The organism is Paenibacillus sp. CF384 (assembly GCF_900106745.1).
In the GTDB taxonomy this organism is placed as follows: domain Bacteria; phylum Bacillota; class Bacilli; order Paenibacillales; family Paenibacillaceae; genus Paenibacillus_Z.
On the sequence record NZ_FNNV01000011.1, the window covers coordinates 57672 to 115342 of the forward strand.

Below are 57671 nucleotides of genomic sequence, written 5' to 3' on the forward strand. Positions count from 1 at the left end.
CAGCTGGAGGAGCTGACACTCCCGCTAGCAGGAGAATCGCCTGTGCTCGCTGAGCGGCTCATGGATCGTTTCTGGCCGGGGCCGCTGACGATTGTGCTGCCGGTGAAGCCCGGTGCTGTTTCGCCACGGGTTACGGCGGGACTTGCTACCGTTGCGGTGCGGATGCCTGCACACCCTGTGGCGCTGCAGCTTATTGCTGCGTCGGGCTGTCCGCTGGCGGCACCAAGCGCGAATCGCTCCGGCCGTCCGAGCCCGACACTTGCCTCCCATGTGCGAGATGATCTGAGCGGCCTGATCGACGGCATTGTCGACGGCGGCGCTGCAGGGGTAGGCCTTGAATCGACCGTCGTCGAGGTTGACGGCGATCTTGTGCGGATTTTGCGCCCTGGCGGCGTGACGGCCGAAGCGCTGCGCGAGGTTGCTGCGCGGGTTGACTTCGACGCTGTTGCCGCGCCTGGCGCCGACATGGAGGCCGTCGCTGCTGTGCCATCAGCGACGGAAGCTCGCGCTGCGGAAGCGCAGGCGCCGCGCTCGCCCGGCATGAAATATGCGCATTACGCCCCGCAGGGGCTGATGCACTTGGTCAAAGGCGACGCTGACGCCGTCTCCGCCTATATTGAGGCGGAGGCCAGCGCAGCGAAAGCGCGCGGCGAGCGCACAGGCGTGCTCGCCTTCGCCGAGCATGCTGCTCGGTACGACGCCGACTGCGTGCTCGTCGTCGGCAGCCTGGCGCAGCTGGAAACCGCTGCGCACGGCCTCTACAATGCGCTGCGCGAGTTCGACAATCGCGGCGTGCAGCGCATTTGGGCCGAGACCTGCTCGGAGCAGGGGATCGGCCATGCGCTCATGAACCGCTTATCCAAAGCGGCCGGCCACGCGGTGGTCCACGTCTAGCGCCGGCGATTGCCGCGCGCCGCACCAAGCGCGCGCTAGTTACGCAGCTGCTCTTGCCGCTAGCTGCGCAGCTGCTCTCACCACGCTGCGCCTAGCGATTCCGCGCGGCCAAGCGCCGCCGGCCCTTACTCGCCCCACCGGCCCTTTCGCATCTCAAGCCCCTCCCAGGTCATCTTTCCAATCTTGTCCGCATATGCTTGTGGAGAGGTTGCGGACAAGGAGAGGATGAAATGGTGGAGGCGGGCATGCATGCCGGACAATTGCTGACGCTGCTGATTATTGCTGTGGCACTGGGGATGGATGCTTTTTCGCTGGGTGTCGGCATTGGGCTCAAAGGCATTCGGCTGATGGATATAGCAAAGCTTAGCGCGATCATTGCGCTTTTTCACATGATCATGCCGCTCATGGGCATTTTCACGGGTAAATATGTCAGTACGCTGCTGGGCGGCGTTGCGACGACTGCGGCAGGTGCGCTGCTGCTGCTGCTCGGCGGCCATATGATTTACAGCTCGCTGCGCGGCGACGCCGTAGAGTCGATCGACTATCGCAGCTCATGGGGGATGCTGTTGTTCGCGTTAGGCGTGAGCGTGGATTCCTTTTCCGTCGGCATCTCTCTTGGCATGTTCGATACGGACATGCTGCTGACCGTGCTGCTGTTCGGCGTTGCCGGAGGGATGATGTCCGTATTCGGGCTGCTGCTCGGTCGCAAGGTGGGGACAAGTCTCGGCGGGTACGGGGAAGCGTGCGGCGGCGTCATCTTATTTACATTCGGCTTGCTGTTCCTGTTCTGACCTTCCGGCATACGCACGCTAACGAAGCGTAGAGGTGTTATTTCACCCAAATAACTTGATATGAAATTCTAACGAATCCCACAGGGCTTATTTGGTGGCAAAACACCGCTTTTTGCCCAAATCCCCTACAATAGCGTCTCTACGATTCGTTAGAATTTTTAAATCGCTCATTTCACTCGAATAAGGCTCCTACGATTCGTTAGCGCGAAGCGCAAGGGGCATCATTTTATTAACCAATTCTCTAATTCACCATATCCCATTACCTGGACAAAAGGAGTGAAATCAATCGTGAAACGGATTCTATTCGTGTGCACGGGCAATACTTGCCGTTCACCAATGGCTGAAGCGCTGCTTCGGGCGATGTCCCAGCAAAGGGGCATGCAGCTCGATATTCGTTCCGCAGGCGTGTCCACGATCGATGGACTGCCTGTTTCCAATCATGCACGGACAGCGCTGTCCAAACGTGATATCGCGCACAACGGTACCTCCAAAGCGCTCGAAGGCGGCTCGATTGCGTGGGCTGATCTTATTTTGACGATGACCGCGAGCCATAAGAGGCAGCTGCTGCAGCATTTTCCGGCTGCGGTGGACAAGACGCATACGCTGCTCGAGTTCGTGAACACGGATCCCAAAGTACTCTCGGACATCGCCGAGCTCGAAGAACTGTATTCGACCTGGCAGATCAAGCAAGCGCTGGGCCAGCCGCTGACTCCGCAAGAGCGGTCCAAGCTCCTCGAGCTGGAGCGGCAAATTCCCAGCTTCGACGTGGAAGATCCTTTCGGCGGATCGCTGGCGATGTATGAGCAGAGCGCGACCCAGATCGAAGCGGCGCTCAACCGTCTCCTTGACCGACTGAAGGGATAAGGTTTATCATTTCCTGCAGGATTTCCTGTCCTTTTCGTTGCTCTTCAAAGACTCGCTGCCAAAGGATGGCAGATGCCGTTTCTTGCTGGCAACGATTGATTTTGGGGCGGCAATCCGTTATGATAAAAGCAACTAAAGACGGTTTCCGATGTAACTGGCGACGAAAGTGGGTTAAACCACGGTGGAGCATCGGATCATACGGCCGGTCGCCTGGGCAAAGAGCAGCGTGCATTATGCATGCTTGCTCTTTTTTCGTCTTTTTCGGCGAAATCAGGTATACTAATGCCATTGTGAATCGACAATTTCCGCCATGTGCGGTTCTATTGGGAGGAAAATGGATATGAAAATCGCCATCGGCGCAGACCACGCGGGCTACCGCTTGAAAGATGAGCTAGTTCCGTTTATCAAATCGCTTGGTCACGAAATTGAGGACGTTGGCTGCGATTGCGACCAGTCCGTCGACTACCCGGATTATGCTCTTCCGGTTGCGGAGCTTGTTGCACAAGGCAAGGCAGAGCGCGGCATTCTCATCTGCGGCACGGGCATCGGCATGTCCATCGCGGCTAACAAAGTCAAAGGCATTCGCTGCGCGCTCGTGCACGATATGTTCTCGGCCAAAGCAACTCGCGAGCACAACGACACCAATGTACTGGCAATGGGTGAGCGCGTTATTGGTCCCGGCGTGGCCCAAGAGATTATCCGGATTTGGCTCGAGACCCCGTTCTCTAGTGGCGAGCGACATATCGGCCGTGTGAACAAAGTGATGAAGCTTGAAGCAGATTACGCCGATGCGGCGAAATCCGAGTAACCGGCCATGAGCGACCAAGACCACGGAATAAGCAGCATGGATTCGGCGAAGCTGACCAAAGATGTAGAAACCGTAGTCCGCGAGCTTGCAGCCGCGTCCGGCATTCGCTATGGACAGCTGCTCGTAATCGGCGTGTCGACCAGCGAGGTGCTCGGTCAGCGGATCGGCACATCAGGTACGTTAGAAACGGCGGCCGCGATCTATGCGGGAGTCGAAATGGTTCGTCAAGAATTGCAGTTTTATCCCGTTTATCAGTGCTGCGAGCATCTCAACAGGGCACTTGTCATGGAACGGGAAGCGGCTGAGCGTTATGGGCTGGAGCTCGTTTCGGCGATTCCTGTGCGCAAAGCCGGCGGCTCCATGGCAGCCTACGCGTTTCAAACGCTGCAGGATGCCGTGCTGACCGAAACGGTTCAGGCACATGCGGGCATCGATATCGGCGACACCTTCATCGGCATGCACTTGAAGCGTGTTGCGGTACCGGTGCGACCAACGATTCGAGCAATCGGATCCGCGCATGTAACGATGGCTTACACCCGTCCGAAGCTAATTGGCGGGGAACGTGCGGTTTACACGCGAGAAGCGGCTGGCCCGGCAACATCTGCTGGCACTTGCGACTAATATGAAAATTCTTATTTATCTTGAGGAGGACTCATCAACATGGAAAACCTACGTAAACAAGATCCGGAAATCCTGAAAGCCCTAGGCCTGGAACTTCAGCGCCAACGCGACAACATCGAGCTGATCGCATCCGAGAACATCGTTTCCGAAGCGGTATTGGAAGCAATGGGTACTGTGCTGACGAACAAATACGCAGAAGGCTACCCGGGCAAACGTTACTACGGCGGCTGTGAGCATGTCGATATCGCGGAAGATATCGCACGCAACCGTGCCAAAGAATTGTTCGGTGCTGAGCACGCGAACGTACAGCCTCACTCCGGCGCACAAGCGAACATGGCTGTTTACCTGGCAGCGCTAAACCCGGGCGACACGGTTCTTGGTATGAACCTGGCGCATGGCGGTCACTTGACGCACGGCAGCCCGGTTAACGCATCCGGCCTTCTGTACAACTTCGTGGCTTACGGCGTTAACGAAGAAACATTTACAATCGACTATGCAGAAGTGCGCAAACTAGCGTTCAAACACCGTCCGCGCATGATCGTTGCAGGCGCATCGGCTTACCCGCGCATCATCGATTTTGAAGAAATGGGCCGTATTGCTAACGACGTAGGCGCATTGCTCTTCGTTGACATGGCGCATATCGCAGGTCTGGTAGCTGCTGGCTTGCACCCGAGCCCGGTTCCGCATGCACACTTTGTAACAACTACTACGCACAAAACGCTTCGCGGACCTCGCGGCGGTATGATCCTTTGCCGCAAAGCATGGGCGCAAGCAATCGATAAAGCGGTATTCCCTGGTTCCCAAGGTGGACCTCTGATGCACATTATCGCGGCAAAAGCAGTAGCTTTCGGCGAAGCGCTTCAGCCTTCGTTCAAAGAATACGGCAAGAACGTTGTCGACAACGCGAAGGCGCTTGCTGACGCTCTGATTGCGAAAGGCATCAACATCGTTTCCGGCGGTACCGACAACCACTTGATGCTGATCGACCTTCGCAACCTGAACATCACAGGTAAAGATGCGGAGCACGTTCTGGATTCCGTTCAAATCACTGTTAACAAAAACGCGATTCCGTTCGATCCAACGAGCCCGTTCATCACTAGCGGTATCCGTATCGGTACACCTGCAGCGACTTCGCGCGGCATGGGCGTAGACGCAATGGCTACAATCGCCGAAGTAATCGCAATGACGCTCAAGAATCCGAAGGACGAGTCCGTTCTGGAGAAAGCGCGCGGTATGGTGAGCGACCTCGTGTCGCAATACCCGCTCTACCCGGGCATGACTTACTAATATCGACTTGGCAAAATCACAAAAAGGTGGCAGAGGGTTCATCCCTATGCCACCTTTTTGTGCGTTCCGGGGGTTCGGCTCTGTGTCGCCTTTTTTGTGTTCCGCAGGGTTCACCGCTGCGACGCCTTTTTTCGCGTGCAGCACCATGCATGCTGCGAAGTCGGAATCATTAGTCATGTGAGCGCTGCTGCACTCCTGTCACCGCACCTTCTAACTCTAACGAACGGTAGAGGTCTTATTTCACCGTTATCCCCCCATTGAAAATTCTAACGAATCGTACAGGTCTTATATCGCCCCAATCATGCTCCATACCGCCATTTTCGACGAAATAATCCCCCTGTGGTTCGTTAGAATTTTTGAAGGCCCTTTTCCCGTCAAATAAGACCTGTACGGTTCGTTAGCTAGTGTGAGAGTGGGTGAAAAGGTGGGAGTGAGGTGAAGGTGAGGTTGATGGTGAAGATGGAGTGAGCCACCTTGCTTTTGTCGATTAATATATATTGCAATCGCTTTCTTTCCGGTTATATAGTGGGAGTGCGGGTTAATCCGAAACGTTTCGGAGGACTTTCCCTAACCCGAAGAAAACGAAGAGGAGTCGAACCGAACATGAAACTTGGAATCATTGCGGATTATCGTGCTGAAAGCTTCGATTATGCGGCCAATCTCGGCTTGGCCTTTTTAGAGTTTTGCGTCAATGTGGGCACTCCTGCTGCTACCTTCATGGACCTTGTACCGGAGCTGAAAGCCGCGAGTGAGCGGACCGGCGTAACTGTTGCATCGATCGGACGCTGGGGCCCTGATCGAATCAATAAGGATGGCAGCATCAACGAAGAGGAACTGAAGGCATCACAAGCACTTATCGATGCCTGCCAAGAGCTGGGCTGTCCGGTATTCGTGGGCGGCTGCAACTACATCGAAGAGCTCTCCTACTACGAGAACATCACAGCGGCGATTAACTACTTCACCGTCCTGATTGAATATGGCAAAACGCGTGGAATCACGATTGCGACGTACAACTGCCACTGGAACAATTACATTGTGGACGATGCGGCGTGGAAGCTCATTCACGGGCATTTGCCGGAGCTTGGCATCAAATACGATCCTTCTCATGCCCGTTATGCAGGACAGGATTATTTGAAAGAAATCGTCGATTGGGGCTCGCGCATCAAGCATATCCACATCAAAGGCTCCGTCATCATTGACGGCAAACGTTTCGACGATCCGCCGGCAGGCATGGATCAGACGGATTGGGGAACGTTCATGGCGATTCTCTATGGGGTTGGCTACCAAGGCGGCTTGAGCATCGAACCGCACTCCCACACATGGACGGGCGAACTCGGCGACAAAGGCGTTCAGTTCACAATCGACTACTTTAACCGCCTGCTGCTCCGCGGGTAAACTTACGAGAGATGGTATTCGGTACGATCGGATGCCATCTTATTTGTTCGAACAGTGTCACTTGCATCGAAAATGGTGCCCAATCTGCAACATTATCCGGATTTAATAGCCTCATAGAGGAAAATGCTGCGCAAACTACAACATTCTCGCTTCAAACAGCCGATTTAGGGCTAATCCATAATGGAATGTTGCATTATGCGCAACATTAAACAGTTAGAGCCGATTCGGAGGGAGAGATGTTGCATTTCAAGCAATATTTACTCGATGCCCTCAACATTTACACGTTACCATCCAATTTACTCGCCCCACCACACTCACAAGTAACCGCATCACACCACTTCAAGCTCGCCCACGGCCTCCATCCTCCGTAAATCACTAGTGGACGCTCGCAACAGCAGCCCATAAACCATCCCCACAGAGACCTGCAAATGCTTCATTTTCAAACTCACCTAACTCTTCAAACCGATTAATTTTCCTGAATTTAGCGAAAAATAATCAGCGCGTCTGCCTCGGCATGATATGATGAGCCTATATCCCTAATTAAGGCGGTGAGCCTCGAAGTATGAGTATATTTGGCGTTTTTTTCATAATTATTTTGGCGTTTATCGTGTTGAAGCTGTTCCAATCCCGTGGTACCCAGCAGCAGTCTCGAGCGGGAGGCTTCTCTGCAGGCGGCGGCCGTCGCAACGTCATGCCGATGCGCAAGCCGCCGGAATACCTCGGCGTACCCGAGGGGCATCCGGCACGTTCCGCTGCCGAACGGCTCGAAGCCGCGCTGTCGGAGGACTTCGAAGCGCGCGTGAAAGACCGCGTAATGAAACGCACGCCAAGCATGCGCGAGGGCGAATGGCAATGGCAGTGGTTTGAGCTGAAGCGATATTTTCTCATGTGCGGCGTGCTTCGGAACGTACCGATGTATAGTGTGCGCGTGGATGAGGTTTGGCATGAAATGCTGATGTTCACCCGGGAGTATGAGCAGTTCTGCAAGCAGTTTTGCGGTGGGACGATCCATCATGCCCCGCATGGTGCGGATGCGAAACCTGCACCGGGCGAACGTGCCTGGTTCGATTGGATCTATGGCGAGCTGTTTCTGCCTGTACCGGTGAGCGGACAGCTGTGGGGCGCGTTCTATCGGACACCGCTGCCGCATGAGCTGATGGATGAGCTGGAAACGAGCGACACCAATGACTTGCGCAGCAAACGATTCAACGAGAAGGCAGCGACGCAATTTAATGATTTGAGTGCAACCATCGATTACTTAATCGATCGTGGCGGCAAGCTCGCGTCGGCAAAGGAACAGCCGATTTACAAAGATAACCGTGTCATGGACTCCTCTGACATGATGACGACCGGCGTGCTCTCCGGGATGTTTTTCTACTCCTCATTCGGGCCGATCGACAACTTTCATAATCAGATGGATGAGAATCAAACCGAGGAACAACGTAATGCGAACGGCGACGGAAGCAGCGGGACTGCTCCAATCTGCAGCAACTACGACGATGATAGGGGCTCCTCTGACTATAACGACGGTGGCAATAATGATGCCGGCAACGGTGATTCCGGCAACGGAGGATTCGACGGCGGTGGCAGCAATTGCTCCAGCGGAGGTGGTGACTCGGGAGGCGGTTCATCCTGCGGAAGCAGCTGCGGCGGTGGCAGCAGCTAAACTCGAGATCATCTCCGCGCTTACATTCCCTTTCGTGCGCTCGTCCGCGTCCACGTAATTCACGCCCCTTTCGGGTATACTTTGCATGTGTTTCATGCTTGCATGGCCCGCATAGCACATTGATGCGCCGAATGTTATAATAGTCAGTTGAAGAAGCATTTCAGGAGGATGAATAGAACTATGGGCAATCTCACAATATGCGACCATCCGCTTATCCAGCATAAGCTGACCTTTATTCGCGACAAAGACACCAAAACCAAGGATTTCCGCGAGTTAGTCGATGAAGTCGCCACCATGATGGCATATGAAATTACGAGAGATTTACCGCTTGAGACGACTACCGTTACGACGCCGGTCATTGAAGCGACGAGCCGGATCGTCTCCGGACGCATGGTTGGCTTAATTCCAATACTGCGCGCAGGACTTGGTATGGTGGAAGGGATGCTCAAGCTGATTCCTTCGGCTAAAGTCGGTCACATCGGGCTGTTCCGTAATCCGGAAACACTCGAACCCGTGGAGTATTATGTAAATCTGCCGGCTGATGCAACAGAACGTCAGCTGATTGTGATTGATCCGATGCTCGCTACCGGCGGATCGGCGAACGCAGCTATCCAAGCGCTGAAGACACGCGGCTGCACCCAAATCAAGCTAATGTGCCTCATCGCGGCACCTGAAGGAGTGGCGGCTGTACAAAAGGCGCACCCGGAAGTCGATATTTTCTTAGCTTCGCTCGACAGTCATCTTAACGATCACGGCTATATCGTACCAGGTCTGGGCGATGCCGGTGACCGTATGTTTGGCACCAAATAATCAGGCGTCTGCAACTAGAGGTTCTATTTGCTGCGCTACATTTAGGAGTGACATGCTTTGTCTAAAATTAAAGTGATGACAATTTTCGGCACAAGGCCGGAAGCAGTTAAGATGGCGCCGTTGGTACTGGAGCTACAGAAGCACCCGGAACAAATTGAGTCCGTGGTCTGCGTGACCGCGCAGCATCGCCAAATGCTCGATCAAGTACTCGATTTTTTCAAAATCAAGCCTGAATACGACCTGAACGTGATGAAGGATCGGCAAACGCTGACGGAGACGACCGTCAAAGTTCTTGAAGGCCTGGAGCCGATCCTACGCGAAGCGAAACCGGATATCGTGCTCGTGCATGGCGATACGCAGACTTGTTTCTTGGCCAGCTATGCTTCCTTCGTGCAGCAAATCCAAGTTGGACATGTTGAAGCAGGCCTGCGAACATGGAACAAAATGTCTCCGTACCCGGAAGAGATGAACCGCCAACTGGCAGGCGTACTCTCGGATGTGCATTTCGCGCCGACGGACAGAGCGGCAGACAATCTGCGCAAAGAGAACAAATCGGAGTCTACGATCTACATAACCGGCAACACGGCGACAGACGTATTCCAATACACGGTGGACAAGTCATTCACGCATCCCGTAATCGATTGGGCAGCGGGTAAGCGCATGATTCTGATGACGGCTCATCGCCGCGAAGCGCTGGGTGAGCCTCATCGTAATATTTTCCGCGCGGTGAAACGAATTGCAGATGAATTTGAAGATGTGGTTGTTGTGTATGCGGTGCATTTGAACCCTGCTGTTCGCGAGCCGGCGAATGAAATCCTTGGCAATCATCCGCGTATTAAGCTAATCGAGCCGCTCGATGTGTTTGAATTCCATAACTTCTACCCGCATACGTACATGATTATGACGGATTCCGGCGGCTTGCAGGAAGAAGCGCCGTCCTTCGGCGTTCCGACCCTAGTGCTTCGCGATACGACCGAGCGTCCTGAGGGTATTGATGCAGGAACGTTGGAGCTCGTCGGTACGGATGAAGAGGTCGTTTACGAGCGTGCTCATGCGCTGCTTTCCGACAAGAACCTCTATGAGAAAATGAGCCAAGCAGCCAATCCTTATGGCGATGGGCAAGCATCTGTTCGCATTGTTCAGGCGATCCTGCATCATTTTGGAAAAGCGGACAATCGTCCGGAGTCGTTCACACAACGTTCATAGTTTACATCAGTAGGATAGCATTCCGAGTAACGCAACAGCATACAGTGCTACTGTACGGTTTGGAAACCCGGAAACCCCAGGTAAATCAAGGGTTTTCGGGTAACTGTTCACTAAATGTTTGAATTTATATCAATTGACAAAAGCGAGCTCGCTTGGCTAAAATAAATAAGAGTTTTGGAGTGATTCTAGGATGACGAATCCGTCCCATAACGACAATAATCGCAACACGGATAACAGCAGCTTAGGAGATAATCCTTGGCGCGCCATGGGTCTGATCGGATCCGTCGGCGGCACAATCGGTGCCTGTCTTGGACTGGGCTACTGGATTGGACACAAGGTTGATCAAGCGCAAGACACCGGGTACAGCTCCATTGTTGGCATGGCTCTTGGTTTTGTCATTGCAGTGTTCATCACCATCATTCTTATCAAGGCGTTTACAGGGGGCAAAGCGAAATAATGGATGATTTGTCCGGCCACCTTCGAACGGTTAAGCGTATTACGTTCTTTTTTTTGTCTCTATGTTTTATTGGATGGGCCCTCCTTCCGGAATATAAGCCGTTCTTCGGCGGTCTTGTTCTCGGAACTGCGGCAAGTCTTGCAAACGCCTTCCATCTCTCTTGGAAAGTACAGCGAGTCGGCGCTCTGTCCGCTGCGGGAATTCAGAAACGCCATAACCTTGGTTTTCTGACTCGCGCGTGTATTGCCCTGCTGGCGGTTGTAATCGCAACCAAGTACTTTTCGTTTAGCCTCTACGGAACAGTAGCTGGATTATTTGTTGCTCAATTGGCAACACTCATATTGGGATTTAAAGCCAAGAGAGATCCGGCCGTTCGGCATTCCACCGATGAAAGGGGTGAAAACAACTAATGGATCATATTTTTCCTGAAGTAAATCTGGGTGGCATTCGATTTGATTTGGCTGCCATTATCATGATAGTTATCACCAGCATTATCGTTTTTGTTATTGCTAAGCTGGCGGTTCGCGGCGCATCGGTGACCAATCCGACCAAGATGCAGAACTTCTTGGAGTGGGTTATCGAATTCGTACAGAACATTATCGGTACAACGATGGACTTGAAGAAAGGCCGTCCGTACCTGACGCTGGGTATTGCTATGATCATGTACCTGTTTGTAGCCAACTTGCTGGGTCTTCCATTCGGTATCATTACCGAAGCTCATCACGGTGCAACATTTGCAGGCATGGAGCTTAACTTGCATGGTGAAGAGGAAGCACACATCGCGTGGTGGAAATCACCAACTGCTGATGTCGCGGTTTCCGGCGCGCTAATGGCTATCGTAATCGTGCTTACGCACATTGAGGGTCTGCGTCGTAACCGTAAGCATTACCTCAAGCATTACTTCGAGCCTTACGCAGCATTCTTCCCGCTTAACGTAATTAAGGAAGTCGCTAAGCCGCTATCGCTTTCGCTTCGTCTTTACGGTAACATTTTCGCGGGTGAGGTTATGATTGGCGTCATCATGGGCATGGGATGGTTTGGTATCCCGGCACTGATTGTATGGCAAGGTTTCAGCGTTTTCGTAGGCGCGATTCAATCCTTCGTATTCGTCATGTTGACCATGGTTTACATGTCGCAAGCGATCGTTCACGAAGAGCATCATTAAGTCAGTAACAAACCTGCTCATGGCAGGAAACAATAAAACTATATGTAAACATTTTAAGGAGGATTTCTCTAATGGGAGCTTTAGCATTAGTTGCAGCAGCAATTGTATTCGGTCTTGGAGCACTGGGTGCAGGTATTGGTAACGGTTTGATCGTAGGTCGTACAGTTGAAGGTATTTCCCGTCAACCAGAACTTCGCGGTACTCTTCAAACTACAATGTTCATCGGGGTAGCGCTTGTAGAGGCACTTCCAGTTATTTCCCTAGTACTAGCGTTCATCTTCTTGGGTAAAGCTTAAGATTACTTTGCAGAAACGGCGGGGAGTGCCTATGCCTCCGCGCCTTCCTTTTGCTGACCGTCAGGAGATGGTCGGCCAATTTACGGAAAGGAGTGACGTACGTTGGATATCGTATGGTCCAATTTTTTCATCCAACTGATTGCTTTCGGAATACTTTTCTGGCTGCTTAGCCGTTATGCTTTCGGCCCGCTCTTCTCCATCATGGAGCAGCGCAAGCAGTTCGTGAAAGAACAGCTTGAGAATGCGGAGAACAGCCGCAAGCAAGCCGAAGCGCAATACGAGGAACAGAAACAATCCCTTCAACAAGCGCGCAAGGATGCTTATGACATTATCGAGCAAGCGAAACAAACGAGCTCGAAGCAAGCCGATGAGATCGTACATGCAGCGAAATCCGAGGCTACTCGCCTGAAGGACGAAGCTGTCAAAGATATCGAGAGCGAGAAAAACAAAGCGATTTCTGCACTTCGCAGTCAAGTTAGCGGCATGTCCGTTATGATCGCTTCGAAAATCATCGAGAAACAAATCGATGACAAATCGCAAGAGCAGCTTGTTGACCAATACTTGAATGAGGTTGGAAGCAAATGAGCCGCGAGAGCGTCGTAGCTAAACGCTACGCTAAAGCGCTGTTTGAACTGGCACAAAGCAATAATATGGTCGCTGAAGTTGAACAACAACTGAAGATCGTCGTTGAAGCCTTGACCGGAGACGCGCAAATCCGCAAGTTTCTTGGCCTGCCAAACGTTGAAGTGACGAAGAAGATCGATATTATTAAAGGTGCTTTGTCTGACAAAGTGTCGGTTATGGTTCTGAATACAGTAGAGCTGCTCATTATTCGCAATCGCCAAGCTGCGATCACGGATGTGTTTGAAGCTTATACGAGAGTGGCGGGAGATGCGCTTGGTCAGGCACACGCAACTATATATACGGCTAAATCGTTGTCCATCGAAGAACTGGCTAAAGTGTCGGCTCAATTTGGTACAATGATCGGCAAACGCATTATCGCAAAACAAATCGTTGAACCTGCTCTGCTCGGCGGCGTACAAGTACGCATCGGCGACCGTTTGTATGACGGCAGCCTCTCCGGCAAGCTGGCTCGACTTGAACAAGCATTGAAAACTCAAGCATTGTAGATAGGGGTGAACGGAATTGAGTATCAGACCTGATGAAATCAGCACGCTGATTAAACAACAGATCGAACAATTTAAATCCGAAATTCAAGTCGTTGATGTCGGTACGGTCATCCAAGTCGGTGACGGTATCGCACGTGTGCACGGCCTTGAGAACGCTATGGCTGGCGAATTGCTCGAATTCTCGAACGGCGTTATGGGTATGGCCCTTAACCTTGAAGAGAGCAACGTCGGTGTCGTTATCATGGGACCTTACACAGGCATCCGCGAAGGCGACCAAGTGAAGAGAACGGGTCGTATCATGGAAGTTCCGGTTGGCGAAGCTTTGCTTGGCCGCGTAGTAAACGCACTGGGACAACCAGTTGACGGCAACGGACCAATCAACACAACTGCAGCACGTCCAATCGAATCACCGGCACCGGGCGTTATGGCTCGTAAATCGGTATTCGAGCCGATGCAAACAGGTATCAAAGCCATCGATGCAATGATTCCAATCGGCCGTGGTCAACGTGAGCTTATCATCGGTGACCGCCAAACAGGTAAAACTCAAATCGCGATCGACACGATCGTTAACCAAAAAGGCAACGGCGTTATCTGTATCTACGTTGCTATCGGTCAGAAACAATCCACTGTTCGTACAGTTGTTGAATCCCTTCGCCAACAAGGCGCTTTGGATTACACAATCGTCGTAACAGCGAGCGCTTCCGAGCCGTCCCCGCTTCTTTACCTGGCACCTTACACAGGCTGCTCGATGGGCGAGTACTTCATGTACAACGGCAAACACGTTCTTGTTATCTATGATGACCTTTCCAAACAAGCGGCAGCATACCGTGAGCTTTCCTTGCTGCTTCGCCGTCCGCCGGGTCGTGAGGCTTACCCAGGTGACGTATTCTATCTTCACTCCCGTTTGCTTGAGCGCGCAGCTAAGCTGAACGATGAGCTTGGCGGCGGTTCCTTGACTGCATTGCCATTCATCGAGACGCAAGCCGGCGATATCTCGGCTTACATCCCGACGAACGTAATTTCGATTACGGACGGTCAAATCTTCCTTGAGTCCGACCTATTCTACTCCGGTCAACGTCCAGCGGTTAACGTTGGTAACTCCGTATCCCGTGTAGGTAGCTCCGCTCAAATCAAAGCAATGAAGAAGGTAGCGGGTACGCTGAAGACTGACCTCGCGCAATACCGCGAGCTTGCAGCTTTCGCAGCGTTCGGCTCCGATCTCGATAAAGTAACACAATCCCGTCTGAACCGCGGTGAGCGTACGCTTGAAATTCTGAAGCAAGGCGTTAATGCGCCATTGCCTGTAGAACGTCAAGTCGTGTCCCTGTACACGGTAACTCGTGGACACGTGGATGATCTTCCCGTTCAAGACGTTCGTCGTTTCGAACAAGGCTTCCTGGCTTACGTGGATGCAAACAAACCGGAAATTTTCGCTTCCATCCGCGATACGAAAGATTTGACATCCGACAATGAGAAAGTGCTTGTTGAAGCGATCAAAACATTCAAGAACAGCTTTGCAGCGTCGGTTTAAACCTTTTCAACAACATTCAATCGGCACGCCGGTTGAACCATGCGCGGAATAGAACTGACCCCTAGTGAAGCCATGCTTCACCCACAGGGGTCAGTAATAAGGTGGTGACAACGAATGGCTAAAGGTATGCGTGAGATTAAGCGCTCGATCAAGAGCAAGCAGAATACGAAACAGATTACGAAGGCTATGGAGATGGTTGCATCCGCAAAGCTCAAGAGAGCCCAAGATGCAGCGGTAGCATCGCGTCCATATACGGAGAAAATCAAAGAAGTCGTAGCGAGCATTGCTTCGAGCGGAGGCGCGATTAAGCATCCTATGCTGCAAAGCCGCGAAGTTAAGCGTACGGCCTATCTGGTCGTGACGTCTGACCGTGGTTTGGCGGGCGGATACAATGCGAACGTGCTTCGTAAAGTATGGGTGGAGATTCAAGAAAAGCATAAGTCTCCAGCTGAATACGATGTGTTCGTCATCGGACGCAAAGGCCGTGATTACTTCAAGCGCCGGGGCATCGCTCTTGCAGGCGAAGTAACAGGACTTTCGGATACACCTAAATTTGCAGATATCAAGTCCGTAGCGGCAACAGCTGTTAAAGGCTTCGAGAGCGGCAAATATGACGAATTGAATTTGGTGTACAACCAATTCTACAACGCGATGACCCAAGTTCCTGTTATCAAACAACTGCTTCCGTTGGATCAGTCGGATTTTACAGGCGCGAAGGCAAGCTATGAATATGAGCCGTCACCTGAGAAGGTACTCGATGTATTGCTTCCTAAATATGCGGAAACGGTTATTTACAGCTCCGTATTGGAAGGCAAAGCAAGCGAGTTCGGCGCACGTATGACTGCGATGGGCAATGCAACGAAGAACGCGACGAAGATGATCGCAGGCTTGACGTTGACGTACAACCGTGCACGTCAGGCAGCAATCACGCAAGAAATCGCGGAAATCGTCGGCGGTGCGAACGCGCAGGCGTAATATAAACTTTAAAGTATTTTTCCTCGGAAAAACATGAAGGAGGTACACCAATGAGCAAGGGGCATGTAGTCCAGGTAACAGGTCCGGTTGTCGACATCGCGTTCGAGAACGGTCATTTGCCTCAGATTCTTAATGCGATCAAAATTGAGAAAAAAGCTGAAAACCCAGGCGAAGTGAACATCAATCTTACGGTTGAAGTTGCCACTCACCTCGGTGATAACCTGGTTCGTTGCGTTGCGATGTCTTCCACTGACGGTCTTGTCAGAGGTACAGTAGCTGTTGACTTGGGCAACCCAATCACAGTACCTGTAGGACCAGCAACACTTGGCCGCGTATTTAACGTACTTGGCGATCCAATCGATAACAACGGTGATGTTGACCGTACGCTTGCTAACCCGATTCACCGTCAAGCTCCTCCTTTCGAAGAGCTGTCGACTTCCCAAGAGATCCTGGAAACAGGTATCAAGGTTATCGACCTTATGGCGCCTTACTCCAAAGGCGGTAAGATCGGTCTCTTCGGCGGTGCGGGCGTAGGTAAAACCGTAACGATGCAAGAGCTTATCCACAACATCGCACAAGAGCATGGCGGTATCTCCGTATTCGCCGGCGTTGGTGAGCGTACTCGTGAAGGTAATGACCTTTACCACGAGATGAGCGATTCCGGCGTTATTGCTAAGACGGCGATGGTATTCGGTCAAATGAATGAGCCTCCAGGTGCACGTCTTCGTGTAGCTCTGACAGGTCTTACAATGGCTGAGTATTTCCGTGATGAAGAAGGAAGAGACGTTCTTCTGTTCGTCGACAACATCTTCCGCTTCACGCAAGCTGGTTCCGAAGTATCCGCATTGCTTGGCCGTATGCCGTCCGCGGTAGGTTACCAACCAACGTTGGCAACTGAGATGGGTCAACTGCAAGAGCGTATCACTTCAACGAAGAAAGGTTCCGTTACTTCCATTCAAGCGATCTACGTTCCTGCCGATGACTATACGGATCCGGCTCCGGCAACGGCGTTTGCCCACTTGGATGCAACGACTAACCTTGAGCGTAACATCGCAGCGATGGGTATCTTCCCAGCCGTTGATCCGCTCGCTTCTTCTTCCCGTATCCTGACGCCGGAAATTCTTGGCGAAGAGCACTACCAAGTAGCGCAAACCGTTAAGAAAGTTCTGCAACGTTATAAAGAGCTTCTGGATATCATCGCGATTCTCGGTATGGACGAATTGTCTGAAGAAGACAAGCTAGTCGTTCACCGTGCGCGTCGTATTCAAGTGTTCTTCGCGCAACCACTACACGTTGCGGAAGCGTTCAATGGTATTCCGGGCTTGTACGTTCCTGTTAAAGAAACGGTACGCAGCTTCAAAGAAATTCTTGAAGGTAAGTACGACCACCTTCCGGAATCGGCATTCCATAACGTCGGAACGATCGAAGACGCAGTTGCTAAAGCGGAAAAACTCGCTCAAGAGGTTTAATCGCTCATAGCTAGGGAGGTAATATCGTGAGCTCCTTTTTATTGGAAATTGTAACCCCTGAGCGTAAAGTGTACGCTCAGGATGTAAATATGATTATCGTCAAGGCTTCCGAGGGTGAGATGGGTATTCTGCCTAATCACATTCCGATGGTAACGCCTTTGCGAATTGCTCCTGTTACGATCAAGAAAGACCGCTCTGAAGAAACAATTGCCGTCAACGGCGGGTTCCTTGAGATCCGTAAGGATAAAGTGGTTATCTTGGCTGAGAGTGCAGAACTACCGGGCGACATCGATCTTTCCCGTGCAGAATCCGCGAAGCAACGTGCAGAGCAACGCATTAACGGCAAGCGCGATGAGTACGATCAACTTCGCGCTGAGCTCGCATTGCAGCGTGCACTTAACCGTATCTCGGTAAAGTCGCGCTAAGATCGCAAGCGAAGAAGACTGATTCTTTCGCAGATGTATTCTGTGAGAGAGTCAGTCTTTTTGTTTTTATAGATGTAATCATTTGGCTATAAACTGACAAATGATGGACACACTCGAGTGGTAAATTTGTAGTATAATGAGAAAATCCGACATCGTAAGGAGGTCCTGCCATGATCGATATTCATACGCACATATTGCCGGGCATTGATGATGGTGCTGCTGATATGGAAGAAGCACTGGATTTGGCTAGAGCTGCTGTGTCGGATGGTATTACCGGACTGATTGCCACACCGCATCATGCGAATGGCCGTTATATGAATGATGCGGCTTTCACGCACCAGCAAGTAGAGCTGCTCAGAGAGCGTCTTGTAACGGAGCAAATTTCGCTTGACCTGTATGTGGGACAAGAGATTCGTATACATAGTGATATGTTTGAAGCACTGAGTGCTGGGGAGCTGACCACATTGGCCGGGTCCCGCTATATTTTATTAGAGATGCCGTCTTCATCCGTTCCTAAGCGGATGCTGGAATATATTCATGAATTCACGATTATGGGCATACGACCGATTATTGCCCATCCCGAGCGTAATGCTGAGGTTGTTCAGAATCCATCCAAATTAAGAGAGATGGTAGACGCAGGTGCCTATGGCCAAGTGACGACACACTCTCTGCTTGGTGGATTTGGCAAACAAATCGAACGTTCCGCCTGGCAGCTTTGCCAAGAAGGCCTCATTCATACCCTCTCCTCAGATGCACATCATGTCGTGCGTCGCGGTTATCGTCTTCAAGAAGCTTATAAGAGAGTAAGAGAGGAATTGGGAGAGAACTTCGAACAATGTTATAGGCAAAATGCAGAATCCATAATCAAAAATTATGTATTCAATGAATCTCCAGTAGTGGACAAAACTTCCAAAAGTAAAAATCTGTTAAATCTCCTAAAATTCTTTGGTAGATAATTGACCACCTAGTAAATGGATGGTACTATTGGTAGTGATTGTTACATATGGCGGCAATTTTAGACAAATTCTTAAGTAGAGGTGACTTATAGTGACAGTAAAAAGAAAATTAGTAGTAACAACAATCGCAGCAAGTCTAGTAGCCGGTTCGTTGGCAGGAATTCCACTTAGCAACAAAGGATTGGCAGCACAATTGGGTCTGTCTAACGTTGCATCAGCAGCTACGGCAACAACGCCAACGTATGCCGATTTCTTGGCTAGACTAGATCGTATTCACACAGCGCTAATCGCTGGTGGCGAAGCGCAAAAGGTTCGTGATCTTCGCGAAATTATTGCTGATCTGGATTATGCTACTGCAAACTCACTGGTTGAGCCGATACTAGCGTATATTCCTTCTGATCTTTCAGACAATGAAGACTTTAAGGAAGCTCTGTTTACGGTTTTCCAAGCAATCGGGACTGTAACTTACAGCACGCATGTTTCAGAAATTGACGCAATCCGCAATAGCGCAGAAGTACGTACAGCGTTTGAGGAACTTCAAGAAGCAACCGGCGTTAATCTGACATTGAATGATCTACTAGCATACGGCAACGCGGTTGAAAGTGCAGCAGTTAATCAACTGAAGGCACCTGGTAAGCTAATGCTTCTAGCTGCAGCAGTTGTAAGCGGTAATACAGAAGCAGTAGTGGACTTGTTCAATAATGCTTCTGAAGAAGTTTTGAACAATAGCTCGCTTAAAGTGAACGAACTGATTACTTGGTTTGCTAATGAGAATACCGCTTCTAGAGAAGAGCTTGTGGATGCTGTTGCAGCTACTGTTGAAAACTTTACTACGAATTACCCATTAGAAGCTGAAATCGCAGCTGAGGCTACTCAAGCACTGGCTGTTGCCTTTATCCGTGCAGAAACAACGGGTAGTGCTGTATCTTCAAACAATGGCCGTACACAAACGTTTACCCTTAAACTATTGAAAGATATCACCATTCCGTCTGATCTAGTAGTTTGGAATGTTACAGGCGGTAGCAACATTACTAAAGATGCAACTCTAGCTGGCGTAGTTAACCTTGCTAGCACCGCTAGTACAGGTACAGCTACACTAACCGCATCCGTTATGGATAAAGTGATTTACAGCGAAAATATCACACTAACTTATAGTGCTGGTTCAGTGTATATCCCTAGCGCGCCTTCCATTATCGATATTCTCGGTGATCTTAAAGGCAAGATTGCAGCTGCAACAGGCGCAGAGAAAGACAAGCTGATCAAAGAAGCGATTGATAAAGCATTCGCTGCAATTTCAGCAATTTCTGCGATTGATGTAAGTAAAGACGTATCCATTGTAGACGGCAAAGCGACAGTTAACGTAAGCAGCTCTGCAATCAGTAAAGTCGTTACAGATATTACTGCAATTATCAATGCCCTGAAGGATGCTGCTCCAGGAGCAGAGAAATCCTTGCCGAACATTGTAGTTTCGTTCGAAGCAGGTAAAGTGGATTCCAAAGATATCACTTTCAATGTTGATGCTGATAGCGTTAAGAAATTAACTGTTGCTGGTATCTACGGAACTAAATTCGTTGCGAATGGTATTGGTGCAACAGTACCGGTAAGCGAATCGAAAGATAGCAAAATCAGCTTCAACGTGAAGAACGCGGCAGCTACACCAGCAGTTATCGGAACTGGAAAAGCTGCATCCGACGTATTTGACTTTACCTTTAATGCAGGCGGCACAGATATTCACGAATTCACTAAACCGGTACAAATTCAACTTCCGGTAAATACGGACGGCATTGATACAGATCTACTAACACTAGCTAAAATTATCAATGGAAAGCTAGAGTATTACGGCGGTAAATATTCGAATGGTTCTGTTACAGAGAACCGTGACACGTTCTCCTCTTATGTGGTTGTAGAGAACAAAGTATCTTTCAAAGATACGAACAAAGTAAAAGCATGGGCTGGCCGTCAGATCGAAGTTATGGCTGCTAAAGGCGCTATCCAAGGCCGTGCTAATGGCGCATTTGTTCCGAATGGAGAAGTAACACGCGCTGAATTCGCTAAGATGCTCGTTCGTGCACTTGATCTGGACAATGTATTGGCCAAAGAAGGCTTTAGCGATGTGAATGCTGCTGACTGGTTCGCACCATTCGTAGCTGCAGCATCTGAAGCTGGTATCATCAAAGGCCGTACAGCTACTTCCTTCGCGCCTAACGCTACGATTACACGTGCAGAGATGGCTGTAATGGTCGCTCGCGGCTTGGAAGCAGCTCAAGGAGTTAAACCTAGCGCAGAAGACCTGAAGGCTCTCGACGCATTCAAAGATGCTGGATCGATCAGCGCTAGCTTGAAGGATGGAGTAGCTTTTGCAGCAAACAATGGACTTGTTGTTGGTGATAAAGGTAAATTCAATCCAAACGCTACAGCTACACGTGCACAAGCGGCAGTAATCATCTACCGCGCATTTAACTTCAAGGGTTAAGCAATTCGCATCACAGGATGGAATGGCATAATATACATCCCCCTTCAATGGGGGATGTATATTGCTTTAAAGAACAAAATTCACCCAGATTAATCCAAAACTTTGATGATGAAATTGCGAGGGATATGACGTGCAGATCGAGTTAGAACTCCGAGACTATATACGGATTATTACCAAACGGAAATGGATGATCGTTGCAATTGTGGTTATCTGTTCATTGGCAGCGGGGTTGTATAGTTATTTCATGATCGAACCGGTTTATCAAGCGACGACGAAGATTGTTGTCAATCGAACAGCCGCCACAGGTGCTTCCACGAATGACTTGGATTTGAACGAAGTGAATGCCAATCTGCGTTTGATCGATACCTACAAAGAAGTGATCAAAACACCGGCTATTATGGAGGCAGTGTCCAGCAAGCATCCGGAGTTTAACTTGAGCGTGGATGAGTTGATCAAGAAAGTGAAAGTAAGCTCCGTCAACAATACGCAAGTAATGACGATGGCTGTTCAGGATCTCTCATATGAAAAAGCAGCAGAGATCGTGAATGCAGTGACGCAAGTGTTTAAAGAACAAATTCCGAGCATCTTCAACGTGCAGAATGTAACCGTACTGAACTTGGCGAAGGTGACTCCAAGCAAAGAGCCGGTTCCGGTCAATAACAAGCTTGGGCTGAATGTGATTTTGGCTTTCGTTGTATCTCTTATGGCAGCCGCAGGAATTGCTTTCTTACTTGAGTATCTAGATGACACCATTAAGACGGAGGCGGACGTTCTAAGATACTTGGAGCTGCCGACAATGGGCCAAATCGCCAAAGTGAAGAATGAACACGCGAATCGAGAAGAAGCGATTAAGACAGGTAACGTAAAGGCGGGTGAAATTTCGAGTGTCCAAGTTGGGAAATAGCAGATATCTGATTACGTATTACGAACCAAAGTCACCTATCTCAGAAGCATATCGTGCAATGCGGACGAATATCGATTTCTCCTCAGTCGACGATCACATTCAAGTTATCATGGGAACCTCGGCATCACCCGGAGAAGGAAAGTCAACGACAATCGCTAATATTGCCGTAGTTTATGCGCAAGCGAATAAGAAAGTCGTACTCATCGATGCCGATATGCGAAAGCCGACCATGCATCACACATTTGGGCAAAGCAATCGTCAAGGCTTGTCTTCCTTACTGTCACGTCAGTGTGAGCTGGATGAGGCGGTGAAAGCGACGGACATCCCAAATTTATATATAATTCCTTCCGGCCCTGTACCACCGAATCCTTCCGAAATGGTTGCGTCTCAACGGATGAGTGCGCTAATTGAAGAACTGCGAACCAAGTTTGATATTGTCTTAATCGACACCCCTCCGACGTTAGCAGTTACAGATGCACAGCTTATTTCGACAAAATGCGATGGCGTCTTGCTTGTCGTTGAATCAGGTAAGATCAAACGAGATGCGGTTATTAAGGCGAAACAGCAGCTCACGCATGTAAAGGCACGGATACTCGGTGTGGTACTGAAGAACATTGAGCAGAAGAACAGTGAGGGCTACTACTACTATTATTATAGTGAAACAGAAAAGTAGTTCGAAAGTATTGTTATAATAGGGAAAAAGTTCTATTATTATATCTCGGGTTATTATTGTCTAATACTACCAATTGAGGGCATATAAGCCGGATAGTAATACTGAGAACATGGGGGAAGTCCAATGCTGTACAAGAAGCGCTCTATGCTTTTATTGGGAATTGATTCATTAATCGTTTGCTTTAGCGTTGGAACCTCCTATTTATTCCGTTACCAGGGGACCATTCCAGCTGACTCTGTAATGCAAATGGTGATCTACGCATTAGTAACGGCGGTCATATGCAACATTACGATGGTTTACTTCAAGATGTACCAACGTATATGGAGATACGCTAGTATTGGTGAGCTAGTTTCACTGCTGAGGGCAGTCATTCTTGGCTGGATCATTTCCTATGGTTTAACGAGCATCTTCATGGATGAGAACGTTCCAGTGCCAATAGCGGTTCGTACCATGGAGACGATGCTGTTGATAATGGGCGGTATCCGCTTCGTATGGAGAATGATCGTAGATAGTAAGAATACAGCTACCAATAAGTCTAGAGTGCTTATTATTGGAGCCGGAGACTGCGGCGCTATTATCGCCAAAGAGATTAAGAGCAATGTTAACGCGCAGTTATACGTAGTTGGATTCATTGACGACGACAAGAAGAAGCTGCTGCAACGCATACTGGGCATACCCGTTCTGGGAGATCGGTACGCAATTGGAGCGATAGTGAGAAGGCATAAGATAAACGAGATAATAATTGCCATTCCATCAGCCGAGAAGTCGGAGTTGTCCGAAATCATTTCAATATGCCGAGAAACAGATGCTAAGGTGAAAATCATTCCTGCACTGAATGATCTCATAGAGGGCAAGGTATCGGTTAATGTAATGAGAGATATTGATCTGGAGGACTTATTGGGGCGCGATCCAATTCTGCCTGATTTGAAAGGGATCGCCGACTATGTAGAGAACAAGGTTGTTCTGGTAACCGGTGCCGGAGGATCCATAGGTTCTGAATTGTGCCGACAAATTACGATATTCAGACCCAAGACCTTGATTCTATTAGGGCATGGGGAGAATAGTATTTATACCATTGAGATGGAGCTGCGCAGACGTTTCCCAGACCTTGCACTAGAAACCATCATTGCGGACATCCAAGATCGTCAACGCATTGACGATGTATTCCGCTTACATAGACCGCAAGTCGTCTTCCATGCAGCCGCGCATAAGCATGTTCCACTAATGGAAAGAAACCCGGCTGAGGCCGTTAAGAATAACGTGTTTGGCACCAAGAATGTAGCTGATGCAGCCGATCGTTATGAGGTCGAGAGATTCGTTCTCATTTCTTCAGACAAGGCAGTGAACCCATCAAGCATTATGGGTGCGACCAAGCGGATTGCGGAAATGTACATCCAAATGAGAGATCAAATTAGTAATACCAAATATGTTGCTGTCCGATTCGGTAATGTTCTCGGGAGTAGAGGCAGTGTTATACCTAGGTTCAAAGAGCAGATTGCAGCCGGTGGTCCTGTAACAGTCACGCATCCAGAGATGGTACGTTACTTTATGACCATTCCAGAGGCCGTACAGCTCGTCATCCAAGCAGGTGCCTTTGCTGCTGGTGGTGAAATCTTCGTATTGGATATGGGCCAGCCTGTTAAGATTGTAGAGCTTGCAGAGGATGTTATTCGATTGTCTGGTTTCGAACCATATAGCGAAATACCAATCGAGTTTACAGGTATTCGTGCTGGGGAGAAGCTGTATGAAGAGCTGCTGCTGAATGAGGAAGCAATTAAGAAGACAAGTCACAATCGGATTTTTATTGGTAAACCGTTGACTATTAATCAAGCGGAGTTGGAACTTCAGTTCAAGCGTCTGGAACGTGCGATTGATGGTGAGAAGGATGACATTCGGAATGTCATTGAGTACATTGTGCCGTTGTTTAAGGATGTTTCATAGCATCTGGAATTGAAATGTAAGTGAAGGGAATGGATACAATGCGAAAAATGAAGAGATGGAAAAAGGTTGCATTGTGGATTGCATCGATAGTTGTCGTACTTGGAATTGGTGGTATATTCGCAGCTAACTATGCTGTGAATAAAGTCATTGGATCTTTGGCTGATAGCCTCGAACCCGATATAACAACCAATACTGCAGGCGAAACAATAGCAGATGAACAAACAAGTAATAATAATGCCCATAATGAGGAGGTACAAGCTGTCACGGATAATGATTTGCCAACTGAGAATGAACCGACAAAAGATACATCTCATACCCAGGATAAAGACAAGCTAGAAAGTAAACCTGCTTCGACAAAGGGGGAAACTAAACCGAGTGATGAACAACTTAACGGGTACTCCCCTGAAGTATCAGTTAAAAAGGCTGAAAATATTAAGGGTTCTGTCTCGGTAAAGGATAAGGCATCAGTAACTTCGATTCTTCTTAAAAAACTTAGTATTAAAGACATGAAGAAACTACAGCAGCTAGCTAGCGGTGGTCTAAGTATTGAGGAGAAGAGAGAGGCTCGTAGGATTGTACTGAATGGGGTTAGTCCGGAACAGTATAATGAGCTGTCTCAAATTGCGAAGAAGTATGGAGTTAGCCAGGGGAAGACACATGATCAGGTAGTAAACGAAGAAAAAGATAGCTTAGCTGAAAAATAATTAAGTGTAAGTACTCTTATCAATTAATTTGTGATTGGTGTAACTATCGCTTTCCGTGTGGTGCTGGTCAAAGTGGACCAACAGTTCCGGAGAGCGTTTGTTCTATTAATTGAGTACCTACTCACAGCAAACATCTAATTATGAATTCGAGTACAAAGAAGTTACTTTAAAGGTGGGATAAGGGTTATGTATATAAAGATTAAACGATTAATTGATATTGTTCTTTCTTTAGTGGGGCTAATTTTCTTGTCGCCCATTACATTAATTATTGTAATAGCAATTAAACTTGACTCCAAAGGACCGATCTTATTCAAACAAAAGCGTGTTGGAGTTAATAAAACACATTTTAATATCCTGAAATTTCGAACAATGAGAATAGAAGCCCCTAAGGATACTCCAACCCATTTACTTGGCAACCCCGAGCAATATATTACGAGGGCAGGTAAGATTCTACGAAAAACTTCTTTGGACGAGTTGCCTCAAGTATGGAATATTTTTGTTGGTAACATGAGTATAGTTGGTCCGAGACCAGCGCTCTGGAATCAGTATGATTTAATTAATGAAAGGGATAAGTACAGTGCGAATGATATACTTCCCGGACTAACTGGCTGGGCTCAAATAAACGGTAGAGATGAACTTTCTATTGAATTAAAAGCAAGGTTGGATGGAGAGTATGTAGAAAGACTAAGCTTATGGATGGATATAAAATGTTTCTTTGGTACTATTCTTAGTGTTGTTAAAAGCGAAGGATTCGTTGAAGGTGTGAGTAATAGGGAGACTATATCAAAATGATAAGAGTGCTTGTTACCGGAACCAACAGTTATGTTGGGAAAAGTTTAGAGAGATATCTCGGAAATTTACCGGATATGTATACAGTAGATACAATTAGTTTGAGGGATAACGACTGGAAAAAAACTGATTTTTCTATATATGATGTTATTGTTCATACGGTTGGAGTAGCACATATAAAAGAAAACAAAAAAAACGCAGAACTTTATTTTAAAGTGAATTGTGAACTGGCACATGAAGTTGCTAAAAAGGCTAAAAATGATGGTGTTAACCAGTTTATATTTTTAAGTTCGATGAGTGTATATGGAACTAATAAGGGTATTATCGATAGAACCACGCCAACTAATCCGAATAGCAATTATGGGAAGTCTAAACTGCAAGCAGAACAATTAATTGGACTATTAGCAAGCGATGATTTTAGAGTTGCAATATTACGCCCACCTATGATTTATGGGAAGGGATGTAAAGGTAACTACGTGAGATTATCTAAACTTGCAATTAGTACACCTATTTTCCCTAATGTAGATAATAAGCGAAGTATGATTTACATAGATAATCTAACTGAATTTCTAAAATCATTGATTGACAGTTGTAGCAGTGGTTTATTTTTTCCACAGAATAATGAATATATCAACACGAGTGATATGGTGAGGACTATTGCTGAAATTCATGGGAAAAAGATCTGGATGACAAGGTTGTTTAATCCAGTTATTAAAGTGCTGAATCATGGAGTAATAACTAAGATATTTGGTGATTTGGTGTATGATCATGAGATGAAAATAGAGGCTGCGGCTGCAAAATTCAATCAGATTAGTTTTTATGAATCTATAAGATTGACGGAGGAATAATATGAAACAAGTTTTAATACTTTCTAACCACCATGCATATACATATAATTTTCGAAAGGAAACTATAAAAAGGCTAATTGATGAAAAATACAATGTTTACATTGTGTTGCCATATGGCGAAAAAGTTGAACTTCTTAAGGAGATGGGATGTAAGTTTATTGATTTACCACTTGATAGACGTGGGATGAATCCATTAACCGATCTTAAATTGCTAATACGGTATTATAAAACAATAAAACAAATTAAACCAGATGTTGTTCTTTCTTTTACGGTTAAACCTAATATATATGGTGGCTTGGTGTGTAGAAAATTGAAGGTTCCACACATTTCAAATATAACAGGTTTGGGAACTGCTGTTGAAAGTGTAAGTCTAGTTCAAAAGATGCTAATTCAACTTTATAAATTATCATTCAAAAAAATAAGTTGTATTTTTTTTCAAAATAAAGACAATCAGCAATTCTTTATAGATAAAAAAATTGCTCTTGATCGACATAAGATTATACCTGGTTCAGGTGTCAACTTAGAGCATTTTAAGTTAATAGAGTACCCCTCTGGTATTAAGATAGAATTTGTTTTCATTTCCAGGATCATGAAAGAAAAAGGAATTGATCAGTATCTTGAAGCTGCTGAATATATTAGTAAAAAACACCCAAATACCAGATTTCATATTTTAGGTTTTTGTGAAGAGAATTATGAAGAAAAGTTAAAAGAAATGCAAGATAGAGGTATTATTCAATACCATGGGATGCGAAGTGATGTTAGAGAGTTTCTCCAATTTACACACTGTACTATTCATCCCTCATATTACCCAGAAGGTATATCGAATGTATTACTTGAAAGTGCTGCTTGTGGGAGACCGATAATAACAACCAATCGGAGTGGTTGCCGAGATGTGGTTGATGATGGTGTAAATGGATATATTATAGAACAAAGAAATAGTAATGATTTAATTGAGAAAATTGAGAAGTTTTTAGACTTGGATATTGAAGAAAAACAGAAAATGGGTATGGCTAGTAGAGTAAAAGTGGAAAAAGAGTTTGATCGCAAGATAGTAGTTGAAGCTTATGTTAGGGAAATCGAGAAAGCATTGGTGAAATAAATGAAAAAATATCTTGGGACGGCAATATGTTTAATATATTCTCTCATAAAGTTTAGTGGAATGAAATTACTCTTAGTAAAGAGTTTTAAATTCACATTACTAAATATCGTTTCGCCACTAACAGAAGTAGAAATCGGAAGAAATGCAACACTGACCTTTGGGAAAATGATTCGGTTAAAAAGTGGTTCAAAAGTGAGAGTGCGAGCGGGAGCACATGTTGAAATAGGTGCCAATACTTTTTTAAATCATGGCTGCATGATAATCAGTCATGAAAGTATTTACATTGGACAGGAAGTGCAGTTAGGACCTAATGTATTAATATATGATCACGATCACGATTTCAGGTCAGAGGATGGATTAAAAGGGCTAAAGTATAAAACTTCTCCTGTAGAAATAGGAAACAATGTTTGGGTTGGGGCCAACACAGTTATTCTAAGAGGTACTAAAATAGGAGATAACTGCGTTATTGGAGCGGGTAGTATTATTAAGGGTCAATATCCACCGAACACAATAATTGTACAAAAAAGAGAAACTGAAATTATTGAATATAAGTAAGAAAAAAAAGGGAGATAATTATCTGATGAGTAAAGGAACAATATTATATATTGGAGGTTTTGAACTACCTGATAAAAATGCAGCTGCGCATAGGGTGCTAAACAATGCTAAAATCTTGCGTGACCTAGGCTATAATGTTGTTTTTATTGATATTGATCGAAGTGTAAAATCTAGTTCAAGCGAGCAAAAAAGTAAAACTACACAAGGATTTGACTGTTGGTCAAGGAAATATCCTAAATCTATTCCAGAATGGTTTAGTTATTTATATAGTATTAAACATTTCAAAGAAATATCATCAAAATATAACAATATTAAAGCGGTAATTTGCTACAACTATCAATCATATGCATTATTGAAGTTGATGAATTATTGCAGAAAAAGGGACATTAAGGTAATTGCGGATTGTTCCGAATGGTATGAAGATAAAAGAATCATTAAAAGAATCGATACTACAATAAGAATGAACTATATTCATAAAAAAATAGATGGAGTAATTTGTATTAGTTCATATTTATTTAAATATTACAACAAATACACGAAAACAGTAATCATTCCACCGCTAGTTGATTTACAGGAAGCAAAATGGACAGAAAATACTGACAGGCTTCAGCTAGGGCCTGATTCCTTGCATTTGGTCTATTCGGGCACACCTGGTAAACATAAAGATAAATTGAATTATATCATCAAAGCTTTAAGCAATGTTAATCAAAAATATACTTATTCTTTCAGTGTCATTGGTATTACGAAACAGCAATATTTAGATTATTACCCTGCTCATTCTAGTATTATTGAAAAACTTGATCATTGTATTAAATTTTTAGGTAGGATAAGTCATGAAGATAGCTTGAAATATGTAAAAGATGCTGACTTTGTTGTCTTTGTTCGTGAAGATAAAAGAGTTAACAATGCTGGATTCCCAACTAAATTTGTTGAGAGTATAACCTCCGGGACACCAGTAATAACAACAAAAATAAGTGATTTGGATGATTACATTATAGAAGGTGAAAATGGTTTTTTTGTCAACTTGAATGGAAATATTACTTTAACACTTGAGATGATATTGCAAATTGACCGAGAGAAGATAAATTATATGAAAGCTCTATGTAAGGATGAAAACCCTTTTATTTATCAAAAGCATACTGGAAAATTGACTGATTTTCTAGGGCAAATAGGAATATAGGGAAAAGTTAAAGATATTTGGAGGGATTATTATGAGTTCTTTTGACATACCTATCGTTTTATTTTTTTTTAGAAGGAAAGATACTATTATAAGAATTATAGATAGATTATCTATAGTTAAGCCGCGAAAGCTATATTTAATCTCTGATGGACCAAGAAACAACATAGAAAAGAAAGAAGTAGAAGAATGTAGAGCAGCGGTCGAAAAGCACATTAATTGGGATTGTGAGGTAATAAAAAATTATTCGGTGAATAATAAGGGAATATACGATAGGATTGGCCTTGGTGCGAAATGGGTTTTTGAGAAAGAGGAAAAAGCTATATTTTTAGAAGATGATAATTTACCTGAAACCACCTTTTTTAAGTTTTGTGAGGAAATGCTAGATACATATGAAAATGATACACGAATTTTGTGGGTCTGTGGAACAAATTATTTGGAGAAATATGAACCAAAACAAAATATTAGTTATGTATTTACTCAGCATCTTCTTCCATGTGGTTGGGCATCTTGGTCCAAAAAATTCAATCAATTTTATGATGGTGAGATGAGTTTATTTGAAGACAAATATCTATTTGAAAAATTAAAGAATCAATATTCAAATAAGGCATTATTTAAACAACAGTATTACTTATTTCAGAGAACTAAACATTTATTGAAGACTGATAAGCGCTCCTCCTCTTGGGATTACCAAATGGCATTTTCAATTCGAATCAACGGTTTGTATGGAGTATCTCCCACGATTAATCAAATACAAAATATTGGTGTGGACGAGTTTTCTGAACATGGAGGAACCTCATTTAATAATGTCATGACAAGAAGGTTCTGTGGAATGAAGTCGTTTCCGTTAGAGTTCCCTTTAAAGCATCCAACAACTGTTTTACCTGATATTAATTATGAAGAAAAAGTTGGGAATATTATACTTTACCCATGGTACTTAAGAACAACAAAAGGAATAGTGAAATATATAAAACCAATTCTAGGGGTCGGAGAATATGAAAGTTTTAAATCATGGTTAAAAAAATTAGGTAAAGGTATGAATAAGAGAAATAAGTGATGATAAATTTTGTGGAACACCGAGTAATAAGGTGATTTATATTTAGTAAACTTAGCCTTAGATTTGGCATAGGAAATGTAGATATTGACATCTACATAAAAATTTCGGTTTTATGGTATTAATCTATACTTTTTTTGAAATTTATGGTGTGTTAAATTGTGCCGAACATAGTGTGATTTCAAGAATGATAATAATACTTTAATTTAATTATAGTAAATAAAGAACTACATTTTTGGTTTGTTGGTACTTATATTATAATTTTTATTTTATTAAGCGACAGACCAATAGTGAACCTGATGATAAATTAATTAAAAGACAGGTATGATTAATTAATGAATAGTAAAATTAATGGTGCTATTAAAAAAAACAAAAGTTTATTTTTGAATATTGTATCTTCGGTGGGAATAAAAGGTCTATCAATGATAGTAAGTCTTTTGACTGTTTCTGCCTATATGTTTTATTTCTCAGATCAGCAAGTACTTGGGGTTTGGTTTGTATTAGTATCAATATTAACCTGGATCTTGACATTTGATTTTGGAATTGGGAATGGGTTGAGAAATTATCTGGTTGAGGCACTGGTTGAAAAGGATACAATCAAAGTTAAAAAGTATATATCATCTGCTTATATTTTACTGGGAAGTGTTTCAATATTAATTATATTATTGGGATACATAATTATAGGTTTATTAAATTGGAACTCAATATTAAATGTTCACGTTGAAGTTTTAGAAAATAAGTTTTTAATATTGGTGATTCGAATTATTTTTATTGGTATAGTTCTTCAGTTTTTCTTGAAACTTATATTATCAGTACTATATGCAATGCAAAAAACTGCCTTATCTAATCTCATATCATTATTATCCAATACGTTAATTCTATTATTCGTAATTATATATAAAGTTGAAGATGTGAAATCTGCTTTAATAAATCTATCGATTATATATATTATAGCGATGAATATGCCGCTTGTAATTGTAACAATAATTGTTTTTATTTTTCCGTTAAGGCAGTCCAAGCCGAATTTGAAATTTTGGTCACAGGAGTACGCTAGTAAAGTAATGAAGTTAGGTTATATGTTTTTTTGGGTTCAAATTACACTTTTAATAATTAATCTGACGAATGAGTTTATAATTATTCGACTGTTTGGACCGCAGTTTGTTGTTGAATACCAAGTCTACAATAGATTTTTTATGCTATTTCTCACATTATTTTCTATTTTAACAATTCCAATTTGGTCAGCAGTGACAAAAGCGTTTAAAGAAAACAATATCGGTTGGATAAGAAAAACATACAAGTATTTGAATATTACTGCTTTAGTAGTATCAATCTTTTGCTTTGCTTCTGTTCCATTATTACAATATATCGTTAACTTTTGGATTAAAGGAAATGCATTTGTAGTTGATTTTAGCACAGCATTTTTATTTGCTACTTTCAATAGTTTAATGATCTTTACTTACTCCGTTACCTGTATAGCAAATGGAATAGGGAATTTAAAGACCCAAATGTACTGTAACACGATTGCCGCTATTGCTAAATTCCCACTTATTTGGTTTTTATCGCAATTTATTGATGATTGGCCGGCTATTGTATTTGTTAACATAATAATTATGCTTCCGAGTTTAGTATTTCTAACTATAGCTATTAGACGGCAACTATTTACTTTAACTAAAGACAATAGTAAGGCAAGTATAAATATTAATTGAGGAGATGTTGAGATGTTTAAAGATAAAACTTTATTAATTACAGGTGGTACAGGCTCCTTTGGTAACGCTGTTATGAAGAGATTCCTAGGTACTGATATAAAAGAAATTCGAATATTTTCTAGGGATGAGAAAAAGCAAGATGATATGCGTAAAGTTTATAAAAGCGAGAAGCTCAAATTTTATCTCGGAGATGTCCGTGATTTAGCTAGTGTGAAAAATGCAATGCATGGTGTGGACTATATCTTCCATGCGGCTGCATTAAAACAGGTTCCATCTTGTGAGTTTTTCCCCTTAGAAGCTGTCAAGACAAACGTAATTGGGACAGATAATGTTCTGACAGGCGCTATTGAGAGTGGAGTAAAGAAAGTGATTTGTCTGTCTACTGACAAAGCAGCGTATCCTATCAATGCTATGGGCATATCTAAAGCAATGATGGAAAAGGTGTTTGTAGCCAAAGCAAAAACAGTAGATCCAGAAAGGACCTTAATTTGTGGCACTCGCTACGGAAATGTAATGGCCTCAAGAGGTTCTGTAATTCCTCTGTTTATTGAACAAATTAAAAATGGGAAACCGCTAACGATCACGGATCCCAATATGACTAGATTCTTAATGAGCCTTGAGGAAGCAGTGGAGCTTGTAATATTTGCATTCGATAAGGCTGAAGCTGGTGATATTATGGTGCAAAAAGCACCAGCATCGACTATTGGGGATCTTGCACAAGCACTTAAGGAGTTATTTGACGCGGACAACGAAATAAAAGTCATAGGCACTCGTCATGGAGAGAAGCTTTATGAGACTCTGCTTACTAGGGAAGAGCATGTAGTGTCAAGTGATTTAGGTGGATTTTACCGAGTACCTGCAGATCAAAGAGATCTAAATTATGATAAGTATTTTGTTGAGGGTAATGAGAGTTTGTCGTCTGAAGAAGAATATAACTCTCATAATACACAAAGATTAAATACTGAACAAATAAAAGATAAGTTATTAATGCTTGACTACGTACAAGAGCAATTGAAAGGTTGGAAAATATGAAAATACTAGTTACCGGTGCCAAAGGATTTATCGGTAAAAATCTTACTGCAGAATTAAAGAATCGAAATTATACAAACATTTTTGAGTATAGTAAAGAAACAGATCCTTCGCTTCTTGATGAATATTGCAAGGAGGCGGATTTCATATTTCACCTTGCTGGAGTAAATCGACCAAAAGACCAGTCTGAATTTATGGATGGTAACTATGGCTTTATATCGACGCTACTAAATTTGTTGAAAAAACATAAAAATACTTGCCCGGTAATGCTTGCTTCTTCTACTCAAGCTGAGCTTGATAATCCATATGGTATCAGTAAAAAAGCAAGTGAAAACTTGCTGCTTGAATATAGTAAACAAACAGGGGCAAATGTACTCGTTTATCGTTTTCCAAATGTCTTTGGAAAATGGTGTAAACCTAATTATAATAGTGCCATAGCTACATTCTGTCACAACATCGCTTATCAATTACCGATAACCGTTAATGATCCGAATGTTATTATGAATTTAGTTTATATTGATGATGTAGTTGATAATCTAATTAATACTCTCAATAATGATACTAATTTAGTTGGAGATTTTTATGAAGTTTCAACTATACATAGAACAACACTTGGGGAAATCGTTGATTTGGTTTATTCATTTAAAAAAAGCCGTGATGAACGCTCAATACCGGATATGTCAGATGCATTCACTAAAAAATTATATAGTACTTATCTTAGCTATCTACCCGATGATCAATTTAGTTATGAGCTCAAAATGAACGTAGATCAAAGAGGTTCCTTCACAGAGTTTATTAAGACTCCGGAAAGAGGGCAAGTATCTGTTAATATCTCTAGACCTGGTATAACAAAAGGAAACCATTGGCACCACACAAAGAATGAAAAGTTTCTTGTTGTAAGTGGAACTGGAGTCATACGATTCCGAAAAATTGATTCAGATAACGTTATTGAGTATTTTGTGAGTGGGGACAAAATGGAAGTAGTCGATATACCTACTGGTTATACACATAATATTGAGAATCTTGGTAATAATGATATGGTCACTATAATGTGGGCGAATGAGTACTTTGATAAAGATAAACCAGACACGTTCTACTTGGAGGTATAGCGAGTGAACAAATTAAAAGTAATGACAGTCGTAGGTACAAGGCCTGAGATTATAAGACTGTCAGCAGTAATTAATAAATTAGATGACTCAATTGCAATTGAACATACACTTGTTCATACTGGACAAAATTATGATTATGAATTAAATGAAGTGTTTTTTAACGATTTTAGTTTAAAAAAACCTGATTTTTTTCTTGATGCAGCTTTTGGAACAGCGGTAGAAACAATTGGTAATATTTTAGTTAAAATTGATCCTATTTTGGAAAAAGTTAAACCGGATGCTCTATTAATATTAGGTGATACTAATAGCTGTTTATGTGCAATTGCGGCAAAGAAAAGAAAAATTCCTATCTTTCATATGGAGGCAGGAAACAGATGCTTTGACCAAAGAGTGCCGGAAGAAACAAATAGAAAGATAGTAGATCACATTGCGGATATTAATTTAACATATAGTGATATTGCCAGAGAATATTTATTAAGAGAAGGCTTACCTGCGGATCGGATTATTAAAACTGGTAGTCCCATGTTTGAAGTCCTCAACTCAAGAAAAGATGATATTGAGAGATCAGATATTCTAGAGAGACTAGAACTAAAGGAAGGCAAATATTTTATTGTATCAGCTCATAGAGAAGAGAACATCAACTCAGTGAATAACTTCTTAGATTTAGTTGACAGTTTGAATTCTATAGCAGAAAAGTATGGTTTACCTGTAATAATAAGTACACATCCTAGAACTAGAAATATGATTAATACTCAAGGGATAGTGTTCAATCCTCTAGTAAAGACATTAAAACCATTAGGATTTAATGACTATGTCAAGCTTCAAATCAAAGCAAAAGCAGTTCTTAGTGATAGTGGAACAATAAGTGAAGAAGCTTCTATTCTTGGATTAAGAGCACTTAATATCAGGGAAGCTCATGAAAGACCCGAAGCTATGGAAGAGGCATCAGTAATGATGGTAGGAGTGAAAAAAGATAGATTATTACAAGGGCTAGAAATATTAGAAACACAAACAAGGAATACACTTAGACTTGTTTGTGATTATAATATGCCAAACGTTTCTGACAAAGTTCTCAGAATTATACTCTCATACAAAGACTATGTTAATAGAGTGGTTTGGGGAGAATAGCCTAATTGAGCGCTGATATAAATAAAGGATTTAAGTAAGAAAGGTGGCAACTATGTATAATATAGCAGTTGCAGGAACGGGTTATGTTGGCCTAGTTGCTGGTGTTTGTTTTGCTGAAATGGGCCATCAGGTTACTTGTGTCGATATAGATTCAAAGAAAGTAGATCTAATGAAATCTGGTATTTCTCCAATCTACGAAGCTGGATTGGAAGAGTTAATGCGTAAGAATTATTCTGCGGGGAGAATTAATTACTCTACTGATTATAAATCAGCTTATAGAGATGCTGATGCAATCTTTATAGGTGTTGGTACACCAGAGCAGCCGGATGGTTCTGCCAATCTCTCCTACATAGCAACCGTAGCAAGGCAAATTGCGGAATCAGTAGAAAAGGACTGTCTTGTAGTCGTGAAGTCCACTGTTCCGGTCGGTACTAATGATAAAGTAGAACAGTTCATTCATGACTTCTTAGTCAACGATGTAAGAGTAGAAGTAGCATCTAATCCTGAATTCTTGGCACAGGGTTCTGCGGTCCGTGATACATTGCATGCTGATCGTATTGTTATCGGTACAGAGAGTACATGGGCTGAAGAGCTGCTAAAGAAAATCTATGAACCCTTTAAATTACCTATTGTTTCTGTCAATCGGAGATCCGCAGAAATGATTAAGTATGCCGCAAATGATTTTCTTGCTCTTAAAATATCCTATATGAATGACATTGCAAATCTGTGTGAGTTAGTCGGTGCGGATATTCAAGATGTTGCTAAAGGGATGAGTTTCGACGATCGAATTGGCAGCAAGTTCTTAAATGCCGGCATTGGCTTTGGGGGGTCATGTTTCCCTAAAGATACAAAGGCACTCGAGTATATAGCAAAGCAGAATGGTTACGAATTAAGAACCGTTAAGGCTGCTATTGATGTAAATAACGACCAAAAAACGCTCTTGTATAAGAAAGCAAGTAAGCGACTAATCACTTTCAATGGTCTAAAGGTTGCGGTACTTGGACTTACATTTAAGCCAGGCACGGATGATTTGAGAGAAGCTGCTTCTCTAGTGAATGTACCTTTATTATTAGAGCAAGGCGCAGATATTTATGCGTATGATCCGGTAGGAAAAGCAAACTTCTCCAAAGTTTATCCTGAAGGTGAGCATGGAAGAGGCAACATAACGTATGTTAATTGCATTGAAGATGCTTTGGAGGGAGCGAATGTTTGCTTCATCTTTACTGAATGGGGTGAGATCAAAGCCATTTCAGCGGAAGCTTATAAGTCGCTGATGCGAACTCCTTTAGTATATGATGGCAGGAATTTGTATCAAGTTGATGCGATGAAAGGTGCAGGTGTTGAGTATCACTCGGTAGGCAGAATACCTGCACATAGAGAAGATAGCAGGGAGTCGAAGCGTCTTGAACTTCAAACCTTTAGATCCTAATAAAGTTTACCTTATTACTGGAGCGGCTGGCTTTATTGGATCCTTCTTATCTAAGAAGCTTCTGGAGCAGGGATGTCGAGTCATTGGTATTGATAATATCAATGACTACTATAATGTTAACCTTAAGCATGCACGCCTGGAACAGCTTCAACCCTATGAGGAATTTACGTTTATTAAAGCTGATATCTCTGATAAATCAGTAATTACAGCTATTTTTGAAGAGCATAGACCAAACTATGTGGTGAATTTGGCTGCTCAAGCAGGCGTTCGTTATTCCATTGAGAATCCGGATGTATATATTCAAAGCAATATTATTGGCTTCTTTAACATTCTTGAAGCTTGCCGATCCTACCCGGTTGAACATCTTGTTTATGCTTCGTCTAGCTCTGTGTATGGTGCGAACAAGAAAGTGCCTTTTGAAGAAACAGATATGGTTGATACTCCTGTATCGCTTTACGCATCTACCAAGAAATCAAATGAGCTAATGGCGTATACATATAGTCATCTGTACAACATCCCGGCTACAGGTCTTCGATTTTTTACTGTATATGGTCCAATGGGTCGTCCGGATATGGCCTATTTCGGATTTGCGGATAAATATTTTGCCGGTCAACCTATTCACATCTACAATAATGGTGATTTTGAGAACGACCTTTATCGTGACTTTACGTACGTAGACGATATTGTAATAGGAATTGAACGACTATTAAGTAATCCGCCTACCGAGTCTGTTCCTAACAAGATTTATAATATTGGAAATAACAAACCTGAGAAGCTAATGACTTTTATTGAAACATTAGAAAAGTCTTTAAGCAATGCATCCGGTAATGAAGTAGTATTTAATAAGGTGTTTGAACCGATTAAACCCGGAGATGTGCCAGCAACCTATGCTTCAACAGATTCGTTGCAGCAAGCTGTAGGATTTAAACCGGAAACCCCGATTGAGGAAGGCTTGCAAAAGTTTGCGAACTGGTATGTTGATTATTACGGGGTAAAAGGAGAGAGGTTACATGAAGGTTCGGAAGGCTATCATACCCGCGGCAGGGCTAGGGACAAGATTTCTTCCGGCAACTAAGGCGCAACCAAAGGAAATGCTCCCAATCGTGGACAAGCCAACTCTTCAGTATATTATTGAAGAAGCGGTGGCATCTGGGATTGAAGAAATTTTGATCATAACGGGTCGAAACAAGAAGAGCATTGAAGATCATTTCGACAAATCCGTCGAATTAGAATTGGAACTAGAGTCCAAAGGCAAGCTAGATTTGTTAGAACAAGTTAGAGGTATATCTGATATGGTGAATATCCATTATATTCGTCAGAAAGAGCCTAAAGGGTTGGGGCATGCCATTCATTGCGCTAAAAGTTTCATAGGCAATGAACCGTTTGCTGTTATGCTAGGTGATGATATCGTTGATAATCCTAAGCCTTGTTTGAAGCAGATGATGGAAATCTATGATGAGTATAAGACCACTATTCTAGGTGTTCAGGAAATTCCACATGAAGATGTAAGCAAGTACGGTATTGTTGAAGGTAAGTTTATTGAAGATCGAATTTACAAAGTAAAAGGACTTGTTGAGAAGCCATCATTGGAAGACGCACCTTCCAATATAGCCATCCTAGGAAGATACGTCATTACTCCTGCTATCTTTGAGATTCTGGAATGTACAGAGCCTGGAAAAGGCGGAGAGATCCAGCTTACGGATGCGCTCAAAGTTCTGGCACAAAAAGAAGCTATGTATGCCTATACCTTCGAAGGAAAAAGGTATGATGTCGGAGACAAGCAAGGATTCTTGCAAGCAACAGTAGAGTTTGCTCTTAAACGGGATGATTTAAGAGATGAGTTTTTGGAGTATTTGGAGCAAGTAACTGAGAAGGAAAGTAAGAAGAAAGCAGTTATTTTGTAGAGATTCGGAGATTCAACGGAGCTCGTGTAAGGTTATGAATAATAATGAGTTTTTTCTAAGAAGAGGTGCATTCGAATGTTAAACCGCAAATCTAGTAAATTAACGCTATCCTTTATTTTGTTCGCAGCATTACTACTTACGATTCAATCCATTGTTGCAGCAGCTCCATCAAATGCACTCAAAGTTAAGACAAGCTCCTTCAACATGGTGTTCGACGGCAAGACGCTTGTGCTTCCAGATGGACAGTATGTATTCGCAGTAAACGGTACATCTTACGTGCCGCTCCGCTTTGTCTCTTACGCGCTGCAGAAGAGCGTTCAGTGGGATGCTAAGAAATCCCAGGTTACTGTGGCGAATCCAAGTAAACAAGAAGCTGTTGTATTGAAGGACTACCTTACTAATGTCATTGCACATGGTAATGAAGTGTCGGCTAAGGGCGGCGTATCCGTGCAGCTTACACCGAAGAGTGTGAAGGTTGTTGTGGATGGTAAAACGAAAGTGATTCCTGATGGACAGTCTGGCTACATCGTGAATGGTGCGTTGTATGTGCCGGTACGCTTCATGTCGGAAGCGGTAGGAACAGCGATTCAGTGGGATCCGGTGAAGAAGCAGGTATCGGCTGAATCGGCTGCTTATCGGGCGGAGCATGGCTCGCAAGGTAATAACGGTGGTACGGGTGGCACTGGTACTGGCTCTAATGGCGGTACTAACGGCGGATCGACAGGTGGCTCTACTGGCGGTGGTGGAACTGGACCGGTTAAACCATCTTACGAGTCTATCACGTCTAATGCGCAGTCGCGACTGACTAACCTGCAGAATAGCTGCCAAGCGTCATTGATGGATATTGGCCTCCAATACATCAGCACGGATGATGCGAAGCTGAAGGAAAAGCTGAAGAATCAAGGCTATGCCAAGCTTGATGCATGCACAGCTTCCTTTAATACGATCGTAGGCGAAGTTGAAACGCAGCTGAAGTCGAATGGATATAGCACGGCTATCATTGCCGACTACCGTAAAGAGTTTAATAGCCAAGTCGAGGCTGGTAAAGAAATTATGAAGGGCATGGCCTAACAGACAGTACAAACAAAACGACTGCTCCTCAGTGAAAACAGAGGGCAGTCGTTTTTTGCTAGAACTCATCACTTTTGATATGAATCTTAATTTACTATAAGCCCGACTTCTCGTTTTAGTGAGAAGTCTAAACAGGTTATAAACGTGGATGGATTTACGGTTTGGTCAGCCAACACGCCGTCTTTGCTTGGACCACATTTTAACCCACAGATTGTTGTCATCATCGCGGTAAAATCGTACACCAATTAATTTCAACGGTGACCATACTTCTTTGAAAATGTAATTTGGCATGCCGTCTACCTCCCTGTGGATATATTAAATATCATACTAAGGTACTGGTGCGGAGTGTGTTGTAATTTGTCGATATGCTAAAGATATTTTAAAGAAAGTATGAGTATATATTAGCGAAGATACCTAAATGTATAGCTTCATAAATCTATAAAGAGACTTATGTGCATGCACATAAGTCCCTTCGATTTAAAACTACAATGTAGTTCGGCTTAATTAATACTGTCTACATAAATACTTCCGCTCCAAGCTCCGGTTGTGACGAGCTCAACGCCGATGTTCTTCATCGGCGTGGCTGCGCCGGAAGGGATCGTTAAGGTGATCGTGTTCCATGCATTCTTGGTCAGACTAGCATACGTTTGATAATTGCCGTACCAGGTCCAGTTGTTGCTTTGGACATAAGGCTGGATGGACGCGATGGCTGCGCCGCTTGGTACCCAGACGCGGAAGGAAAGTGTTGTGTTCGCGCTTAGGCCGCTTGGATTATCGAGCTGTGCATAGTAAGTAGCAACGCCTGTCGCGCTGGAGGTCATTTTCAGGGAATAGCTGCCGGCATAGGCGCGGTCTGTGCTCGCAGAAACGGCTAGGCCGTTTCGACCGAAGAAGCTTTGCAGGGAGTTGTTCTCAAAATTGAACTTGGCGCTATCGCCTGTCGCTGGCGGGAACACCAGATTGTAGTGAGCGTCGCGGAAAGCTTGTGTAGCGGGTCCTAGGTTCGTAATGCTGCCATTGGCATCAACTCCGTTAGAGGTCCAAGGCATAACGCCTGCGTAGCCGTTGGTGTATGCATTAGCGAAATCACTCGTAATGGTATGACCAGTGGAACCGAGTGCCGGAGATTCACCGATGACGACAGGGCGATCATGGACGATGCCGAACGCGGTAGGCGTCATGTAGAATGGGATGCCGAAGTAAGGATCCTGCCAGCCGTAGTAGTGAGGAGAGTAGAAGTCGACCTTCGCGAGCGTGTTGCTGACTTGGGCTTGCAGGGCTGCGTCGCTGATTTTGTTGCCGGAGGAGCCGGACTGGGTGGCGCTGTTATACTTGACCATGCCTAAGCCAACGGTGGTTAAAATGTTGCTGTTCTGATGGATGGCGACGGCTGCTTTGGCAAAATACGTTTGCAAGCGTGCCCATGCGATTTGACCCGCTGCAGCGTCTTCATATACCCAGTCCGGCTCGTTCATGAGGTCGATGGACCAGAGCCATGGGTTGGTCTTGTAGCGATTTACGAATGGAATGACGTAATTGTTGACGTAGGTGTCGATATTGGCATTGGTGCTGAGCATGTTGCGCCAGCTGTTGTAGTTGGTGTGGGTGTTCTTGAAGTGGTCGAAGGACATCAGGGTTGCCATGACATAGACGCCGCGATTTTGAGCGATTTGGAACAGGCTGTCGAGGTTGTTCCAGTGAGCGGTCGTTGCACCGGAGACGACACCGCTGCTGTTGATGTTGATGCCGACTTCGCCATCGCAGGTAATCCAGATCCGCGTGGAGTTGATGCCGTTGTTGCGAAGCGTTTGGAAATGGTTATCCCACCACGTGTAGTCGAAGGACCCGCCAAAATCATTCCAGCTGTTCCACGGCGTGTTGGCCCCATTCATGAAAATCTGCTGACCGCCTGCATAGAAGTTCGTACCGGTAATCGTAATCCGATCGCCATACGCCGCCCCGGCTGAGGACGGTAAGACTAGTGCGCCAAACAGCATTGCAAGTGACAAACACAGAGACATGAAGCGTGAATTCTTTCTCATCAATTTCACTCCTCTCATATGTGAAGCGCTTACATCATTATTTTTTACTATTATCGATAATCCGTATAGAGAAATTTGTTATGAGAAGGGGGGAAACGGGTCCTTTAATGGTAGGGATTTTGCAATGTGACTAGGAATAGAACATGTAAACTTAAAATTAGGAGTGAAATGTGTCCTCAGCGAACGAATCCAAATATCTGACCAGGCAAACTTCCGTGTCGCTGCACCCTGTGTTATAATGAATCTTGAAAATTTTGTCGAAGAAGGGAAATATCATAACGATATGAAACGTAATATCAGTACACTAATAATTGTTTTATTGCTCCTTCTAGGATTCTTATTCCCTTCGTCGAGCGGAGGAGTTATTTCAATGAATTTCACTCTGCTACATACTTACGTATTGATAATTCTGCTATCTATTTTTTTAGTTCTTAATAAGACCAATAAGCGTAACATATTCATTTCAATTTTGATTAATATAATTTTGTTATTATCGACATTACTGCACACAGTCCTCAATAGCGGTGGTTTAGAACGCATTTCGTGGGGGAGCTATCTACCTTTCTTAGCCTTATCGCTACTTTATCCAATCTCATTTTTAAAGATAGAGTACAACTTTGCCGTTCTACGGAAGCTCTTTCTTCTAATCAATTTGTTAAATATTATCGTAGGTATACTGATTGTATACCAGTCTTTTTTTGTGAAGCTGTTTTTTATTAACCACTTTTCGATGGGTTACCCTGAGTTGGTATCTAACATGTTAGCATTTGACAAACCTGTCAATGTGTTCGGATCACATGCGATTGCTAGCAACTTCTTTTTTCTCCTTTTCTATATGAGCTATCAAACATTCATACATACAAAGAGCAAATTCAGTTTGAGCCTAGCTTTAGCTGATTTATACTTGATCGCCAACTTAAAATCTGTTTCTTCTTACATTCTACTTTTAATCGGCGTGATTCTGATATTCGTCCACCTAGTCAGGGAGTACAGATTTTTCAAAGTGGTTGGCTTACCTATTGCTGCAATTTTTTCCGCCGTTTATGTGTATAACCCAAGTAGCGCTATACGTTCAGTATTTAACTCAAAAAACAATGGTTTTCTTGGTAGATACTCTAATGACGGAGTTTTCGCAGATACAATTAGCTACATCACCCACAATTTGCTCCCTGTCGGACTGTGGTATTCTGAGGACTTTTTCGTTACCGATTCCGGATACATTGTGTACTTTTTGAAAGGGTCAATATTTATGGTGGCCGCCATCTACATTGGGTTGTTCTTTTTAATGAGGCATAATATTTCTAACAGACGGATTGCTAATAGCTTATTCGTAATATTTTGTATGTTCGAAGTAGGTTACCCGATGCTAACCTTCCACCGGATGCTCTGCATTCTCCCGTTTGTAATGATTTACCTGAACAATTTAGAAAAGGTGGAAGTTACTGAGAAGCAGCCTGTTAAGATATCTTCTGCTAAGAAATTACTAAGCCAGCACGGCAGTTAACTTATACCATGCATCTCAGGCATTTGTAGCATCATTCGTTTTCCTGTAATATGTGTCTGTTAACGAGACCCTCTGCTTGTTTCGGGTAATACCATTGGGTGATATACTCGCGGTTTACCAGAGATCAATTATTCGGGTTGTCACTACAGTTCCATCAGTCACTGTAGGTGGCATACTCGTGCTACCCTTTATTTTAAACATTGTTACAATTATCTAAATGCAATAGGTAAGGTGCGCCTTTCAATAGTAACCAATGTAAAACCATAATCAACTATATTTGCATCGTAAACAGTGTTTAACAGACTAGCAAAGGCGTTATTGATTAGCACATTTGTCAAAGGTGCCAATATTGCTCCCCCTGCTTTAAGGAACGCGCTCACCGTGGTATTGTTTGTTGGTTTAACAATGATGCTCCCCCAAATCAATAAATGTATCCCTACTGATTCTAAACGGTCATTGGTGAATATATTAAGCGTTTCGCCGTTTTACAGTTGTGCTTGAATGTGTTTTTGATCGCCTTCACATCAACATTGTTCTTGAAAACGATATTCTACGCAATACAGAGTGCCTGTGTTATTTCCTCGTCCAAGCTATTCTGTAGCAAAAGTATACTCAGAATACTTTTGAATATGGAATCCTTTCAAATGTGAAGTTTTTCAGGTTCTGATAGACGTATGTTCCACCTGCAATTGATAGATATATTGCTATCGCAGCAACGTTCCTTCCAATATTACTAAAGTTTTTTAGAGACAGTAACATGGCTTAAAATCACTTCAGTATCCGCTGTATTCGGCTCGATATCCATTGCGCCCGGCATATCTGACTTCGTTGTGTTAATAAACTTGTTGTTGTCAATCAACAATTGGATGCAATCAATAATTGTAATAATGTTCCCTTTCCCATTCAGGTTAACTTTGTCCACTCCATAGAGTAGAAAATTTCTGGAAGTTCAGAAGATGCCCGAAAATTCCTCCATACCCAATATACCCCGTCCCCTATCCATCCTGAGAACTTTTCTTTTTCAATCAACAGAATGGGAACCTCCAATGCCTCTGCGTTTCGTCAGCTTCTAGCGGCAAGCGAGCTGTGAACTACGAACTACGGTATTCAGTGTGCTGTACTCGGTATTCACTATGTAAATGTTTCGCCGCACAATACCCTCTATTTCAAGTTTGGTTTGCATAAAATTCCAATTAAATTACATTCTAATGGGGAAAACCTGCAGATTCTGGCCATTTTTGTAAAAAGGAAGCGCATCCAACTACATCATAGACGCAAGTGGCTTGGTTTGTTATAATTATGAGGGAAAATTGACCAAGTTGTCAGCGCCTATCCCGCCCTATAGACTCATAACCATGGAGGCGAATTGTGTGGAGAAGTACATCAACAATTACGTGATTGTGGCGATCTTCATTCTTCTCGGTATCTTGCTCCCGGTGGTTGCTTTGGCTGTCGGACGTTTGCTGCGTCCGCACAAACCGAATGAAGAGAAGAAGACCACTTACGAGAGCGGGAACGAGCCCGTTGGGGAGGGTCAGGTCCGCTTTAATGTGCGCTACTACTTGTTTGCGCTCATGTTCGTTATCTTTGATGTCGAAACCGTTTTCCTATACCCTTGGGCCGTTGCGTATAAGCAGCTCGGCTTATTTGTGCTTGTCGAAATGGCCATTTTCACAGGATTATTGTTAATTGGACTACTCTACGCCTGGAAGAAGAAGGTGCTCAAATGGAATTCAATTTAGAGTCGATTACGCCCGAGGAACGCAAAGAACTGGAACGCAATGTATTTATGGGTACGCTTGAGGAACTTAAAGCATGGGCCCGAAGTAACTCGCTGTGGCCGCTGACTTTTGGACTGGCGTGCTGTGCGATTGAGATGATGGGTACGGGTGCATCCCACTATGACTTGGACCGATTCGGCGTGATGTTCCGCACATCGCCGCGTCAGTCGGACGTGATGATCGTGGCGGGTACGGTCACGAAGAAGATGGGACCGCTGCTTCGTCGGCTCTATGATCAAATGCCTGAGCCCAAATGGGTTATTGCCATGGGTTCATGCGCGACTGCAGGCGGACCTTATGTGAAATCCTATGCGGTCATGAAAGGCGTCGATCAGATCGTCCCTGTTGATGTGTACATACCGGGATGTCCGCCGAATCCCGCAGCACTTATCTATGGAATCAATAAACTTCAAGAGAAGATCCGCTACGAGGCGAAGACCGGGAAGCGGGTGACGAATCGATGAGCGATGATAAGATGAGCGATGATAAAGAGAAGGAACTGGATCCGAAGGCACAGCCTGAGGAGCCGGGAAGCGAAGCCGCTGCGGAAGCGAAGCCGGAGCAACCGGTGAGCGAGAACGCTGCGGAGGCGCAGCCGGCGGCACCGGCAGCGAGCGAACCCGCTGCCGCACCGACTGCGCCAGCTGCTGCGGAGCAAGCAGCTGTTGATCCGGAGCGCGAGGCGAAGCTGAAAGCTGCCGCGGAAGCGCGCGCAGCACGGGCCGCGGCCAAGGCCGCTGCCGAAGGCGAAGGCGGCAGCGCTGCTCCGGCCGGCGATGTCGATGCGGAGAAGGCAGCGAAGATCAAAGCCGCCGAGGAAGCGCGCGCAGCACGGGCAGCAGCCAAAGCAGCTGCCGAGAGCGAGGCGGTTCCGGCTGAGCCGAAGCCTCCGTCACCGAAGCAGCCGCAGCTCGATGAAGCTGCTGCCCTCATACGTTCAATCGTAGCTGATGATGCCATCGTTGAAGCTTACATAAATGAAATAAACGGCCATATGCCGACGCTTGTCATTCGGACGGATCGTCTGCTTGAGAGCGCCGAGCTGTTAAAGTCGCATGAGACGCAACAATTCGATTACTTGCGGAACTTATCCGGCGTCGATTATGAGACGCATCTGGAAACCGTGTATCATCTGGTATCGCTGCAATCGAAGCGTGAGATGACGGTGAAAGTGAAGACCGATCGCGACAATCCGCAAATTCCGTCTGTCGTTCCGATTTGGAATACCGCCAACTGGAATGAGCGCGAGGTGTACGATTTGCTCGGAATTGATTTTCCCGGTCATCCCGACCTGCGCCGCATCATGATGCCGGACGATTGGGTGGGGTACCCGCTGCGCAAAGATTACGAACCGCTAGACCCGGAGGTGTGATGAGCCGTGATTCGTACAGAAGAACTGCTGCTTAACGTCGGCCCACAGCATCCCAGCACGCACGGCGTATTTCGTATTGTCGTCAAGCTGGACGGCGAAGTAATTACGGAAGCAACGCCTGTCATGGGATACCTGCACCGTGGGACTGAGAAGCTTGCGGAGGATTTGAACTATACTCAAATCATTCCTTATACCGACCGGATGGATTACGTCTCGGCGATGACAACCAACTATGTGCTCTGCCATGCGGTAGAGACGATGATGGAGCTTGAAATTCCGGAGCGGGCAGAATTTATGCGACTGATCGTAATGGAGCTGCAGCGTGTAGCCAGCCACTTGGTGTGGTGGGGCACATACCTGCTAGATATCGGCGCCATGAGTCCGTTCCTATTCGCATTCCGCGACCGCGAGATCATTATCAATTTGTTTAATGAGTTATGCGGTGCACGATTAACGTACAACTACATGCGTGTTGGCGGAGTCAAATGGGATGCGCCTCCCGGCTGGATCGAGAAGGTGCGCGAGTTTATCCCGTATATGGAAGGCAAGCTTGACGAGTATGACAGACTCATTAGCGGTAACGAAATCTTCCTGGCTCGGATTAAAGGCATTGGCCGCTACGATGCGCAAACCGCGATCGACTACGGACTCTCCGGAGCGAATCTGCGTTCCACGGGCGTCGATTGGGATCTGCGCAAAGCAAAGCCGTACAGCTTGTACGACCGCTTCGAATTCGATGTGCCGGTCGGTAAGAATGGCGATTGCTATGATCGTTATCTCATCCGTCTGGAAGAGATTCGCCAATCGCTTCGTATCTTAAAACAAGCCGTGGAACAATTCCCGTCATCAGGCGATGTTATGGGCAAGGTTCCTCGTGTCATACGGCCGCCGGCCGGCGAGCTCTATGTCGCGATCGAATCGCCGCGAGGCGAGATCGGCTGTCATATCGTCTCCAAAGGCAAAGCGGAGCCATACCGGCTTAAATTCCGTCGCCCTTCCTTCGTAAATCTGCAAATCTTGCCCAAGCTGTTAGTCGGGGAAACCATGACCAACCTCATTACCATTCTGGGCGGCATCGATATTGTCGTAGGGGAGGTTGACTGCTAATGGGATCTTGGCTCGAAGAAACACTGACGTGGGGCAACGCGCTGCTGTTCTTCCTGTGGGGCGTCATCCTGCTCGTGATTGTACTCGGCTTCGTGACCTATGCGATCTTCTTCGAGCGTAAGGTTATCGGCTGGATGCAATTCCGGATCGGTCCGAACCGCGTTGGCCCCTGGGGGCTGATGCAATCGGTAGCCGATATTACGAAGCTGCTGATTAAAGAAGATACGATCCCGCGCAAAGCAGATCGGCTGCTGTTCATTCTCGCTCCTGCGCTTGCTTATGTGCCTGCTTTTGCCGTGCTGGCGGTTATCCCGTATACGCAAAAGCTTTATTTTGCCGATATTAACGTGGGTTTGCTCTATTACGTGGCACTGTCGGGCATCTCGACCATTGCGATTGTACTGGGCGGTTGGTCGTCCAACAATAAGTACGCGCTGCTCGGCGGCATGCGCTCCGCAGCACAAATGATCAGCTACGAAGTCCCGCTTGTTATCTCCGTAGTCGGCGTCATCATGATGTCGGGCTCGCTCAACCTCCGCTCCATTGCGGAGCAGCAGGGCGATTGGTTCTGGCAGTGGAATTTCATTCCGCAAATCATCGGATTCGTGATCTTCGTGATCGCAGCCGTATCGGAGCTCAACCGTACGCCGTTTGACTTGCCGGAGGCTGAATCGGAGCTTGTGGCCGGTTATCACGTTGAATACAGCGGCTTCCGCTTTGCCTTCTTCATGCTGACAGAATATGTGTACGTGTATGCCATTGCTGCACTCACGACCGTATTGTTCCTTGGCGGCTGGCATGCACCGGCACCGTTCCTCACGTGGATTCCGGGGATCATCTGGTTCCTTCTTAAGTTCTCGGCAATTGTCTTCTTCTTGTTCTGGATCCGTGCGTCGATGCCGCGTATCCGAGTGGATCAGTTGATGGGACTGGGCTGGAAGGTGCTATTGCCGGTAGCGATCCTGAATGTGTTTCTGACGGCGGTGTATATGGAGTTGTTCGTGAAGTGATAAGCTTCTGGCTCGGTAAGGCTGAGGGCTCTGAGAGAAGTGCCTCTAGTAAATATAGCAGTCATGTTCAGGAGGGAATTGGATGAAAGGTCTCTTAAAAGGGCTTGGTGTTACGCTCAAATCAATGACCGAGAAAAAAGTTACCACTTCCTATCCCGATGTGCCGATCATCATGCCGGACCGTTATCGCGGCATCCAGCATTTTGAACCGGACAAATGCATCGTGTGCAATCAGTGTGTACGTATATGTCCGACGGAGTGCATCTCGCTTGTAGGGAAGGCGAACCCCGATCCGGAGAAAAAAGGGAAGGTCATCGACACGTACGACATCAACTTCGAAATTTGCATACTCTGTGACCTATGCACGGAAGTGTGTCCGACCGAGGCGATCGTCATGACGGGTAATTTCGAATTGGCGTCTTACAGCAGAGATGAGCTGTTCAAGGATCTGAAATGGCTGGATGAGAACAACCGCAACGTCCGCCAAGACAATAACAATATCGGTGCTCCCGCAGCTGCCAGGGGAGGCGCGAAATAGACGATGTTCAACTTTAATTTCTCCGGTGAATTCGTCGCCTTCTTCGTCTTCTCCGTCCTGATTATCAGCGGCGCCGTATTGATGGTCAGCTTCACCAAAGTCGTGCACATGGTCGTCTCGCTCGCAGCTGTATTTATCGGCATAGCCGGTATGTTCGTTCTGCTGGAAGCGGAGTTTCTGGCTTTCGTGCAGGTGCTCATCTACGCGGGCGCGGTGTCCATTCTGATGATCTTCGGCATTATGATGACCAAGCATCAGGAGGGGGAGGCCGAGCAGGCGAAGCCGCTTCGTGAAACGCTGACGGCCATCGGCGCACTTGCGCTGTTCGGCATTCTGTTCTATGCCATCCGTCAGTCCGAGTTTCCAGAACCGGAGCAACCGCTGATGCCGTCGTCGGCAGACAACACGATGGAGATCGGAAAGCTGCTGTTTACCGGTTATGTCATTCCGTTCGAGCTCGTATCGGTGCTGCTGACGGTTGCCTTTATCGGAGCCATCGTGCTGGCGAAGAAGGAGGCCGAATAGATGCTATCTTCCTATCTGACTATGGCCGCGATTCTGTTCTGTATCGGCCTTTACGGTGCGCTTGTCAAAAGGAATGCCGTTATCATCCTATTGTCGATTGAGCTCATGCTGAACGCAGTAAACCTCAACCTCGTCGCATTCTCCAAGTATGGTGTTGTCCCCTCGCTGACAGGACAGATGTTCACCCTGTTCAGCATTGCCGTAGCAGCTGCTGAAGCGGCTGTCGGAATCGCCGTACTGATTGCGCTGTTCCGCGCACGCGGGACTGTCAATGCGGATGAGTATGACGAAATGAGGAGGTAACGGCATGGATACAAGTTTCTCGCAATCAGCCTGGCTGATTCCGCTCTTCCCGTTCGCGGCGTTCCTGCTGCTGCTTGCCTTCGGGCGCGGCCAGCGAATGCTTGGCGTAACGCTCGGTGTAGTAGGCTCTTTTGCAGCTCTGGTGCTGTCCGTTCTCGTCTTGATCGAGCATATGACAGATGGATCGGCTTATTATCAATATGCTTTCAAATGGATTGAGCTCGGCAGTCTCGTGATGAATGCCGGCTTCGAGGTCACGAATTTAACAGCAATCATGCTTGTTGTCGTCACTACCGTCAGCTTCTTGGTGAACGTGTACTCGGCAGGCTACATGAAGACCGATGAACGGATTTCCGTCTTCTACAGCTATGTGGCACTCTTCACGTTCTCGATGCTCGGGCTCGTGCTGGCTGATAATATGCTGACGCTCTATATTTTCTGGGAGCTGGTAGGGGTTTGTTCGTTCCTGCTCGTAGGGTTCTGGTATAGCAAACCGGAGGCCAAGGCTGCGGCCAAGAAAGCGTTCATCGTGACGCGGATTGGCGATGCGGGCTTGCTGCTCGGCATTCTGGTGCTCTATTGGTACATGCCGGATCATGCGCTGGATTTTGTAAGTATCGGTAATGCCTTTGACGGCGGAACCGCTGTCATCGCTGCAGGGGTAACGACTTGGATTGCGGTGCTGATCTTTATCGGCGCTGTCGGCAAATCCGGTCAGTTTCCGCTCCATGTCTGGCTTCCGGATGCGATGGAAGGCCCGACGCCGATCAGTGCGCTGATCCATGCTGCAACAATGGTTGCTGCAGGGATCTATCTCGTTGCGCGGACGTTTGATATTTTCCAAGCTTCACAGACGGCTATGGATATCGTCGCTTATGTAGGCGGCTTTACCGCCATATTCGCCGCTACCATCGGTGTCGCGCAGAATGATATTAAGCGAATACTCGCTTACTCCACGGTCAGCCAGTTAGGCTATATGATGATGGCGCTTGGCCTTGGTTCGATGACAGGCGGCATATTTCATCTCTTCACGCATGCCTTCTTCAAAGCACTGCTCTTCCTGGGAGCGGGCAGCGTCATTCATGCCGTACATACGCAAAACATTCACGAGATGGGCGGCTTAAGCTCCAAAATGCGCATTACAACCTGGACGTTCGGCATTGGAGCGCTTGCGTTATCCGGTATTCCGCCGTTCTCGGGTTTCTGGTCCAAGGATTTGATTCTCAATGAGGCGCTTCACGAGAAACCGGTGCTCTTCGTAGTCGGCGTGATCGCGGCATTCTTCACGGCTTTCTACATGTCGAGGCTGTTCTTCCTCGTCTTTATGGGCAAGCCGAAGGGCGACCATGCCCATGAGTCACCGTCCTCGATGACGATTCCGTTAATCATCCTTGCGGTGCTGGCGGTTGTGGCCGGTTTTGTACAAACGCCATGGAACGATACGCTCGGAACATGGTTAACCGACGGTGCCGAGAAGGAGCATGGCGGAGGCGGTCTCGTGATGGTGATCTCCGCGGCTGTCGGTCTGCTAGGGTTGTATCTGGGCTGGCTCGTATTCGTCAAAGGAACCATTGCACGCGATGCGGTATCCTCGAGGGCGCCTTGGCTTGTAAGGCTGCTCGAGCGCAAATATTACATGGATGAGCTGTATGACATGCTGCTGGTGCGTCCGCTGCGCGGGCTGGGCCAGTTGCTTAATATGGTGGATGACTACGTGGTGGATGGACTTGTTCGCGTAGCAGGCGGAACGGCAGTACTGTTCGGTCGCGGCGGAATAAGGCTTCAATCCGGACAAATCCAAACTTATGGATTGGTCACGCTGCTGGGTCTCGTCGTTCTTATTGTGGCTATTGTCGGAAGGAGGTTCTGGTGATGCTGGCTGATCTTCCGATTCTATCTCTTATTACATTTTCTCCGCTGCTAGGCATTCTGGTGCTTCTGTTTCTACCTAAGCAGCGGAGCCGCTGGCTGAAAGTGGCTGCAATCTCGGCTACGATTCTTCCTTTGCTGCTATCACTATGGCTGTATGCCGATTATGACGGCACCAAAGGCGGGAAGAGCTATGAAGAGACGGCAACCTGGATTGATACCTCGCTGAACAAAGAAGCGGTTGGCGATGTGAGCTCCTATTCGTTCACCTTCCAATATCACATGGGCATCGATGGTCTGTCGCTGCCGCTGCTGCTGCTTACCACCATTGTCGGTGTTATGGCCGCACTGGCCTCGGTACATGTGAAGAAACGATGGAAGTCGTTCTACATCTGGTTCTTGCTCCTTGAAGTCGGCATGATCGGCGTATTCCTGGCGCGAGATGTTTTCTTGTTCTTCGTCTTCTTCGAGATGACGCTTATTCCGATGTTCTTCTTAATCGGGATCTGGGGCTATATGAACCGCGAGAAAGCGGCGAATAAGTTTCTGCTTTATAACGGAATCGGCTCCGCGATTATGCTGCTGGCTTTCGTGATGCTTGTTGCAACGGCGGGCTTCCGCGTGGAGCAGCTGCCGGAGAAGCAGCAGACGAACCTGAGTTACAGCGGCAGCTACGAAGTGATTAGCAAGAACCTGACAGATCCGGAATCCTACGTGAATATGTCAACGGAACAGATGCAGGGGCAGGATAATCCGCTCTATCTCTCGGAACGGATGCGCTGGGTCATCTTCCTGCTGCTATTGATTGCATTCGGCATTAAGCTGCCGATCTTCCCGTTCCATACGTGGATGCTGCAGGTACATGCCGAAGCGCCGCCTTCCGTCGTTATGATCCACTCCGGCGTTCTGCTCAAGATGGGAGCATATGGGTTACTCCGTTTCGGGGTATTCATGTTCCCGGGGGAAGCGAAGGATTGGGCGGTGGCGCTGGCTATACTCGGTGTCGTGAATATTCTGTATGGCGCGGTACTGGCGCTCGTGCAGAAAGAATTTAAACTCGTGCTTGCCTACTCCTCGATCAGTCATATGGGGGTCGTGCTGCTCGGGATTGCTTCCTTTAATGAAATCGGGCTTAATGGCGCCCTCATTCAATTGATTTCGCACGGTTTAATCTCCGCGCTGTTATTCTTGGTTGTCGGCAGCATCTACGAACGTACGGGCTCGACGGAGCTGAAGGATCTCGGTGGTTTGGCCCGAAGCATGCCGTTCATGAGCGGCATTCTGCTGGCAGCCGGTATGGCCTCTCTCGGATTGCCGGGCTTATCCGGATTCGTAGGCGAGTTCCTCTCCTTCTTAGGGCTGTTCGATTCGATGAGAGTGATTACGGGCATTGCGGTGCTCGGCGTTATTCTGACCGCCATCTATGTGCTTCGGAGTATACTTGGCATTACCTTCGGCTCGATGCCGGAACGGTTCGCGGCGGCACGGGATGTGCGCCTCATTGAAGCGGTGCCGATGATTACGCTGCTGGCATTCATCGTACTGATCGGGGTATACCCGGCTGTTCTGACGGAGCCGATGAAGCATGGCTTTGACATGCTGCTTCAGCAACTTACAGAGAAGGCGGGGAGGTAGACGATGGAAGCTGCACAACAACAGCTGCAATCGCTCACCTGGAGTGATGCAGGCTATCTCGCCCCGGAATGGATTCTGATCGCTTTTACAATAGTGCTCGCTGTAGTGGATTTATTTTTGCCGCGCCGTTCGAGCAGGAGCGTTATTGGCTGGCTGACGCTTGGCGGTATCTTGACCTCGCTTGGTTTCGTTGTATGGCGGATACTGGATATGGCATCGAAGGCGTCGGATGCGGAAGCAGCCGGGCAGCCGATGAGCAGTGTCATTCGGATCATGGCGGATAGCTACAGAATCGATTATTTCTCCAGCATGCTCAAAATCGTATTCCTGGTGGCAACCGCACTTATCGTGCTGATGAGCCTGGGTACGGTGAAGCGATCAGACATCGTGGATAAAGGTGAATTCTATTACTTGCTGCTCCCGGCAGTCGTCGGTGCGATGATTATGGCTTCCTCCGGGGATCTGATCACGCTCTACATTGGGCTGGAGCTGCTGAGCATTACAACCTACGTGCTCGTCGGTATTCGCAAACAAGCGGTGCAATCGTCAGAGGCCGCGTTTAAGTACGTAGTGACAGGCGGTATCTCCTCGGCATTGATCCTGTTCGGGATGTCGTATCTCTATGGCATTACAGGCGCGACGAATCTTGGTGCGATTGCGCAAGGGGTACAACAGCATGCGGCCGATTTCCCGGCACTGCTCTACGTCGGATTCTTCTTCATCTTAGCGGGTCTTGGCATCAAAATCGCCGCAGCTCCGTTTCATTACTGGGCAGCGGATGTCTACCAAGGAGCGCCTACGCCGATTACGGCTTTCCTGGCTGTCGTCTCCAAAGGTGCGGCATTCGCGGTTATTTTCCGCCTCGTGTACAATGTGGCTTTCTACGCTTCATCGCCGGAGAAGCCGATTGCAGATGATATCTTCCTAGCGCTCAACGTGATGGCTGCTGCCGCGATGCTGGTAGGATCGACGATGGCGCTCAGACAATTCAACGTCAAACGTCTGATTGCCTTGTCCGGTGTTGCGAATGCAGGTTATCTGCTCGTGCCGCTGGGGCTTTCGCTCAAAGGCATGCATGCCTCGAATTTCGGGGAATTTATCTTCTATCTCGCAGCTTACCTGCTGATGACAATCGGTGCGCTTACCGTGTTCACCATTATTAGCAAGTCGGCCGGCACCGATGAAGTAGGCGGGTTCTCGGGACTCTACTATCGGGCTCCTTGGACAGCAGTAGCGATGGTCGTCTTCGTCCTCTCGTTAGCGGGCTTGCCGATTACAGGCGGTTTCTTCGGGAAGCTGTTTATCTTACTTGGCGCGGCGCAGTCGCATCTCTACTGGATTGCAGCGATTATGGTCGTGAGCAGCGTCATCTCGTATTATTTCTACTTCGGCATCATCAGGCAAATGTTCATGCGCGCTACAATCGATAATGAGGTGCAAGTTCCGGTCACAAGCGGCATCGTCATCTGGCTGTGCGCGGCTGCAACCGTGGCGCTCGGTATCGTGCCAAGCCCGGTGCTGAACTGGATTAACACGCATTTCTCCATCGTAAATGATTTGTTTGTCCGATAGCGAAGCAGCAAGACAGGGTTAGGTTAAGGTCGAAAGGACGAGGAGCGGGCCTGCGGGTCCGCTCTTTTGTTATGTTAAATAGAGCGAAGCGGCGTCGATTGAATGGGCAAGCCGTACAAGGTCGAACTCATGCGAAATATCGGGGGTTCTCTTGTCCTAGTTCATTATTATCGGAGTTCAACGAATCTTTAGATTAAGTCAGGCATATCGGCGCATAAACATCGGAGTAAACAGCTATAAAAGGGGGACTATCGACCTTTTTATTGTTGTTTCTACAAATTCCTTAAAGGAGAATGGGACTCGGGAAGCGAAACGTTTCAGATCACAGGCTGCGGGTTAAAGGCAGACTAGGATGATCATCTCCAATAGGAGCTCTAACACTTGTATGAAGCCGAAAGGGACAGTGGCTGTTATGCCAACACTAGGCTATAAGGATATGTCTTATTTCGTAGCGGCGCGCCGAGTCGGCAATCGTGTAGCTGCGGCCGTGGTAGTTGCCGCTGCGGCGTTAGCGGCGACGTTTGCTGCGCCTGCGCCGCGCCGCCGCACCGCGCTGCACGCTGCGCTCGCAGCGCTGCTGCTGTGGAGCGCCCCTGCGGGCGCGGCATCCGCCGCCGCAGCAGGGGCCGCTCCCGCGGCCTCGCCGCCTGCGGCGGCAACCGCCGGCCCGCCGCATGGCGCGGCCGCGGGCGAACCCGCCGCCGCCGGCGGCCAAGATGAGCCCGCGCCCACCGGCGGCTGGCTCATCAAGTGGCGCGACCCGGCGCTGGCGAAGCCGCTGCCGGGAACGCGCCTGCTCCGCCGCCTGGCGATGCCGGCGGCGGGCGCGGTGGACGTTGTCCGCCCCGAGGACCCGGGGGCGGACACGTCCGAGTGGCTCCTCCGGCTGCAGCAGATGCCGGAGATCGCGTACGCCCAGCCGATCGGCAGCGTCAAGCTGCTGGCCGCGCCGGCGAGCAATGATCCAGAGCTGCCGAAGCTGCAGCATCTGGATCAGATCGGGGCCCAGACCGCCTGGTCGAAGGTGCATGATCAGCTGGATCTGACCATTGCACTCATTGACACCGGCGTCGATTTGGACCACCCGGATCTCAAGAACAACTTGGTGGCCGGTACGAATCTGGTCAGCCCGGGCAAGCCGCCGGAGGATGACAACGGACACGGGACGGCCGTAGCCGGGGTTCTTGCGGGTGAAGGGAACAATAAAGAAGGCATTGCAGGCATTCTATGGCGTGCCAAGCTTATGCCGATCAAAGCGCTGGATGCCGATGGCTTCGGCGATGAAGAGCGGCTGGGCAAGGCGATCGTCTATGCGGTCGATCATGGTGCTCGCATACTCGTCCTCTCTGTTGGTCTCTATCGTTATTCGCCTTATCTTCGTGATATCGTGCAATATGCGGAGTCGAAGGGGGCGCTGCTTGTAGCGGCCAGTGGGAACGACGGGCTGGCGCTGGGTTCGAAGGCCGAAGTGAAATATCCGGCCGCTTACGCTACGGTACTTGCTGTGGCCGGTGTTGACGCGGATGGGAAACCGGAGCCGCGCTCCAATGCCGGTCCGGAGAATGATATTGCGGCACCATGGCATGTCTATACGACGGCACTGGGCGGCGGGTACAAGCATGAAGAAGGCACCTCGATGGCTGCGCCTCAGGCAGCAGCAGCGGCAGCGCTCGTATGGGCGGTACATCCCAGCTACAAACCATACCAGGTACGTGCTTTACTCAGGCAGACGGCAAGGGATATTGGCAAACCGGGGGTGGATGATGCTAGCGGCTACGGCCTTCTCCAGATAGACCGTGCCGTAACGGACGTGCTTCGAGCAGATGGCTATGAGCCGAACGACACCAGGCAGACTGCGCAGAAGTTCCCGCTTGGCAAAAGAATCGCAGCCGAGCTTGCAGGCGGCCAAGATAAAGATTGGTATACACTTGATGCGCCTTATGATGGTGTGATATCGCTTCAATTTCAAGGGCTTCTCTCAGGAGGCGAGACCACGCCCATCCTTCAAGTGACTCATGTTGTGGGAGGCGTCGTTCAGGGCACAAAAGTTACGAAACTCGGCAACCAAACCGTC

55 protein-coding genes and 1 riboswitch (2 of these 56 cut by a window edge) are annotated in these 57671 nt (G+C 46.4%); of the genes, 53 read left to right on the forward strand and 2 right to left on the reverse strand.

The window, feature by feature from the left end:
* From BLW29_RS18200 to BLW29_RS18395, 40 genes are all read left to right on the forward strand, one after another.
* Nucleotides 1-894, forward strand: partial view of an L-threonylcarbamoyladenylate synthase gene (locus BLW29_RS18200; RefSeq protein WP_090982179.1) — the 3' portion only. It extends 273 nt beyond the left edge of the window; only the last 894 of its 1167 coding nucleotides appear in the window; the start codon falls outside the window, past its left edge; its stop codon occupies nucleotides 892-894.
* 230 nt (nucleotides 895-1124) lie between these two features.
* Nucleotides 1125-1685, forward strand: a complete 561-nt coding sequence (locus BLW29_RS18205; RefSeq protein ID WP_090982181.1) for a manganese efflux pump MntP — start codon at nucleotides 1125-1127, stop codon at nucleotides 1683-1685.
* A 288-nt stretch (nucleotides 1686-1973) separates the two neighbouring features.
* Nucleotides 1974-2549, forward strand: coding sequence for a low molecular weight protein arginine phosphatase (locus tag BLW29_RS18210; RefSeq protein WP_090982183.1), 576 nt, complete (start codon nucleotides 1974-1976; stop codon nucleotides 2547-2549).
* A 140-nt stretch (nucleotides 2550-2689) separates the two neighbouring features.
* Nucleotides 2690-2772: riboswitch (ZMP/ZTP riboswitch) on the forward strand.
* 117 nt (nucleotides 2773-2889) lie between these two features.
* A complete protein-coding gene (gene rpiB, locus BLW29_RS18215; RefSeq protein WP_090982185.1) occupies nucleotides 2890-3357 on the forward strand; it encodes a ribose 5-phosphate isomerase B in 468 nt (155 codons plus the stop codon).
* 6 nt (nucleotides 3358-3363) lie between these two features.
* The gene (locus BLW29_RS18220) at nucleotides 3364-3978 is read left to right on the forward strand and encodes a TIGR01440 family protein (protein ID WP_256208710.1); all 615 of its coding nucleotides are present in this window, start codon (nucleotides 3364-3366) and stop codon (nucleotides 3976-3978) included.
* A 39-nt stretch (nucleotides 3979-4017) separates the two neighbouring features.
* Nucleotides 4018-5265, forward strand: a complete 1248-nt coding sequence (gene glyA, locus BLW29_RS18225) for a serine hydroxymethyltransferase (protein WP_090982187.1) — start codon at nucleotides 4018-4020, stop codon at nucleotides 5263-5265.
* Nucleotides 5266-5868: 603 nt separating this feature from the next.
* Complete coding sequence (locus tag BLW29_RS18230) at nucleotides 5869-6660, forward strand: sugar phosphate isomerase/epimerase family protein (RefSeq protein WP_090982189.1); 792 nt, start codon at nucleotides 5869-5871, stop codon at nucleotides 6658-6660.
* 562 nt (nucleotides 6661-7222) lie between these two features.
* Nucleotides 7223-8326 (forward strand): glycine-rich domain-containing protein, encoded by a 1104-nt coding sequence (locus tag BLW29_RS18235; protein WP_090982191.1) that lies wholly within the window; start codon nucleotides 7223-7225, stop codon nucleotides 8324-8326.
* 180 nt (nucleotides 8327-8506) lie between these two features.
* Nucleotides 8507-9136 carry a uracil phosphoribosyltransferase gene (gene upp, locus BLW29_RS18240; protein WP_090982193.1) on the forward strand — a complete coding sequence of 210 codons (630 nt, stop codon included), beginning with the start codon at nucleotides 8507-8509 and terminating at the stop codon, nucleotides 9134-9136.
* Nucleotides 9137-9193: 57 nt separating this feature from the next.
* The gene (wecB, locus tag BLW29_RS18245; RefSeq protein WP_090982196.1) at nucleotides 9194-10342 is read left to right on the forward strand and encodes a non-hydrolyzing UDP-N-acetylglucosamine 2-epimerase; all 1149 of its coding nucleotides are present in this window, start codon (nucleotides 9194-9196) and stop codon (nucleotides 10340-10342) included.
* A gap of 190 nt (nucleotides 10343-10532) precedes the next feature.
* The gene (locus tag BLW29_RS18250) at nucleotides 10533-10799 is read left to right on the forward strand and encodes an AtpZ/AtpI family protein (RefSeq protein ID WP_090982198.1); all 267 of its coding nucleotides are present in this window, start codon (nucleotides 10533-10535) and stop codon (nucleotides 10797-10799) included.
* Nucleotides 10799-11209 carry an ATP synthase subunit I gene (locus tag BLW29_RS18255; protein WP_090982200.1) on the forward strand — a complete coding sequence of 137 codons (411 nt, stop codon included), beginning with the start codon at nucleotides 10799-10801 and terminating at the stop codon, nucleotides 11207-11209. Before BLW29_RS18250 ends, BLW29_RS18255 begins: the two co-directional genes overlap by 1 nt.
* A complete protein-coding gene (gene atpB, locus BLW29_RS18260) occupies nucleotides 11209-11964 on the forward strand; it encodes a F0F1 ATP synthase subunit A (RefSeq protein WP_090982202.1) in 756 nt (251 codons plus the stop codon). Before BLW29_RS18255 ends, atpB begins: the two co-directional genes overlap by 1 nt.
* A gap of 71 nt (nucleotides 11965-12035) precedes the next feature.
* On the forward strand, nucleotides 12036-12260 hold the full coding sequence (gene atpE / locus BLW29_RS18265) for a F0F1 ATP synthase subunit C (RefSeq protein WP_090982204.1): 225 nt from the start codon (nucleotides 12036-12038) through the stop codon (nucleotides 12258-12260).
* 102 nt (nucleotides 12261-12362) lie between these two features.
* Nucleotides 12363-12845 (forward strand): F0F1 ATP synthase subunit B, encoded by a 483-nt coding sequence (gene atpF / locus BLW29_RS18270; protein WP_090982206.1) that lies wholly within the window; start codon nucleotides 12363-12365, stop codon nucleotides 12843-12845.
* Nucleotides 12842-13390, forward strand: a complete 549-nt coding sequence (locus BLW29_RS18275; protein WP_090982207.1) for a F0F1 ATP synthase subunit delta — start codon at nucleotides 12842-12844, stop codon at nucleotides 13388-13390. The genes atpF and BLW29_RS18275 overlap by 4 nt, the downstream gene beginning before the upstream one ends.
* Nucleotides 13391-13406: 16 nt before the next feature.
* A complete protein-coding gene (gene atpA, locus BLW29_RS18280) occupies nucleotides 13407-14921 on the forward strand; it encodes a F0F1 ATP synthase subunit alpha (protein ID WP_090982209.1) in 1515 nt (504 codons plus the stop codon).
* A gap of 114 nt (nucleotides 14922-15035) precedes the next feature.
* Nucleotides 15036-15896 (forward strand): ATP synthase F1 subunit gamma, encoded by an 861-nt coding sequence (atpG, locus tag BLW29_RS18285; RefSeq protein ID WP_090982210.1) that lies wholly within the window; start codon nucleotides 15036-15038, stop codon nucleotides 15894-15896.
* A gap of 50 nt (nucleotides 15897-15946) precedes the next feature.
* Nucleotides 15947-17365 carry a F0F1 ATP synthase subunit beta gene (atpD, locus tag BLW29_RS18290; protein WP_090982212.1) on the forward strand — a complete coding sequence of 473 codons (1419 nt, stop codon included), beginning with the start codon at nucleotides 15947-15949 and terminating at the stop codon, nucleotides 17363-17365.
* A gap of 26 nt (nucleotides 17366-17391) precedes the next feature.
* Nucleotides 17392-17790, forward strand: coding sequence for a F0F1 ATP synthase subunit epsilon (locus tag BLW29_RS18295; RefSeq protein WP_090982214.1), 399 nt, complete (start codon nucleotides 17392-17394; stop codon nucleotides 17788-17790).
* Between the two features lie 170 nt (nucleotides 17791-17960).
* Complete coding sequence (locus BLW29_RS18300) at nucleotides 17961-18746, forward strand: tyrosine-protein phosphatase (RefSeq protein WP_090982216.1); 786 nt, start codon at nucleotides 17961-17963, stop codon at nucleotides 18744-18746.
* 91 nt (nucleotides 18747-18837) lie between these two features.
* Nucleotides 18838-21219: an S-layer homology domain-containing protein gene (locus BLW29_RS18305; RefSeq protein WP_090982218.1), complete on the forward strand. Its 2382-nt coding sequence runs from the start codon at nucleotides 18838-18840 to the stop codon at nucleotides 21217-21219.
* A gap of 130 nt (nucleotides 21220-21349) precedes the next feature.
* Nucleotides 21350-22123 carry a YveK family protein gene (locus BLW29_RS18310; protein WP_090982220.1) on the forward strand — a complete coding sequence of 258 codons (774 nt, stop codon included), beginning with the start codon at nucleotides 21350-21352 and terminating at the stop codon, nucleotides 22121-22123.
* Complete coding sequence (locus BLW29_RS18315; protein ID WP_256208711.1) at nucleotides 22104-22796, forward strand: CpsD/CapB family tyrosine-protein kinase; 693 nt, start codon at nucleotides 22104-22106, stop codon at nucleotides 22794-22796. The genes BLW29_RS18310 and BLW29_RS18315 overlap by 20 nt, the downstream gene beginning before the upstream one ends.
* A 240-nt stretch (nucleotides 22797-23036) precedes the next feature.
* Nucleotides 23037-24737, forward strand: coding sequence for a polysaccharide biosynthesis protein (locus BLW29_RS18320; protein ID WP_371264746.1), 1701 nt, complete (start codon nucleotides 23037-23039; stop codon nucleotides 24735-24737).
* 38 nt (nucleotides 24738-24775) lie between these two features.
* Nucleotides 24776-25441: a hypothetical protein gene (locus BLW29_RS18325; RefSeq protein WP_090982226.1), complete on the forward strand. Its 666-nt coding sequence runs from the start codon at nucleotides 24776-24778 to the stop codon at nucleotides 25439-25441.
* A 186-nt stretch (nucleotides 25442-25627) separates the two neighbouring features.
* Nucleotides 25628-26233, forward strand: coding sequence for a sugar transferase (locus BLW29_RS18330; protein ID WP_090982228.1), 606 nt, complete (start codon nucleotides 25628-25630; stop codon nucleotides 26231-26233).
* Entirely contained in the window at nucleotides 26230-27078 is an 849-nt protein-coding gene (locus tag BLW29_RS18335) for an NAD-dependent epimerase/dehydratase family protein (protein ID WP_090982230.1), read from the forward strand. The genes BLW29_RS18330 and BLW29_RS18335 overlap by 4 nt, the downstream gene beginning before the upstream one ends.
* A 1-nt stretch (nucleotide 27079) precedes the next feature.
* A complete protein-coding gene (locus BLW29_RS18340) occupies nucleotides 27080-28177 on the forward strand; it encodes a glycosyltransferase family 4 protein (protein WP_090982232.1) in 1098 nt (365 codons plus the stop codon).
* Nucleotides 28178-28732 (forward strand): acyltransferase, encoded by a 555-nt coding sequence (locus BLW29_RS18345; RefSeq protein WP_090982234.1) that lies wholly within the window; start codon nucleotides 28178-28180, stop codon nucleotides 28730-28732.
* A gap of 25 nt (nucleotides 28733-28757) precedes the next feature.
* Complete coding sequence (locus BLW29_RS18350) at nucleotides 28758-29912, forward strand: glycosyltransferase (protein ID WP_143044425.1); 1155 nt, start codon at nucleotides 28758-28760, stop codon at nucleotides 29910-29912.
* 31 nt (nucleotides 29913-29943) lie between these two features.
* Nucleotides 29944-30966, forward strand: coding sequence for a hemolytic protein HlpA (locus BLW29_RS18355; protein ID WP_090982237.1), 1023 nt, complete (start codon nucleotides 29944-29946; stop codon nucleotides 30964-30966).
* Between the two features lie 332 nt (nucleotides 30967-31298).
* Nucleotides 31299-32669, forward strand: a complete 1371-nt coding sequence (locus tag BLW29_RS18360) for a lipopolysaccharide biosynthesis protein (RefSeq protein ID WP_143044426.1) — start codon at nucleotides 31299-31301, stop codon at nucleotides 32667-32669.
* 12 nt (nucleotides 32670-32681) lie between these two features.
* Nucleotides 32682-33701 (forward strand): polysaccharide biosynthesis protein, encoded by a 1020-nt coding sequence (locus BLW29_RS18365; RefSeq protein WP_090982241.1) that lies wholly within the window; start codon nucleotides 32682-32684, stop codon nucleotides 33699-33701.
* A complete protein-coding gene (locus BLW29_RS18370; RefSeq protein ID WP_090982245.1) occupies nucleotides 33698-34807 on the forward strand; it encodes a capsular polysaccharide biosynthesis protein CapF in 1110 nt (369 codons plus the stop codon). The genes BLW29_RS18365 and BLW29_RS18370 overlap by 4 nt, the downstream gene beginning before the upstream one ends.
* 3 nt (nucleotides 34808-34810) lie before the next feature.
* Entirely contained in the window at nucleotides 34811-35935 is a 1125-nt protein-coding gene (gene wecB, locus BLW29_RS18375; protein WP_090982246.1) for a non-hydrolyzing UDP-N-acetylglucosamine 2-epimerase, read from the forward strand.
* Nucleotides 35936-35987: 52 nt separating this feature from the next.
* Entirely contained in the window at nucleotides 35988-37364 is a 1377-nt protein-coding gene (locus tag BLW29_RS18380) for a UDP-glucose dehydrogenase family protein (RefSeq protein WP_090982248.1), read from the forward strand.
* Nucleotides 37339-38439, forward strand: a complete 1101-nt coding sequence (locus BLW29_RS18385; RefSeq protein WP_090982250.1) for an SDR family NAD(P)-dependent oxidoreductase — start codon at nucleotides 37339-37341, stop codon at nucleotides 38437-38439. Before BLW29_RS18380 ends, BLW29_RS18385 begins: the two co-directional genes overlap by 26 nt.
* On the forward strand, nucleotides 38375-39268 hold the full coding sequence (gene galU / locus BLW29_RS18390) for a UTP--glucose-1-phosphate uridylyltransferase GalU (RefSeq protein ID WP_090982252.1): 894 nt from the start codon (nucleotides 38375-38377) through the stop codon (nucleotides 39266-39268). The genes BLW29_RS18385 and galU overlap by 65 nt, the downstream gene beginning before the upstream one ends.
* A 75-nt stretch (nucleotides 39269-39343) precedes the next feature.
* Nucleotides 39344-40339: a stalk domain-containing protein gene (locus BLW29_RS18395; protein ID WP_090982254.1), complete on the forward strand. Its 996-nt coding sequence runs from the start codon at nucleotides 39344-39346 to the stop codon at nucleotides 40337-40339.
* Between the two features lie 165 nt (nucleotides 40340-40504).
* Here BLW29_RS18395 and BLW29_RS31835 read toward each other — a convergent pair whose 3' ends face one another.
* Together BLW29_RS31835 and BLW29_RS18400 are read right to left on the reverse strand one after the other, a co-directional pair.
* Nucleotides 40505-40630 carry a hypothetical protein gene (locus BLW29_RS31835; RefSeq protein ID WP_256208712.1) on the reverse strand — a complete coding sequence of 42 codons (126 nt, stop codon included), beginning with the start codon at nucleotides 40628-40630 and terminating at the stop codon, nucleotides 40505-40507.
* A gap of 209 nt (nucleotides 40631-40839) precedes the next feature.
* Nucleotides 40840-42381 carry a hypothetical protein gene (locus BLW29_RS18400; RefSeq protein ID WP_090982256.1) on the reverse strand — a complete coding sequence of 514 codons (1542 nt, stop codon included), beginning with the start codon at nucleotides 42379-42381 and terminating at the stop codon, nucleotides 40840-40842.
* 757 nt (nucleotides 42382-43138) lie between these two features.
* Here BLW29_RS18400 and BLW29_RS18405 point away from each other — a divergent pair.
* The 13 genes from BLW29_RS18405 to BLW29_RS18470 all read left to right on the forward strand — a co-directional run.
* Nucleotides 43139-43885 carry a hypothetical protein gene (locus tag BLW29_RS18405; RefSeq protein ID WP_143044427.1) on the forward strand — a complete coding sequence of 249 codons (747 nt, stop codon included), beginning with the start codon at nucleotides 43139-43141 and terminating at the stop codon, nucleotides 43883-43885.
* Nucleotides 43886-45240: 1355 nt separating this feature from the next.
* A complete protein-coding gene (locus BLW29_RS18415) occupies nucleotides 45241-45627 on the forward strand; it encodes an NADH-quinone oxidoreductase subunit A (protein WP_090982453.1) in 387 nt (128 codons plus the stop codon).
* Nucleotides 45612-46130: a NuoB/complex I 20 kDa subunit family protein gene (locus tag BLW29_RS18420; protein WP_090982261.1), complete on the forward strand. Its 519-nt coding sequence runs from the start codon at nucleotides 45612-45614 to the stop codon at nucleotides 46128-46130. The genes BLW29_RS18415 and BLW29_RS18420 overlap by 16 nt, the downstream gene beginning before the upstream one ends.
* Nucleotides 46127-47038, forward strand: a complete 912-nt coding sequence (locus tag BLW29_RS32050) for an NADH-quinone oxidoreductase subunit C (protein WP_090982263.1) — start codon at nucleotides 46127-46129, stop codon at nucleotides 47036-47038. Before BLW29_RS18420 ends, BLW29_RS32050 begins: the two co-directional genes overlap by 4 nt.
* Before the next feature lie 6 nt (nucleotides 47039-47044).
* Nucleotides 47045-48145: an NADH-quinone oxidoreductase subunit D gene (locus tag BLW29_RS18430; protein WP_090982266.1), complete on the forward strand. Its 1101-nt coding sequence runs from the start codon at nucleotides 47045-47047 to the stop codon at nucleotides 48143-48145.
* The gene (gene nuoH, locus BLW29_RS18435; RefSeq protein ID WP_090982268.1) at nucleotides 48145-49155 is read left to right on the forward strand and encodes an NADH-quinone oxidoreductase subunit NuoH; all 1011 of its coding nucleotides are present in this window, start codon (nucleotides 48145-48147) and stop codon (nucleotides 49153-49155) included. Before BLW29_RS18430 ends, nuoH begins: the two co-directional genes overlap by 1 nt.
* A gap of 82 nt (nucleotides 49156-49237) precedes the next feature.
* On the forward strand, nucleotides 49238-49693 hold the full coding sequence (gene nuoI / locus BLW29_RS18440) for an NADH-quinone oxidoreductase subunit NuoI (protein ID WP_090982270.1): 456 nt from the start codon (nucleotides 49238-49240) through the stop codon (nucleotides 49691-49693).
* 3 nt (nucleotides 49694-49696) lie between these two features.
* Entirely contained in the window at nucleotides 49697-50218 is a 522-nt protein-coding gene (locus BLW29_RS18445) for an NADH-quinone oxidoreductase subunit J (protein WP_090982272.1), read from the forward strand.
* The gene (gene nuoK / locus BLW29_RS18450) at nucleotides 50219-50521 is read left to right on the forward strand and encodes an NADH-quinone oxidoreductase subunit NuoK (RefSeq protein WP_090982274.1); all 303 of its coding nucleotides are present in this window, start codon (nucleotides 50219-50221) and stop codon (nucleotides 50519-50521) included.
* Between the two features lie 4 nt (nucleotides 50522-50525).
* On the forward strand, nucleotides 50526-52394 hold the full coding sequence (gene nuoL / locus BLW29_RS18455; RefSeq protein ID WP_090982276.1) for an NADH-quinone oxidoreductase subunit L: 1869 nt from the start codon (nucleotides 50526-50528) through the stop codon (nucleotides 52392-52394).
* Nucleotides 52394-54025 carry a complex I subunit 4 family protein gene (locus BLW29_RS18460; protein WP_090982278.1) on the forward strand — a complete coding sequence of 544 codons (1632 nt, stop codon included), beginning with the start codon at nucleotides 52394-52396 and terminating at the stop codon, nucleotides 54023-54025. The genes nuoL and BLW29_RS18460 overlap by 1 nt, the downstream gene beginning before the upstream one ends.
* A 3-nt stretch (nucleotides 54026-54028) precedes the next feature.
* The gene (locus BLW29_RS18465) at nucleotides 54029-55597 is read left to right on the forward strand and encodes an NADH-quinone oxidoreductase subunit N (RefSeq protein WP_090982280.1); all 1569 of its coding nucleotides are present in this window, start codon (nucleotides 54029-54031) and stop codon (nucleotides 55595-55597) included.
* A gap of 385 nt (nucleotides 55598-55982) precedes the next feature.
* Nucleotides 55983-57671 carry the 5' portion of a S8 family peptidase gene (locus tag BLW29_RS18470; protein ID WP_090982281.1) on the forward strand. It continues 1356 nt past the right edge of the window, so the window shows 1689 of its 3045 coding nt (coding positions 1-1689); the start codon lies at nucleotides 55983-55985; its stop codon lies beyond the right edge, outside the window.

Bases quoted from the DNA above. Each gene is read 5' to 3' on its own strand.
- BLW29_RS18205 (WP_090982181.1), top strand. From the start codon at position 1,125: ATGGTGGAGGCGGGCATGCATGCCGGACAATTGCTGACGCTGCTGATT.
- rpiB (WP_090982185.1), top strand. From the start codon at position 2,890: ATGAAAATCGCCATCGGCGCAGACCACGCGGGCTACCGCTTGAAAGAT.
- BLW29_RS18220 (WP_256208710.1), top strand. From the start codon at position 3,364: ATGAGCGACCAAGACCACGGAATAAGCAGCATGGATTCGGCGAAGCTG.
- glyA (WP_090982187.1), top strand. From the start codon at position 4,018: ATGGAAAACCTACGTAAACAAGATCCGGAAATCCTGAAAGCCCTAGGC.
- BLW29_RS18230 (WP_090982189.1), top strand. From the start codon at position 5,869: ATGAAACTTGGAATCATTGCGGATTATCGTGCTGAAAGCTTCGATTAT.
- BLW29_RS18235 (WP_090982191.1), top strand. From the start codon at position 7,223: ATGAGTATATTTGGCGTTTTTTTCATAATTATTTTGGCGTTTATCGTG.
- upp (WP_090982193.1), top strand. From the start codon at position 8,507: ATGGGCAATCTCACAATATGCGACCATCCGCTTATCCAGCATAAGCTG.
- BLW29_RS18250 (WP_090982198.1), top strand. From the start codon at position 10,533: ATGACGAATCCGTCCCATAACGACAATAATCGCAACACGGATAACAGC.
- BLW29_RS18255 (WP_090982200.1), top strand. From the start codon at position 10,799: ATGGATGATTTGTCCGGCCACCTTCGAACGGTTAAGCGTATTACGTTC.
- atpB (WP_090982202.1), top strand. From the start codon at position 11,209: ATGGATCATATTTTTCCTGAAGTAAATCTGGGTGGCATTCGATTTGAT.
- atpE (WP_090982204.1), top strand. From the start codon at position 12,036: ATGGGAGCTTTAGCATTAGTTGCAGCAGCAATTGTATTCGGTCTTGGA.
- BLW29_RS18275 (WP_090982207.1), top strand. From the start codon at position 12,842: ATGAGCCGCGAGAGCGTCGTAGCTAAACGCTACGCTAAAGCGCTGTTT.
- atpG (WP_090982210.1), top strand. From the start codon at position 15,036: ATGGCTAAAGGTATGCGTGAGATTAAGCGCTCGATCAAGAGCAAGCAG.
- atpD (WP_090982212.1), top strand. From the start codon at position 15,947: ATGAGCAAGGGGCATGTAGTCCAGGTAACAGGTCCGGTTGTCGACATC.
- BLW29_RS18300 (WP_090982216.1), top strand. From the start codon at position 17,961: ATGATCGATATTCATACGCACATATTGCCGGGCATTGATGATGGTGCT.
- BLW29_RS18320 (WP_371264746.1), top strand. From the start codon at position 23,037: ATGCAAATGGTGATCTACGCATTAGTAACGGCGGTCATATGCAACATT.
- BLW29_RS18325 (WP_090982226.1), top strand. From the start codon at position 24,776: ATGCGAAAAATGAAGAGATGGAAAAAGGTTGCATTGTGGATTGCATCG.
- BLW29_RS18330 (WP_090982228.1), top strand. From the start codon at position 25,628: ATGTATATAAAGATTAAACGATTAATTGATATTGTTCTTTCTTTAGTG.
- BLW29_RS18335 (WP_090982230.1), top strand. From the start codon at position 26,230: ATGATAAGAGTGCTTGTTACCGGAACCAACAGTTATGTTGGGAAAAGT.
- BLW29_RS18340 (WP_090982232.1), top strand. From the start codon at position 27,080: ATGAAACAAGTTTTAATACTTTCTAACCACCATGCATATACATATAAT.
- BLW29_RS18345 (WP_090982234.1), top strand. From the start codon at position 28,178: ATGAAAAAATATCTTGGGACGGCAATATGTTTAATATATTCTCTCATA.
- BLW29_RS18350 (WP_143044425.1), top strand. From the start codon at position 28,758: ATGAGTAAAGGAACAATATTATATATTGGAGGTTTTGAACTACCTGAT.
- BLW29_RS18355 (WP_090982237.1), top strand. From the start codon at position 29,944: ATGAGTTCTTTTGACATACCTATCGTTTTATTTTTTTTTAGAAGGAAA.
- BLW29_RS18360 (WP_143044426.1), top strand. From the start codon at position 31,299: ATGAATAGTAAAATTAATGGTGCTATTAAAAAAAACAAAAGTTTATTT.
- BLW29_RS18365 (WP_090982241.1), top strand. From the start codon at position 32,682: ATGTTTAAAGATAAAACTTTATTAATTACAGGTGGTACAGGCTCCTTT.
- BLW29_RS18370 (WP_090982245.1), top strand. From the start codon at position 33,698: ATGAAAATACTAGTTACCGGTGCCAAAGGATTTATCGGTAAAAATCTT.
- BLW29_RS18380 (WP_090982248.1), top strand. From the start codon at position 35,988: ATGTATAATATAGCAGTTGCAGGAACGGGTTATGTTGGCCTAGTTGCT.
- galU (WP_090982252.1), top strand. From the start codon at position 38,375: ATGAAGGTTCGGAAGGCTATCATACCCGCGGCAGGGCTAGGGACAAGA.
- BLW29_RS18395 (WP_090982254.1), top strand. From the start codon at position 39,344: ATGTTAAACCGCAAATCTAGTAAATTAACGCTATCCTTTATTTTGTTC.
- BLW29_RS31835 (WP_256208712.1), bottom strand. From the start codon at position 40,630: ATGCCAAATTACATTTTCAAAGAAGTATGGTCACCGTTGAAATTAATT.
- BLW29_RS18400 (WP_090982256.1), bottom strand. From the start codon at position 42,381: ATGAGAAAGAATTCACGCTTCATGTCTCTGTGTTTGTCACTTGCAATG.
- BLW29_RS18405 (WP_143044427.1), top strand. From the start codon at position 43,139: ATGTTAGCATTTGACAAACCTGTCAATGTGTTCGGATCACATGCGATT.
- BLW29_RS18415 (WP_090982453.1), top strand. From the start codon at position 45,241: ATGGAGGCGAATTGTGTGGAGAAGTACATCAACAATTACGTGATTGTG.
- BLW29_RS18420 (WP_090982261.1), top strand. From the start codon at position 45,612: ATGGAATTCAATTTAGAGTCGATTACGCCCGAGGAACGCAAAGAACTG.
- BLW29_RS32050 (WP_090982263.1), top strand. From the start codon at position 46,127: ATGAGCGATGATAAGATGAGCGATGATAAAGAGAAGGAACTGGATCCG.
- nuoH (WP_090982268.1), top strand. From the start codon at position 48,145: ATGGGATCTTGGCTCGAAGAAACACTGACGTGGGGCAACGCGCTGCTG.
- nuoI (WP_090982270.1), top strand. From the start codon at position 49,238: ATGAAAGGTCTCTTAAAAGGGCTTGGTGTTACGCTCAAATCAATGACC.
- BLW29_RS18445 (WP_090982272.1), top strand. From the start codon at position 49,697: ATGTTCAACTTTAATTTCTCCGGTGAATTCGTCGCCTTCTTCGTCTTC.
- nuoK (WP_090982274.1), top strand. From the start codon at position 50,219: ATGCTATCTTCCTATCTGACTATGGCCGCGATTCTGTTCTGTATCGGC.
- nuoL (WP_090982276.1), top strand. From the start codon at position 50,526: ATGGATACAAGTTTCTCGCAATCAGCCTGGCTGATTCCGCTCTTCCCG.
- BLW29_RS18460 (WP_090982278.1), top strand. From the start codon at position 52,394: ATGCTGGCTGATCTTCCGATTCTATCTCTTATTACATTTTCTCCGCTG.
- BLW29_RS18465 (WP_090982280.1), top strand. From the start codon at position 54,029: ATGGAAGCTGCACAACAACAGCTGCAATCGCTCACCTGGAGTGATGCA.